Raw genomic sequence first — 57671 nt, 5'->3', positions numbered from 1 at the left:
TACGGCGATGTTCGGCGTGACCTTCCACACCAATTTCGTCAGCCGCAAGGCACCGGCCAAGACTTACGACCCGACTCCGGAACCGTTGCCGGCGAAGGCGCCGACCACGGCGATGGATCAGGTCAACTGGGCCAATGTGTCGCAACGCTTGCAGCAGAACGCCGGCTACAAGGTCGAGCGCATCACGCAGCGTGATTCGGAATTGATCGTGTATGGCGAGCAGCAGCGCTACTTCCATTCGTCGAAGGCGGTCGGGCGGGCGAGCCGGATTCTTGATAACAGCGTCAACGACGACATCGACTGGTTCACCGTGGTCAACAAGCGCTACGACTTGCCGCTGGAAGAAACCAGCTTGCCGCGCCAGACCTTCCGCGAAGTGATCAGCAACGAGGAGCCACTGGAGTCTTTGCACCGCACCACCGAGATCAACCCGGCGATGCCGCACAACGAGAAAACCCTCTACACCGAAGCGCCGCAGCATTTCAGCTATGGCGTCGGGCTGGGCTTCAAGCAGAACGTTGGTGGTCCGGATGGTTTGCTCTATCAATTGAGTGCTGATGCCGACGCTGAATACCGCTTCAATCGCAACACTTGGTGGAGCGGTTTGCTTAGCGCCAACCTGGCCAACAACTTCGACAAGTTCACCTACGACGCGCCGAGCGGTTTGCCGCGAGTGCGTACGGATTTACGCCAATACCTGACCACGTCCAACACGACCATGCCGTTGTTCCAGGTCAGCCATGCCGAGCAACTGGATAAAGACCTGTACGGCATGGTGTATGGCGGTTATCTGGAGTCGATGTTCGCCGGTGTCGGCGGTGAAGTGTTGTTCCGCCCCACCGGTGAACGCTGGTCGGTGGGCGCGGATCTGAACTGGCTGCGTCAGCGCGATTTCGATCAGGGTTTTGCCCTGCGTGATTACTCGGTGGTGACCGGGCATGTCACGGCGTATACGGATCTGCCGTTCGATACGCTGGCGGCGGTTAGCGTCGGGCGTTATCTGGCTGGGGATTGGGGTGGCACCGTGGACATCTCGCGCGAGTTTTTCAATGGCGTGCGCTTTGGCGCTTGGGCGACCATTACCACGGCGGGCAGTGCTGAATATGGCGAAGGTAGTTTCGACAAAGGCATCTACCTGTCGATCCCGTTCGACGAGATGATGAGCATGTCGACCATGCGCCGCGCCAACCTGGTCTGGGCGCCGCTGACCCGTGACGGTGGTGCGCGACTGAATCGCGGCTACCAACTGCACTCGATGACCGATAGCCGGGAAGGGGACATGTTTTATCGCAATTTCGAGAAGATCACGGAGTAAGCGCGGATCTCCGAAACACCCGAATCCCTGTGGGAGCTGGCTTGCCAGCGATGAGGCCGGCACTTGCAACATTGATGTCGCCTGACCCACCGCCATCGCCGGCAAGCCAGCTCCCACAGTTATGTGTCTAGCCATAAGGCCTGAGCCAAGCACAGCTTCCCCTGGTTATGTGTCTAGCTGTAAGGCCTGAGCCAAGCACAGCTTCCCCAGGTTATTTGTCTAGCTGTAAGGCCTGAGCCAAGCACAGCTTCCCCAGGTTATGTGTCTAGCCATAAGGCCTGAGCCAAGCACAAATCCCCTGTGGGAGCTGGCTTGCCAGCGATGAGGCCGGCACTTGCAACATTGATGTCGCCTGACCCACCGCTATCGCTGGCAAGCCAGCTCCCACAGGTTTTTGCATCCACGCCCAATTACTCTCGCGCGCCAAATCCCACGCACAAAAAAAGGGGACTTTCGTCCCCTTGCGGTATCCAGCGTTGAACCTCAGTAAATATCCTTCGACAGCAACGTAAACGGCGTCTTCACCAGGATCTTCAGATCCAGCCACAACGACCAGCTGTTGATGTACTGCAGGTCAATCTCCACACGCTTCTGCATCTTGTCGATGGTGTCCGTCTCACCGCGGCAGCCGCTGATCTGGGCCAGGCCGGTGATCCCCGGTTTAATCCGGTGACGCGCCATGTACGCGAGGATTTTCCCCGAGTAGTAGTTGTTGTGCGCGACGGCGTGCGGGCGAGGGCCGACCAGGGCCATGTGCCCCTGCAACACGTTGAACAGTTGCGGCAACTCATCCAGCGAAGTGCGGCGAATAAAGCGACCGACTGCGGTGATGCGCGAGTCATTACGGCTGGCCTGCTTCACGTCACGGTCATCGTGAACACGCATCGAGCGGAACTTCCAGACCTTGATCACCTTGCCGTTCCAGCCATGGCGATCCTGCTTGAAGAACACCGGGCCGGGCGAGTTGATCTTCACCGCCAGCGCAATGATCAGCAGGATCGGGCTCAACGCGATGATCGCCAGAAACGCCACGGTTTTCTCGACCAGACTCTTGCTCAAAGCAGCAGTAGGGCGGCTGGTCAACGGGCTCTCGTTCAAGTAGATCGCCGGCAGACCGTCCACCACCTTCACCGAGTGATTGAGCAGGGTCAGACTGTTCAAGTCCGGCACCCACACCACGTCGACGTTGGCGCCGAGCAAATCGCCATAAATCGCCTCGATTTTCGCGGCTTCACACAGCGGCAGGGTGATGTACAAGCGACGAATGTCATGCGCCTCGATCAGCTCCAGCAACTGTTCCTGATCGCCAACAACGCGCGGTGCATCCGAACCCAGCGCCGACACATCGCCATTGCTGACCAAACCTACCAAAGGCAGGTTTTCCAGTTGGCTGAGCTTCTTTGCCAGACCCAACGCCAGTTCGCCGGTACCGACGATCAGCGTCTTGTGCTCGCTTTTACGCGATCGTTGGTAGTACTTGGAAAACGCATGCAGCGGCGCGTAGAGAAACGCCTGACCGAGGAAGCCATACACCGCCCAGCTCAGAATCACCTGCCGCGAAAACAGCTCATCGGCCTGGCAGACAAAGGCGATGCACGCCAGCGCCGCCATGGTCATCGACCAACCCATGAACAGTCGACCGAGACCGGTCAGGTAGTTGTCACGCTTGCGGTAAACACCGCTAAACGTATAAGCCGGCACCGACGCCAGTACCGCCAGCGTTGCACACATCCGGTAGTAAAACGCGACCGTCCCGGTGTGTTGCTCGGCGAGTATGAACAGCAGCGTCACCACAAAGCCCTGTGCCAGCGCCCATTGGCCCCAAAAGGTCAGTCCCTTGAGGCCTGTGCTTCGATTGATACTTAAAGAAAGATCCATACGGTATCCCCAAAAGACGTCCATTCAGGTTTCAACAGTTGAAAACCGAGTTGTTATGCAGACTTATTGTTTTTGTTGTAACGAGTGTCCTGAGGTAACAACATCGATATGCCGAACTGTCGTCAGTCAATAGACTAAGTTATTGGCTTGAATGGTGTCTGACGAGTTCTAACAAGATGGCACAGTGCCAACTTTTTAATAATTAAATAGCAGGGTGTTAGAAAAGGTCGCAGAGCAGGGGGTGAATAAATGATGTTGTATTTGTTACTGTTGGAGGGTGGAGGCAGGGAGTGTTTAATTCAGGGAGGAGGGTGAAGCCAAACAGAGTGCTCTTGTTGTTTTTGTAATCGCACTTTTGCCTGTTTGTTCTGTTCGTGGAAGTCTTGCGGGTTACGCGACGATTTCCTGAATCAGGCAATAACCGCGGTTTCTGACGGCACGAAACAGTCGCTCACCATTACTGGCGCTTTTGAATTTGTCTTGCAGGCGACTCAGGCACATTTCCAGGCCGCGATATTGTTCCGGTTCTCGACCGATGCTGAGAATCAGCTCGTCACGACTGACAACACGCTCTTCATGGCTGAGCATTTTCCTGACCAATGCTGTTTCCAGGCCCGTCAGGCTGATTTCGACACCTTCTTTGACCAGTGCACCCTGATCAGGGTCCAGATGCCAGGTTTCATTGCCAGGTAGTTCACCGTCAACGGCAGGCGGCATGTTGCGGGTTCCCCCGGTAATGGCCGGGACATTCTGGAAAGGATTAGCCGATTGCGCAGCGCGCCATTCGGACTCAAGCGTGGCCAATATTCGCTGAGTATCGTGTTCGATACTGCGCGGGGCGTTTTTACGATTGATGCCTGGATATGTGAACTCCATCACCATTGGAGCGGAAGAGGGTGAATCAACCCCTTCAAACGAATTGAAACGTTCACTGGACAGCATGCTCTCCAGTTCGCGTTGCGACGTTGTACTGTGAGTCACGACAACAAAATATTTCCTTGGGAGGGTTGTACTAGTTTCCATGTCTCTCTCCTGAATACATACCAAAATTGGCTAAAAGATAAATCGGCAGGCGAGCAATGACTTCCTCGGAAGTAATCGATAGGCAGGGTCTGGGCCCAAGATTGGCCCTCGATAAATTCCACTCGATCTGCTGCTATGTTATGGAGTTTTATTGTTATGGGTCGTGTTGTCGCGCTCATTCAATTGCTTGATTTCAAACAGGCGTGAAGCAGAACGGGAGCTATATGGTTGCATTAGACGATCCTTCGTACGTATGCAAATGGGATGGCTGCCCGAGAGTCAGGCAGTCGATATCAGACCCCGCAGCAGGCGATAGCCATAGCCGCGAATGCTCTGAATCGCGTTTGTACCATACATGTCCTTGATTTTTCCACGCAAGCGACTGATCGACTTCTCCAGTGCTCGAGGGTCGTAGAAATTGGTGTTGAGGCCCATGATGCTGGCGATTTCATCATGGCTCAGAATGTGATTACTGGTTTGCGCAAAGGCTTCGAGAATCTTCATCTCGGCAAACGAGATATCGAGTTTCTTGCTGGTGCCCATCAGGCAGATACGGGTTGGATCAAGCGTCAGATCGATATCGCGTTGCCATTCTTCACTGTTGAAGAACTCGCCCAGCAACTCGGCGCCAGCGTCGGAAAGGGTATTGAGCTTGATACAAATATCCGCGCCAGCCAGATAATATTTGATCTTGTTGAAGGCGCCGCGACCGGTGATGACCGCGCAAATGATCGGTTTCAAGTTGTCGCTGCGCAGGTTCTCGACCAAGGCAAGATTGTCTTCGAGGGCCTGTGGGCTGTCGATAACCAGGAAGATCGCTCGATACGAACCAGACTGTTCATTCAACTGATATGAACTAGTGTACGCGCTGGCTTCGAGCGCCATATCAGTGCGTAAATGCTGGGCGACTAGCGCTTTGACATGTTCAGCCACGCCACGGGTACGACCCAAAGTAAGAATACCAGGTTCGTCATTTGTCGGGCGCGGACTACTGGTCGCTAAGTTCCCTGAGAGCATCATGCATTGACTCGAATTAAGTGCTGACATCGGGATGTTAAAGCACCGGTTCTCATCTGTGACTGACAATTGGTAACATTCACGCGTTTTTTAGACGTGGCTCCCGAGTTTTCTAACAATAATTAAGCATTTCAAGCTTTTAGTTGATTTTCTCGGGAGGGTGAACTACTGCTTAGATGGTGGCTATATGCAATGGTGCCACTATTTTGAGCTTATCGCGATGGCTTTGTCTATGTCTAATTGCCACTGTCTGGCCATCTCGGAATAATGTGATATTGATCACACTTTATTGCCAGAGCAACTTTTTTCTGCAAAAAGGCCTAAATATTTTTCGCGTAGTTCGTCAGCCGACGATTATTAACATGGCTTGAGTATGGCAATTCATAAGACCTATTCTTCAAGATCAAAAGATCGCAGCCTTCGGCAGCTCCTACAGGTGAATGCATTTCAAATGCAGGAGCTGCCGAAGGCTGCGATCTTTTGATCTTCATAATGTGCCAATTGTGCAACTTCAGATACTCAACCCCTGAGTGTTATTACCCGGTCGCTCGCCACGAGCGCTCTGACGGAGGATTAATGGATTTCTGGACCCTTTTCCAGGTGTTGATATTAGGTGCGGTAGAAGGCCTGACCGAGTTCTTGCCGATCTCGAGTACCGGCCACCAGATCATCGTCGCCGACTTGCTGGAATTCGGCGGCGAACGCGCCATGGCGTTCAACATCATTATTCAACTGGGTGCCATTCTTGCCGTCGTCTGGGAGTTTCGACCGAAGATCTTCGACATCATCAAAGGCCTGCCCACCGAACGTAATGCCCAACGCTTCACCCTCAACTTGCTGATTGCCTTTCTACCCGCTGTGGTCTTGGGCGTGTTATTCGCCGATGCGATCCACGAATACCTGTTCAACCCGATCACCGTTGCCATGGCACTGGTCGTCGGCGGCATCATTATGTTGTGGGCCGAACAGCGCAGCCATGTGATCAGCGTCGAACACGTCGACGACATGCGCTGGTCTCACGCACTGAAAGTCGGTTTCGTACAATGCCTGGCGATGATTCCCGGCACCTCACGCTCCGGCTCGACCATCATCGGCGGTCTGCTCTTCGGCCTGTCACGCAAAGCCGCCACCGAGTTCTCGTTCTTCCTCGCCATGCCCACCATGGTCGGCGCCGCCGTGTACTCCGGCTACAAATACCGCGACCTGTTCCAGCCCAACGACCTGCCAGTCTTCGCCCTCGGCTTCGTCACCGCGTTCATCTTCGCGATGATCGCCGTACGCGGCTTGCTCAAGTTTATTGCCAACCACAGCTACGCCGCGTTCGCCTGGTACCGGATCGCGTTTGGTTTGTTGATTCTGGCGACGTGGCTGTTTGGCTGGGTCAACTGGACCGCCGCAGCGGCCGCCTGATCACTGAGCGCTGATCAACGCCGCCACGGCGAGATCGTTTAACGTCGAATCCGACGACTCCTGACGAAAGCGCTGCAAGGCCGAGGTGAAATACGCGGCCTGCAGCATGCCGTCGCTGGCCAGATAGAGTCGCGCGTCTTCTTGCTCCTCGGCGGAGTAAACACGCTTGTGACTGTCGGTCGTTTCCTGGCTGGACGAAATAGGTGCGAGGATCAAAGACACCAAAGTGAAGCCGGAAAACTGCGTCACCTCCCACGGCGTATCGGTACGGCCCATGCAAAAGCCATCGCAGTGCGCATAAACGTTGGAGGTGAAGCTGAACAAGGTGAGGAGGGTGAAACGCTTGAAAGCAGAAAAAGTAAACGCGGGCATAAACGAAAGACATCCTGTCAGTACATCAAAACGCCGGGCAACGCTCATGCGTCGCCCCCACACTCAAACCATCAATCAACGACCTTCAAGCAACTCAGCCGCCTGATCCAGCAACGCCAGCGGATCCTTGGCCTTGTGAATATCCACCGACAACAACTGACGGAATTTCCGCGCCCCCGGGAACCCCGTGCCCAGGCCCAGCACATGCCGCGTGATGTGATGCATCGCCCCACCGGCCAACAAATGCTCGGCTATATAAGGACGCAACTGCGCCAGCGCCTCAGCCCGACTGATCACCGGCGCCGAACTGCCAAACAACTGCTGATCCACCTCCGCCAGCAAATACGGATTGTGATAAGCCTCACGCCCCAACATCACACCGTCGAACGTCTGCAAATGCTCATGGCAAGCCTCCATCGTCTTGATCCCGCCATTCAGCACAATCTCCAACTCCGGAAAATCCGCCTTCAGCTGCGCCGCCACGTCATAACGCAACGGCGGAATGTCACGATTCTCCTTCGGCGACAACCCCTCCAGAATCGCAATCCGCGCATGCACGGTGAAACTGGTGCACCCGGCATCGCGGACGGTGCCGACGAAATCGCACAGCTCCGCGTAACTGTCCCGACCGTTGATGCCGATGCGATGCTTCACCGTTACCGGAATCGACACCGCATCACGCATCGCCTTCACACAATCCGCCACCAGTTGCGGATGACCCATCAGGCACGCGCCGATCATGTTGTTCTGCACACGATCACTTGGGCAGCCGACGTTCAGGTTCACCTCGTCGTAGCCATGTTCCTGGGCCATGCGCGCGCAGGCTGCCAGATCCAACGGAACACTACCGCCCAACTGCAGCGCGAGAGGGTGCTCGGCTTCGTTGTGACGGAGGAAGCGTTCGTGATCGCCGTTGAGGAGAGCGCCGGTGGTGACCATTTCGGTGTAGAGCAGGGCGTTCTTCGACAGGAGGCGTAGGAAGAAACGGCAATGGCGGTCGGTCCAATCCATCATTGGGGCGACGGAGAAGCGGCGGGAGAGAGGGGCGGGCGTGGTGATCGGGGACATTGGCGGTTCTAGATTGGATGGGGCTGGGAGGTGCGGGAGTTTATCAGGATTGACGCGTTCAGTTCTTAAGGTTTCAGAGAGCTATGCGGATCCATCTCGTCTCTCACTCGGAATCTGTAGGCTAAGAAAAACATCCTTTGGATGATCCGTCGAGGAATGTGCTAGTCGTTCTCCAGGAAAGTGTGCTTTCCTTTGGGGAGCTGCAGTTATAAGCTGCAGCCCCACTGAAAAAATAAAATAATCGTGGTATCAAGGAGGAAGCTGTGACAGCAATTTCTGTGAGTTTGATTAATATGAAGGGTGGAGTTGGCAAGACTACCCTCGCAGCGCAGCTGGCGCATACCGCCGATACAAAACGCCTGCGGACTTTAGCTATTGATCTCGATCCACAAGCGAATTTAAGTCAGGCTCTCATGGGGGCAAGGGGCTACGTCGACCATTTAAATCAAAAAAGACCAACCATAGTAAATTTATTTGAGCAGTACCTTCCTCCAACTATTAGTTCTCCTAGTCCGACAAAGTGCACGATTGATGATGTGATAATTAAGGGGGCGGGCTACCGCTCAAACACGATGCTTGATCTGATTCCGAGCAGGCTCGAGCTTTCAAATACTTTAAAAAATCCCACAGGTAAAGAGAGGAAGCTCGCAAAGGCATTAGCCAGCGTAGTCGAAAATTATGATTTGATAATAATTGATTGTGCGCCTACGGAGTCTATTCTCACTGATGCAGCCTATCATGCGAGTCGCTACGCCCTAGTGCCAGTAAAACCAGAATTTTTGGCTACGATCGGGCTTCCCTTGCTTGCGAATTCTGTTCTTGAATTTAAGGCGGAAAACTCCGATCATGCTTTAGATATTTGTGGGATTGTTTTCAATCATTCATCATCTTACTCAGATGGGCCTGAAACTGCTGCATCGGTCAGGGAAGTTACTGAAGAGGCAAGTAAGAATAAATGGCATGTATATGATACCCATGTAAGGTATTCCCGTTCATACGCAAAGGCAGCTAGGGAAGGTACGCCAATTGGCTCCACAAGTCATGTGAGAACGAACGTTCCGCGACAGTTCTCCTCTTTTACGCAAGAGTTTTTCAAATCAATTGGATTAGAGTAACTTATGAAATCTAAAGAGATTTTAGATCTTGAAGTGGCATTGCTCTTTTTGAGATATGGGCGAAAAACAGTTTTTCAAGCCATTGCACGTCATGAGCATCTCTCTGAAGGGGAGATACAGCGTGAGATAGAAGCATTGTTCTTACGTCAGCATGGGTTGGCTGTAAAAAAAAGAAATGCTGTTAAGCAGTTTCATCTTAATTCGGTGCTTTCTTCAGATGATGAAAAAAATAATCTGCTACAAGAGCTGTATGCGAAATTTGAAAATAGAACATTTCTTCCTGAGTTGAAAGATGTTAAGCGTTTTTTCGATCGGTACGGTAAAGATCAGAAAAATTTGAAGTCTCGCGCAAGTGCTCAAAGTGTCCTTTTTCGATTTTTGGCGAATTTAGAAGTTGTCGAATTGAAGAAAATTCTAGCCACTCCAGTCTTCAAGGGTGAATTTTCATCGTTAGGTTTGATTTCAGACGAGATTCTTCGGAATAGTATCTCGAAGAGAAGTGATGAGCCTACCTGAAAGAAATAGCTGGTATCTCAGGATTAGTATTTTGGTAAATATCAAGACATTTTGGACTAAGGGTTAAAGTAATACGTTGCATTTTTCACGCTGGTGCTAAGTCTGTTCTGGATGTGTGATTTTGTATAAGTCGAGATATTGGTATCCGATATTTTTTCGAAGCAACATCTCACATTGCACTGTATAAGCGCGAAATTACATTCGTTTAAGCGTGTAACATCATCGCCCTACGCTGCCTACAACACCTTGGGCAAAAGGTGACGGATTTATTTATAGGGATGGGTCTTGGCAGTAAATAAATCCGTAGCCTTTGTCCCGGGAACGGGGGAGCAGTCTAAGCCCGCATAACTTTATTCCAGTCGATCTCATGCCCAGCGGCTTCAAGTTCACGGCCCAAAGCTTGCTTCCAGCTGTTGCCGTCCATGGACTCCCACACCACACCGGCAAAATCACTGGGAATCTCCACGGTGCCGCGCTTCAATGCACACACTTTCTCTCTGCCGAGACGGCCAAGGAAATAGCCCAGCTCGAGCAAGACGTTCTGTCGCGCTCGTGGTTCTGGTTTACCACCTTTGGCGCAGCCCTCATCGTCTGGAGTCAGCAGCACTACCGCGAAATCCACCTGTCCATGCGCTTCGACTTTCTCCATGATTGTGCGGCCTTGGTTGGCTTGCTCATGCAGAATGATTGGTTCAAAGCCCAGTTGCATCAAAAAGCGCGCTACTGCTTCCCTTGGGCCTTCCTCATGGCCGTGCACCACAAAGACCCGCTTAGAAAGCGCTGCCGCAGCTCCAGCGTCTGACGATGTACTTACAATCGAATTCTCATGCTCGGCAAGATCCTCTTGCAGCGTGTCTTGAGCAGCTTTGAGCAATCCAAGAGACCGGTTGATATTTTTTCTGACATTGCCGCTGTAATCTGGAACTTGACCACTCAGAATCTCCAGTGCTCCGCCATAGCGAAGATTTGCGGCAGCAATAAAACGCTGATAGGCCGAGGAGTTTTCACCGAAACAACGTTCCAGAATGTCTTTGATGGTTAATGTCAAAGAGTCCAATTTTTGAGATTCGCCATCGACCAACGTGAGAATGTTGAACTCGCTGAGTTCGCCAATACATTTGTCTAAACGCTCAATTCCCCGCTCAATGGCCAGAGGAGAAAGCTGCAGTTTGGGCTTCAAGGAAGCGGCTGGTGGTTTTTGGCCCATCAAGTGAATCCTTTCTCATCCTATGTGTGATAAAGACATTATCACCTACAAACAAAGGTAGCGGTGGCTGCGCTGGTGATCAACGTGGAAACTTGCCCACATTCCTTTCCTTCGGCTTGAAGAAGCGCTACTTGACGCGACCAGCGTTCCCGCCAACTGCCCTCAGTACACCACGGACCGTCTCATCGGTGTCACTCAAATCTGGTGTTTCAGTAAGAAGGGTCAGCTCTATCAGAGTCGGCACTAGAGCCAGCTGATCTTGGTACACCCTTTCCAGCATACCCAAATCAAGAATAGTGTCTGGCATTGCAACGGCTCTTCCCAAGAAAGGAGCGGTACTGCAAAAGTGTTTTATTCGATGGTCAGCAATTCGGGAAACGCTTAAATTTTGCTACAAACCGATGTGCTTACGATGGTTCACCCATGCAGGCTGGGTGGGCGATGAGATACTGCGTCCAATCCATCATCGGAGTGACGGGCAGCGCTTGAAAGAGGAGCGCAGTGCTCTTTGCACAGTTTTGAATCGATCACCTTGCTCGTAGAGCCTTTCCAAACAGAAAAAACACTTTTGTTTAAAGGAAGCCTGTTGCTGCAGTCTTGAGCCTACACTCCCTTGCTCTTCCCCCTACACCTAAGACAGAATCCCCCGGCTTGTACGTCTAGCCCGCACGTTCTATCGTCCCCCCATCACTGAAAACCAGTGATCGGGTTTGGTAGCCCGCTTCGTGTCTAGATGCATCGCATCACCAATTTCAGTCGCTTTCCCAGGGCTCGGATTTCATGGTGGTCATGCGTGGGGCTCATTCGTGGGCGCCGGGTTCTAGTGCGACCGGTCTACCAACCCGCGTATGGCCGCCACCCATCGTTTGGTAGCGAGGGTGATGGCTTCTTTTAGTAATCGCGCTAGAGGTTCCATCTATGTTCAAAGTAACGCCCAACCCGCCGGACACCGATCCCGCATCCCCCTACGAATCCCTCAAATCCAAAAAACTCCACGAAGCCGCCGAGCGCGCCCTCGATCACTACCTCCTTCCCGCCGGCCACATCATGTCCTGCGTAAACGAGCCCGAGCGCATGTACCTCGCCAATCCGAAGTACGACTCGGAATCCCTGCTAGCCAATGCCAGTGAAACGCTGAGTTCCGCCTCGGAAATGCTCAACAACTTCGCCGCCGCACTCGACCCCTCGCACCGCAAAACCGCTTTGGGCATTGCGCAGGTGGTGATGTTGGGGGAGTTGGCGGTGAATCAGGTGTTGGATAAGGTCGAAATCAAGCCGTAAACCCCTCGCTCCTCTGTGTCGTGCAGCCACTGCTCGCCGCAGAGGGGCCAGGCACCTGAATCCGCATTTTCAGCCCCGTTTTACGCCAATAGCGATGTGCCACAAATCATGATGGCAATGCGTCATCACGCCGCTCGAAAAGTTCAACGATTATACAAAAATATAAAGTTGTACAAGTTTTCGCAAAATTAATAGCATCCCTCCAGACACCTTTGCTGAAACGATAAATCCAGCGTGCAGACGCTCTGTTTGCGACGTGACGGGTTTGTCTGCCGGTGCTCGCGTCGGGTTTGTTTTCGACGCTTCAACAGCATCGGCATTTGCATTTCAGGGACAGCTGGAGCGTCCCGTATTACGCCTTGGATGACGACCCCGAATGTCTGGACGGTGACTGTGGTTACCGGAGATCAATTTTTTGTGCCTGGCGTTTCGCGTCAGGGCGTTTGAGGCTGAATATGGCAGTTGCATCGAATTTCCTGGGTGACATCAAGGTTTCCCGCAAGCTGGGAACCGGCTTCGGCATTCTTTTGCTGGCCGTTTTGGCGGTTGCCTTCATTGGCTATAACAGCAACGGCGTGCTGGTTGATCGTTTGAGTACGACGCGTCTGATCGGCACGTTGAATGACGCGACGCAAGATATGCGGCTGTCCGAGAAACAGTACGAAGCCGCCGCTGACGCAGCGTTCGCCGAGTCCTATAACGCTCAGCTGAATGTCTTGCAGGGTCTTGTGAGCAAGGCGCTGGACACGTTGACCCGCGCTGAGAACCAGCAAGCCTTGAAGGCTTTGCAAGCCACGATTGTTGCCTACGACCAGAAGGTCAAGCGGCTGATCGCTGCCGATCAATCGACCACGGATGCCCTGAAACCGCTGACGGCGCTGTCGGACAAGTACGCGCAAACTTTTGCCGGCATGCTTGAAGGCACCACGACCAGTGCACTGGCGTCTGCCGATGGCGAACGCGTTCGGGAGCTGCGCACAGTGGCCGATTTGCGCAATGGCATGACCACGTTTCGCCTGATGTTGCGTCGTTACATTGCGGTGCCCAACGACGTGAACAAAAAACTGATGATGGAAACCATCGATAGCTTCTTGAGTGATATCACCAAGGCGCGCACCAGCCTGCCGACGGCCCTGTCGAGCCAACTGGAAGAAGCGCACGCCGGCATGCGGCGTTATCGCGAAGTACTGGTGGAAGTGGCCGGGCTGTTCGAGCAGAAGCAGAACATGCGCGAGCAGGTCGACCAGGAAAGCAAGGCGATGGACAAAATCATGACTGGCCTGATGGACACCCAGCAGCGCCTTGCGCGTGAGGATCAGCATTCGGCCTTTATTCAGATGGCCGGATTGACTGTGTTGGCGCTGGTGATCGGGCTGTTTGCTTCGGTGGTCATCTCTCGCCAGATCACGGCGCCGCTGGCGCTGACGGTTGATCTGGCCCGACGCATTGCCAAAGGCGACCTGACGGTACAGGCCAAGTCAAACCGCAAAGATGAGTTGGGCGATCTGCAGAATGCGATGCAGGACATGGCGCAGAACCTGAACACGCTGGTGCAAGGTATCGGCAATGGCGTGACGCATATCTCCACCTCTGCGGAAAAACTCTCGGCCATGAGCGAGCAGACCAGCGCGGGTGTGCGTCAGCAAAAAAGTGAAGTGGATCAAGTCGCCACGGCGATGCACGAAATGGCCTCGACCGTGCAGGAAGTTGCGCGTAACACCACCGATGCCTCCGCTGCCGCGACCCTGGCCGATCAGCAGGCGCGCCACGGCAGTACGGTGGTGAAGCAGGCGACGGTGCAGATCAGCGAACTTGCTATGGCCATTGAAGAGTTGGGCGGTGCGATGAACGTGCTGACTCAGGACAGCGAGCAGATCGGCAAAGTCATCGATGTGATCAAAGCCGTCGCCGAGCAGACCAATCTGCTCGCGTTGAACGCCGCGATCGAAGCGGCGCGGGCGGGGGAGCAGGGCCGTGGTTTTGCCGTGGTGGCAGACGAAGTGCGCTCGCTGGCGCAGCGCACGCAGGACTCGACCAAGGAAATCGAAGCGCTGATCGTCACCCTGCAACAAGGCACGCAAGCGGCCGCGACGCTGATGGCCTCCAGCCGCGAGCGCACCCTCGATACGGTGGAGTTGGCGCAGAAAGCCGAATTGGCGATTACCGAGATCAATCAGTCCATCGGTACGATCCAGGAAATGAGCCTGCAGATCTCGGCCGCCGCCGAGCAGCAAAGTGCCGTGGCCGACGAAATCAACCGCAGCATTGTCAGTGTGCGTGATGTGGCGGATCAGTCGGCTGTCGCCAGCGAAGAAAGTGCGGCGGCGACCATTGAGTTGGCGTCACTGGGGCAGGACCTGCAGCGAATGACCGCGCATTTCCGCACCTGATCTTTTCAACTTGGCGCACGCGGTGCCTTCAACTATTCAGGCGCCGCAGGGCTACAGTTATCGCCTCGTTTGCAGATAACCAAGGCCAGCAGCTGTTTTATTTATCGCCATGGAAGGTTGCACGCCGTCATCAGGTGGTTCATGACCGACTTTCCAAAATCATTCGCGTCTCCCGGAGGCTGCCAGGGCTGTAAGAACAAAGGCGTGCCGGACATGGATTTCGCCTTCGCTTTTCAGCCCATTGTGGATCTGCGCGATCAAACGACGTTTGCCCATGAAGCCTTGGTTCGTGGCGTGAACGGTGAAGGCGCCCTGTCTGTCCTGGAGCAGGTGGACGATCAAAACCGTTATCGATTCGATCAACTGTGTCGTGTGCGGGCGATTTCCACGGCGGCTGAGTTAGGCATGACGCAGTACCTGTCGATCAATTTTCTGCCGAATGCCGTTTACCGGCCGGAAGTGTGCATTCGCAGCACGCTGGAAGCGGCGCGCACTTACGGCTTTCCGCTGGAGCGGCTGATCTTCGAAGCCGTGGAAGGCGAGCACGTTGAAAGCAACAAGCATTTGATGAGCATCTTGCGTGAGTATCGTGAGTTTGGTTTCAAGACAGCGATCGACGACTTTGGCGCAGGCTATTCCGGCCTTAACTTGTTGGCGGATTTTCAACCGGACTTGATCAAGCTGGATATGGCGCTGATCCGCAATATTCACCGCGACCGGGTGCGCCAGACCATCGTGCGTAACGTGGTGAACATGTGCAGAGAGTTGGGCGTGGAGGTGATCGCCGAGGGCATAGAAGATGCTGAGGAAAGAGACTTTCTCGCCGATTGCGGCATTTATCTGATGCAGGGCTACTGGTTCGCCAGGCCTGCCTTCAAATCCATCGCGCAGATCCCGACAAGTGCGTGGCTGAAGCGATGATCGCTTTCAGCTCGCGCTGATCCGCTCGATAACTTGGCTCAGCGCCGTACGTTTGTTGAGCCATTCAGTGTTGGTAGTCCCCCTGTCGATGAGCAAAGTTTCATCTTGCCGTGTGTGGCGCAGGCCTAGGATGTTGGCACAAGATCATCGCTTTTTATCCCGAGGGAATCGTGCCATGCGCCTGAATGTCGTCAAAGTGCTGTTGGTTGCCGCAGCGATATCGGTGTTGAGTGCGTGTTCAGGCGCAGGTGGCTTGACCACTACCAGTTGTTTCTCCGGCGACTGTCAGTCGCCGGAGGGGCGCAACGCCAATACGTTGAAGTTCGGCGGCAACAGTATCGGCAGCAGTCTCAATCAGTACAGCTCCGGCATGTTGCATGACGATTAAGGATTACTGCGCGGCAGGTACGGCGATCCACTCGCTCAGGGTTTGCTGATATTTGCCGGTAACTTTGCTCAAGTGCAGCCACTGATCGACGTACAGTTTCCAGCTGATGTCATCGCGCGGCAGCAGATACGCCTTCTCGCCATATTGCATGTACTGATGCGGATTCACCGCGCACAAGCCCGGTTTGAGTTTCTGCTGATACAGCGCCTCCGAGGCGTCGGTGATCATCACGTCGGCCTTGTTGTCGAGCAGTTGCTGAAAGATCGTCACGTTGTCGTGCAGGGCCAGTTGCGCCTTGGGCAGGAAGGCGTGGACGAAGGCTTCGTTGGTGCCGCCGGCGGGTTCGACCAGGCGCACGTTGGGCTGGTTGATCTGTTCCACCGTCTGGTACTTGCTGACATCGTCGCAACGTACCAGCGGGATCTTGCCGTCAGTGTCGAGGGTGTTGCTGAAGTAGGCTTTTTTCTGCCGTTCGAGGGTGACCGAGATGCCGCCCATGCCGATGTCGCACTTGCCGGCCTGCATGTCCGGCATCAGGGTTTTCCAGGTGGTTTGCACCCATTCGACTTTGACCCCGAGGCTGTCGGCCAGTGAGCGGGCCATGGCGATGTCGATGCCTTCGAATTCGCCGTCGGTGCGTTTGAAGGTGTACGGCTTGTAGTCGCCGGTGGTGCACACGCGCAACTGGCCTTGTTGCTGGATGCTGTCGAGGTGCGAAGCGCTTGGCTCGGCGTGGGCGCCGGCGGCTACGCTCAGCAGGCCGCAGAGGATCATTGTGCTTTTTAGTGTTGTCATTGTGATCGGGCTTCCGGGAAGGACGGTGGCCCAGTGTAGTGAAAGGCTTTGTCGGGTGTCATCCCGGGTCCGGACTCAACGTGCCGAGCCACGCCACCAATGCAACGATCAGCAAGGCCATTGCCAGTTCAACCACCACGCTGCGTCTGAGCGCATTGGCCGCGATGGCATGCTGCCCATCGCGCAACGATTGTTGCAGGGACGGGCCAAGGTGAAAGCGGTTCAATGCCGCCAACACCAACATCCCGGCAAACAACACGACCTTGATCGCCAGCAGCATCCCGTAAGTGCCGAGCAACACGTCATCCAGCCTCGGCCCGACGATGAACAGGTAATTCACTGCACCGGTAATCGACAGTGTCAGTACGATCACCGCGCCAATCCATTCGAAGCGCTTGACCGAAACAACCAGCGAACGAATACGCGATTCATCGATCATTCCCCGCGCCATCAACACCAGCGCCAGCATCGCACCCAGCCATGCGCCCGCCGCGAGCAGGTGCAGAATGTCGCTGAGAAAATGCCAGAACCGCAGCGCGCCCTCGTCCATCGCCCCATGCCCGCTCCACGCGAGAGAGGCGAGGGCGACGGCGCCGGCCATCGATGCAAGCCCTGCGCCGGGCCTGATCAACACCACGATCAGCGCGCTCATCCGCAGCGCCCACGCCAGCCCGACGTCGGTTTCCAGCAACATCATCTGCAGATGCGGCCACAGCGCCGCGAACGTCGCTTCGCCGCTCATGGCGCGGGTCATCAACACCAGTCCGGCGCCTGACAACAGCGTCCCGATCAACGCCATCCCGCGCAACATCGGCCGAAACCGCAGCAGTGTCTCAGCGCTGTACAGCGCAAACAACGCCAGCCCGAACAACAGCAGCAAATCCATATACAACGCAAATCGCAGGAGGATGTTGATCAGTTCAGCCATCGCTCACTTCACTTTGAACGTGACATTGCCGGTGATCGGGTGCGTATCGCTAGACACCGCGCGCCATTGCACTTGGTAGGTGCCGGCCGGCAGCGGCGCGAGCGGGGTGATCAGCATGCTTTTCGGGTCGCTGCCGGCACTGACTCTGGCTTTCATCGGCATCGGCGAATGGGCCATGCCGGGCATTTCGGTCATGACCAGTTTGGCGCCGGAGAACTGCGTCAACAGGTTCTCGGAAAAGTGCAGTTCTATCTTGCCGGGTGCGGCGCCGTCGGCACCTTCGGCGGGGGTCGACGAGAGCAGTTTCGGGTGGGCCTGGGCGAGGCTGCTCAGGAGCAAGCCGCTGGCGAGTGCAAGGGTGATGTTCAAGGTGCGCATGCAAGACCTCTGGGTTGTTTTCCAATGGGATTCAGAACCACATCCGCACGCCGAGGACGAGGCGCGCTTCGCTGCGATCCTCGCCTTCTTCGCGGGCGTAATCGGCGGTGTTGCCGTAGGTACGGTTCCACGTCACGCCGATGTAGGGGGCAAATTCGCGGCGGATTTCGTAACGCAGGCGCAGGCCCGCCTCGGTGTTGGCAAGCCCGGAACCGATGCCCCGTTGCGCATCGTTCTTGCCGTAGACGTTGACTTCGGCGGTGGGTTGCAGGATCAGGCGATTGGTCAGCAGGATGTCGTAGTCACCCTCGAACCGCAGCGCGCTCTGGCCGCCTTCACCGATAAACGCGGTGGCCTCGGCTTCGAAGTTGTACAGCGCCATGCCCTGCACACCGAACGCGGCCCAGGTCTGCGGCGCGCCGGGTTTGAAGTCCTGCCGCACGCCGCTGACCACGTCCCACCACGGTGATATTGCATGGCCCCAGAGCGCCTGAATCTCGGCGTCTTCGGTCTTGCCGTTGCTGCGTTCGCCTTCGGAGCGCAGCCACAGACGATCGATATCGCCACCGATCCAGCCGGACAGATCCCAGGCCAGCGCGCTGCCGTCATCGGCGTCCTGCCATTCGAGTTTGTCGGCAAAAAAGTAGCTGTTGATCGCGCTGTCGTGGACCTGATGGCCGCCGGGGCTGGTGAACACGGCGGCGCGGTCGGCGTCGGTCAGGGGCGGGATCGGCGTGCGGCTTTCGGTCGGCGCGGCGGGCTGCATCATGCCGTCGTCCATGCTTTGCATTGCCGAGTGATCCATGCCGGACATCTGGCTGTGATCCATGCCCGGCATGTCGCTGGCGGCCATCGCCGAACTGCCGATCAGCAGCAAGGAAAATGCAGTGAGTCGAGTCATCAGCGGCCCCTTCATTCTTCCACCCGCACTTCGCGGAACATGCCCGTTTCCATGTGGTACAGCAGGTGGCAGTGATAGGCCCAGCGGCCGAGTGTGTCGGCGGTGACGCGGTAGGTGCGGCGGGTGCCGGGCGGCATGTCGATGGTGTGTTTACGCACCTGGAATTCACCGTTTTCGTCTTCCAGATCGCTCCACATGCCGTGCAAGTGAATCGGGTGGGTCATCATCGAGTCGTTGACCAGCACCAGGCGAATGCGCTCGCCATACTTCAGGCGCAAGGGCTCGGCGTCGGCGAATTTGATGCCGTTGAACGACCAGGCGAATTTCTCCATATGCCCGGTCAGGTGCAGTTCAATCGTACGGCTCGGATCGCGGCCATCCGGGTCTTGGAAGCTGCTGCGCAGGTCGGCATAGGTCAGCACGCGACGGCCGTTGTTGCGCAGGCCGAGGCCGGGGTCGTCGAGTTTTGCCGCAGTGCTGATGGCTTGCATGTCCACCAGCGGATTGTCTTTTTCGCTGTCGGGATGGGACTGCATCGGGCCCATTGCCGAGTGGTCCATGGCGCTCATGTCCATTGAGCCGTGATCCATGCCGCCCATGCCCATGTCGTCCATGGTCACCAGCGGGCGAGGATCCTGATCCGGTACGGGTGCCGAGAGCCCGGCGCGAGTGGCGAGGGTGCCACGGGCAAAACCGGTTCGATCCATGGCCTGGGCAAACAACGTGTAAGCCTCGGCGTCCGGCTCGACGATCACGTCGTAGGTCTCGGCCACCGCGATACGCAGTTCATCGACGCTGACCGGTTTGACGTGCAGACCATCAGCCGCCACCACAGTCATTTTCAGCCCGGGAATGCGCACGTCGAAATACGTCATGGCCGAGCCGTTGATCAGGCGCAGTCGCAGTTTTTCGCCGGGGCGGAACAGGCCGGTCCAGTTGTTATCCGGCGCGTGGCCGTTCATCAGGAAGGTGTAGGTGGCGCCACTGACGTCGGCGATGTCGGTGGGGTTCATCTTCATGTCTGCCCACATCTTGCGATCGGCGACGGTGGCGCCCCAGCCTTTCTCGCTGACGTCATCGAAGAAATCGCCGACGGTGCGTTTGTGGAAATTGTAGTAGTCGGATTGTTTTTTCAGGGTCTTCAGCAGGCTGGCCGGGTCTTCGTCGGTCCAGTCACTGAGCATCACCACGAACTCGCGGTCGTAGTGGAACGGCTCAGGCTCCTTGGCGTCGATCACCAGCGGCCCGTAGACGCCGGCCTGTTCCTGCAAACCGGAATGGCTGTGATACCAGTAGGTGCCGTTCTGTCGCACCTTGAATTGATAAACGTACACGCCACCCGGTTCGATGCCGTGAAAGCTCAGGCCCGGTACGCCGTCCATGTTCGCCGGCAGCAGAATGCCGTGCCAGTGAATCGAGGTGCTGGCGCTGAGCCGGTTACGCACCCGCAGCGTCACGGTGTCGCCTTCGCGCCAGCGCAGCAACGGGCCGGGCAGGCTGCCGTTGATGGTCATCGCCGTGCGTGGGCTGCCGGTGAAGTTGGCCGGGGTTTCGCCGATGAACAGCTCGAACTCGCTGCCGCTCAGTTCATGCAATTGACCGGGGGCATTCAGCGCCCAGACCGGCGTGCGCCACAAACCGAGGCCGCCAAGCAGACTGCCGGCGGCTAGGCCTTTGACGAAGGTGCGTCGTGAAGGGTTGGAAGGCATGCGCTGGAAATCCCCGTTTGACTCATGACGGGGAGGTTAACCAGCGCCAGCTTTCAGTTGGCTGAGGCGGAGATTACAGTTTTGACAGCTTCATTTGCGGCGAGATGATCGGCCAGATCCCGCGCCTGTTGTGAAGCAGCCAGCCGCGACTGACGATCGACGTCTTCGCCGAGAATGGTTTTCTCGACGCTCAACTCGTGCACATCGCTGATACCGATAAACTCGAGCCACGCGGCCACGTAGGGTTTCTGAAAATCGAAGCGTTCGGCGGGCGTGGCCGATTGCGCGGAAAAATCCATTCCGCAGGCATAGGCGCCCACGGCGGTTTTGTTTTTCAGCAAACCTTGCAGGCCGTGTTGCGGGTCGAAACTGAAGAGGATGTCTTTCTGCGACACCAGGTCGATGAAGTGCTTGAGTTTGTACGGAATGCTGAAATTCCACAGCGGCACCGACAGCACCAGAATATCGGCGCGATGCAGATGCGCGGCGAGGTGTTTGAGCTGATCCCACGCCGTTTGCTGGCGCGGCGACAGCGGTGTGCCATTGAGTCCGGCGTACTTGGCATTCAGCATCTCTTCGTCGAATTCCGGAAGCTGCATGCCCCATAAATCCAGGGTTTCGAGGCGCGTCTGCGGGTGATGCTGTTGATAGCGGTCGATGAACTGGCGCGCGACCTCCAGTGAGGCGGAGCGCTGTTTGCGCGGCGAGCATTCGATGTGAAGAAGAGTGGTCACGTTAAGGCCTCGGCATTCGGTGGGGGAGTGCGAGGCATTGCAACATAGCGAGGATCTAACTATAAATTGTAAATAAATCATCCATTGATCACGTATCTCACTATGTTCGACGCCCTGTTGCTCAAGACCTTTGTCACCGTTGTCGATGAGGACGGCTTCAGTCGTGCCGCGGCAAAACTGCATCTGACGCAGTCGGCGGTCAGCGGTCATCTGCGCCGACTCGAAGAGCAAGTCGGCAAACCCCTGCTCAAGCGCACGACGCGATCGCAACAACTCACCGCCGATGGCGAGCGCCTCATGGCCTATGCGCGGACGATTCTGGCGCTGAACCGCGATGCCTGGGCGCAGCTCACGCGCACGCCGTTTCAAGGGCGGGTGCGGATTGGCGTGTCCGAGGATTTTGTCGAGGCACGGTTACTGCGCGCGTTGCAGGATTGCGCGGCGCAGCATCCGGGCATGGAGATTGATGTGCAGGTGAATATTCCCGGGACCTTGCTGAGCCAGATGCAGCAGGGTGATCTGGAAATGGTCATCGGTTCGCTGTGCGAAACCGGTGAATCTGGCGTTTTGCTGTGGCAGGAGCCGCTGGTGTGGGCCTGGGCCGCGCAACCTGTCGCGCATTTACCGACGCCACTGCCGCTGGCGCTGTTTCCAGAGCCGTGTCCGTATCGCGAAGCCGCATTGACGCGTTTGGCCCGGGCCGGCATTTCTCAGCGCACGGCCATGCTGTGTTCGAGCACGGCCGGGTTGCGCGCAGCGGCGGCATCCGGATTTGCCGTGGCGCCGATGCCGGCGAGTCAGTTGGGGCAGGGGGTGGCAGCGCTGGCAGCGGAGCAGGGTTTGCCGGCGTTGCCGGATGCGCAGTTCCGCTTATTTGTCGCAGCGCATGCCGATCCGCAGATGCTCGATGCCGTTTCGCAGGTGATCGTCGATTTCTGTTCGACGCGGCGCCAGTAAAAGGCTTACAGACCGAGGCCTTCCTGCACCGCCAGCAACAGATTATTTTCGGTCAGCGCGATGGCATCCAGCTGCTGGCCTGTTTCAATCGACTGCACCCACCAATGGCTCTCACCGTGCTCATCTACGGTGCGCAGCAGATAGGTGTCCGTGGCTGACGGGATAATCTGCACCCGGCCTGCGCCATCCTCGGTAAACCGGGCAATGGGATCAAATGTCAGACTTTGATGATTGGCCTCGATCACCAGTTGGTCGATGGCGTAATCGTGGGGCTCACCATCGGGTGAGGTTTCGCAAACGTGGGTCGGATTGCGCCGAATCTTCAGGCCGACTTCGGTGACCGGCTGCAGCCACGCCTCGATGCGGTGGTACAAGTCGTACACCTGCGCCGGCCAGCAATCGATCTCCAGCGCGGCATCCGCGTGGGTGTGCCGGGTTTGCTTGAGTTTGGCGGCGAGTTCGTCTGCTTTACTCATTTCGGATCCCTTGGTTTGATGTCTGCCTGTTAATCGTAGACCTTTCAACGGCGTACGACGTTGCCTTGCGTCATGCGCCTGCAATACAAGCGTGTCGAAATCAGCGCTGGCCAAGTCGGGTCATGATCGAAAACCACGGACGCAGGCGTCCCAAGGAGCGGGTGGATGAAAAAGCTGTTTACAATTTTGGCAGTGATTGCGCTGACGGCCGGTAGCATCGGTTTGAGTTCGGCACGCCAATCGCAGTCGAGCAAGGTCCAGGCGGAATCGGTGGCAGGGGTATTCGATTACTACCTGCTGACGCTGTCCTGGTCGCCGACCTTTTGCCTGACCCATAAAGATGACTCGCAGTGCACGGGCAAGGGCTACGGCGTTGTGCTGCACGGCTTGTGGCCGCAATACGCCAAGGGTGGCTGGCCGCAATCCTGCCCGCCGCTAACCACGCTGAATGCGGCGCAAACCAGCAAAGGCCTGACACTGTTCCCGACCAAAAAACTGCTCGACCACGAATGGGCCAAGCACGGCACCTGCAGCGGCCTCGGCGCGATGGGTTATCTGGATGAAGCGGACAAAGCCGTTGGCGCGGTGAAAATTCCGCAGGAGCTGCAACCGCTCAGCTCTTCGTATTACTTCGAAGCCCAGGAAATCGCTGACCTGTTCCGCAAGGCCAACCCGGGAATCCCGGCCGATGGCATTGCGGTCATTTGCAGCGGCCCGGAACTGTCGGAAGTGCGCGTGTGCATGGGCAAGGATTTGCAGTTCGGCGCCTGTGGCAAAGGCGTGAAGACCCAGTGCCGGGCGGGGGATATTCGGGTACCGCCGTCGCGTTGAAGTGAGCGGTTTCCATGCATTGAAAAGGCGCCTGATCGGGCGCCTTTTTTCGCCTGAAGGTTTGAAGCGCCTGGAAAATTCCCGCATGCTTGCGCGCCCCAAAAGGATGACCCGCAACATTGCAAGGAGCTGTTCATGAGCGGAAAACCCGCCGCCCGCGTCACCGATCCAACCGCCTGCCCACTGCCGGGACATGGCACCAATCCCATTGTCAGTGGCTCGCCGAATGTCAATTTCGACGGTTTGGCGGCTGCGCGAATGACTGACAAATCTGCCTGCGGCAGCCCGATCACCGGCGCTGTTGCGTCGACGGTGTTCATCAATGGCTTGAACGCCGCGACGCTGGACAGCACCGGTGGCCACGGTAATGTCGTCATCGGCGGTTCAGGCACGGTGATCATCGGTGACACGGTGACTGCGGCGCCCTTCAGTGGTTTGCTGCCGATGCCGGTGCATTTCACTGACAGGTTGAAACTGGTCAATGACGTGACCGGCGAGCCCATGCCTGATCATCCTTACGTTATTCAGCGCGCTGACGGGCGTCTGGAACATGGAGTGTCTGACGCGAACGGATTCACCCACCAAGTCAGCTCGCATCTGCCCGAAACCATCAAGTTGTTTTTGGAGGAGTGAGGCATGACTGCTGAAACGGTAACGTGCGCGAAGGGCAACAATTACAGGCTGCACAAGGAACATGCGCTGACGGACAAGAAAGATGTCAGTGACAAGCCTGTGCCAGTGGAGAGTACCAAGGCGATTGTGGTTTTTATCGGAGGTGCGGGAGATAAGGAGAGTTATTATTTTTCGGGGCCTTATGAAAACATCCAGGATGCACGACGTGCATTTGATAGGCGCACTGAGACATTAAAGGGACAAGGAAAATATAAATCGGAATGGTTGGGTTACAACGAAGTCAGAGGAAAGCAGGACATTCAACGGCACGTGCTAAGCCTTATTCCGTATAAAAGCTGTCCCGTCTATATCGTGGGCCATAGCCTCGGCGGCTGGAATGGTGCGCACCTGTCCAAAATAATGTCGGATTGGGGTTACAGGGTTCAGATGCTGATCACCCTGGATCCTGTGGGTGAAGGGGCTTTGGTTTGGCTGGGCTCAGACATTTATCGCGAACGTCCCACGCCAGTTTCGGTTGATTGGATCAATATCAAGGCAACACCTTCCAAGAGAGACCCATCAGACGGGGTCGCGGACTTCGGGGAAAAATGGATGATCTCCTGCGGACCGTCAATTAACGTAAATGTCGACACCAATCACGCTAACGCACTGGGATTGCTAAACGCCCCAATCGCTGATGGTAAATCTGCAAGTGACTTGTTGTTTGATTCAATCATGAAGGAGTTTTCGTGATGTATAGATTGTTCCTTTGTATGGTTCTGGCTGTCTGTTCGGGATGTGCAAAGGACCATTCACAGCCTCCGGCAAATTTGAGTTATGTGTCCGTAGATAGGTCGAGTTCCCTTTTATATGTCATCAAATATCAATCCGATGTGGATGTTTTGAACCTGTTTGGGCGGGGCGAAAGGCAAGGGATGGCTTCGGGGACATTGAGGTGCGCGTTTGCGGATGACCACGATTTTTCGGTTGGCAAAGCTATTCAGTTTTCTGCAGTGGGGCTTGTAGATTCTGATATACGCGAAAACGGCAACTCCGAATTCTCCTTTTCGACCAGTACATTTATCACTGAAACCTCCAGCGACCGAAGTACGGAGAGAGATCTGTCAGTGGCAGAACTGAACCACCTCCTTGCCAACAAACAACAAATCCCCTGCAAAGTCGTCGTCACCGCCTACGGCTACAAGCCCTACTACTCAAACACCATGAACATTCCCGTCGCGGATCTGCTGCGGGAAATCAATAAACCCTGATAGCAGAGGCGGGTGGATTTCAGGCAAATCCCCCCGCATCGACCCCCAACTCCCCACGCAAAAACTCCACCAAGCCACGCTGCAGCCCGCTCAACACACCCTCACGGCTGACCAACGCCAATTCCGTCGGCGCCAGTTCCGGCGAATCCGTACACACCTGACCGCGATCCCGAAAATGCCGCCGTTTCCCGAGGTGATCGAAACCCTGCGTGAATTGAAAACCACGGTGTGATCGTTGCCGCCCCGACCATCGCCGAAGCCTGGGACAACCTCTATTACCTGGAGCGCGCCGCCCAGGTGCAACTGCTGGCGATGGCCACGCAACGCGAGCTGAAACCGGTGCCCCACGCCATTGCGCAGTGCACTTGTGAGCAGATGCGCGAGGGCGATCCACAGAGTGCGCGGGCGCATCTGCACAGTGCGATGCGGCGCCTGGCCCTTCACAACTGACTAACCCTAAAGAGGCTATCGAAAATAAATCTGCGAACAGCGATCATCCAAATGCGCTGGGCGCCGATATACCTGGGCGGGAGCGGGGCGTTTGCCCCGTAGATTCCGGTGGGCTACGCTCACAAACATAAGGGTTCCCCGCTGGCGCCCTTGTCGTACCTGCCCAGGACTTGCTTTTGCCTATCCCCATTCACGATCCGTACCAAGCCCCCGGAGGCACCCTTAAACGCCTGCCGCTGCGCAAAGCGGCGGTGCTGTTTATCGTTGCGGTGGGGTTGTGCCTGTCCGGTTTGCTGTACCTGCAACTGGAGCAATCGCGGCGCCAGGATCTGGCCGTGGCGAAAGTGGCGTCGAGCAACCTGACCCGGGCGATGGCCCAGCAAGCTGAAGACACCTTCCTGGCTGCCGATCTGGTGATGACCAGCCTGGTCGACTGGATTCAGAATGACGGTTACGGCGCAGCGCAGAAGCCGCGTCTGCAGAAAACCTTCGCCCGGCGCGTGCAGCAACTGGAACAGTTGCACGGCATTTTTCTCTTCGACACCCAGGGCCAGTGGGTGATTACTTCATTCCCCGATTTGCCCCATGGCAACGGCGTGGCGGATCGCGAGTATTTCAAGTTTCACCAGCAGAACGCCTCGACGCTGGCGCACATCGGCCCGGCGATTCGCAGCCGCGAGAACGGCAAATGGATCATCCCGATTTCCAAACGGATCAATGATCACGCCGGCAATTTCCAGGGGGTGTTGCTGGCCGGGATCAAGATGTCTTACTTCGACCGCTTCTTCGAAAGCTTCAGCCTCGACGATCAAGGCATCATGTTTCTCGGCTTGAGCGACGGCACCTTGCTTGCCCGCCGACCGTTTGATGAAAACCTGATCGGCACGTCGCTGGCGCAAGGGCGGATTTATCGCGCGTTGTTGCCGGAGGCGGCGGCTGGCACGGCGATGATCGATTCTGTGGTCGATGGCGTGGTGCGGTTGTACGGCTATCGGCGCCTGTCGGCGTACCCGTTGGTAGTCTCGGCGGCGACGTCGCGCGACACGATTCTCAAGGGCTGGTACGAGCGCGCGTTCCAGTCGAGTTTGATAGTCGCGCTGGTGATTCTCGGCGTCGGCCTGTTTGGCTGGGTGTTCATTCATCAGGTGCGTGCCGGCGAACGGATCGAGAAAAACCTGCGCAAGGCCCAGCGCGCACTGGAGCAGATCGCGACCCACGACAGCCTGACCGGGCTGGCCAATCGACGTCTGTTCGAGCGTTCCCTGGAGATCGAATTCGCCCGTGGCGCGCGGCAGGTCAGTCCGGTCAGTCTGATCATGCTCGATATCGATTTCTTCAAGCGCTACAACGATGCCTATGGCCACGTGGCCGGGGATCATTGTCTGACCCAGGTCGCTCAGGCGCTGCAGGCTTGCTGCCAGCGCAAATCGGATCTGGCGGTGCGTTACGGTGGCGAGGAGTTTGCGGTGCTGTTGCCGGACACCGACATCAACGGTGCGCTGGCGATCGCCGGGCAGATTCGCCGCAGCGTGATCGACAAGCACATCATCCACAGCGGCTCGCCGACCGGGTATCTGACGGTGAGTCTGGGCTGCTATTCGTTTATCCCGAGCGTCAATGACAGCCTGGAAGTGTTTATCCAGCGCGCCGATGCGGCGTTGTATCAGGCAAAAAATGCCGGGCGCAATTGCGCGGCGGTGTTGTCGCTGGACAGTGAACCTGCCGAATTGATGCGCTCAGACCGCTAACCCAGAGCCTGGCACAAACCCTATGGGTGAGAGGGGATTGTGTGATTGTCGCAGGAACCTGTGGGAGCTGGCTTGCCAGCGATAAAGGTCGGTCAGTCAAGGAAGATGTTGACTGTGCTGACGCTATCGCTGGCAAGCCAGCTCCCACAGTGATTTTCATCAAGCCAAGGTTATGTGAATACCCATACAACCGAGGGTTTTCACCACGGATGGCTCTTGTTCGTTCAGCTGCCCGTGCCACCACCCGCACCGCCAGTCCCGCCACCCGCCGAACCGGTGCCGCCACCAGCCCCCGAGCCCGAACCGCTGGTCCCGCCATTGGTGCCAGTCCCGGAACCCATGCCCGAATAACCGCTGCCACCGGAAGGCGCGCCCGGCGTGTTATCGGGCGGCGTGGTTGTGCTGGTCGGTCCGCCGGATTTTGTGCCGGTAGCGTCAGCGCCGTCGTTGACGGCGAAGCTTGCGGTCGATGCCGTGGCCAGCAACCCGGCGAGGAATAACGAAGTGAGTTTGCGCGTGATCATGATCCGTCTCCACAAAGGGTCTGTACCTGACATTGGTCTGATGCGCCGAACCCTTGGTGCCGAATGGCTGACGAGCGGTCAGCGGGAGAACCGAGTGGCCTCCTGATCTTCGGCCATATTGGCTATTTGTCGAACCGGGTGGGAGGGCTAACGTAGCCACACATTCACTTGTTACCCGGAGCTACCATGCAACCTCGTGCCGATTTCTACACCGCTTCCCCAGACGCCCTGAAAGCAATGATGGCCCTGGAAACTGCCGTTTCGAAGCTGCCGCTGGAAAAGACCCTGATCGAACTGGTCAAGCTGCGTGCTTCGCAAATCAACGGCTGCGCCTTCTGCATCGACATGCACACCACTGATGCGATCAAGGGCGGTGAAACCCCGCGTCGCCTGTTCGCGGTGACCGCCTGGCGTGAAGCGCCGTTCTTCAGCGACCGCGAACGCGCCGCGCTGCTGTGGACCGAATCGCTGACGCAACTGAGCCTGACTCACGCCCCGGACGAAGATTACGACGTGGTTGCGGAGCAGTTCACGCCCAAAGAAATGGTCGACCTGACCGTGGCGATCAACACCATCAACAGCTGGAACCGTCTGGCGGTGGGCTTCCGCAAAATCCCGCAGGCTTAAGCTTCAACGCATAACCCCTGTGGGAGCGAGCAGGCTCGCTCCCACAGGGGGCAATGGGCATGGCGAGTTGCTCACTTGAGCCAGTGGCCCGGTGTGCTGCCAGTCATCGATTTAAAGAAGGCGATGAAGGCGCTGTCGCTGGCGAAACCCGATTCGAACGCGCAGTAACTCAGGCTGCGCCCGGTGGCGAGCAATTCCATCGCGCGCATCAAGCGCCACTGCTGGCGCCATTGCTGATAACTCATGCCGGTTTCGCGCTGGAAGATTCGCCCGATGGTGCGGCTGCTGGCGCCGATCTGTTGTTCCAGCACTTGCAGCTCCGGCGGCAGCCGTTCGGGCGTTTTCAGCAGTGGCGCCAGGCGTTTGTCCCGAGGTAATGGCAACAGCATCGGCTGCTGCGCCGCTTCAGCGATTTCGCTCAGGCACAGGCCGAGCAGGTGGGCGAGTTTGCCTTGCTGCCAATCGCTGGCGAAATCCGCCAGCGCCATCGGTTCCAGCACCGCACGCAACAACGGGCTGACTTCAATCACGCAAACCTGCTGCGGCAGTGCGCTGCACAGTTCGGCGATCAAGTAGATCGAGCGGTAATCGACGCTTTGCTGCATCACCGCGCGATGGCTGACACCCGGCGGAATCCACGCTGCCCGCGATGGCGGCAGCAGGCACAGTTGCTGCGCCAGGGTAATCCGCGTGCAGCCCTGGCGCGTGTACAGCAGTTGCCCGCGTTGATGGCGGTGCAGGCCGGAATCGTGATCGCCCAAGGTCGAGGCGATACCTATCACTGGCGCGTCATAGCGATCTGCATCAAACGTTGCGTGGGCGTCGAGCCAGGCCATGGGTTGTCCGATTTCAGCGATAAATTGGCAGGATCTGGATAATACGCCAGTCAGCGATTCTTAAACTCCTCGGCGGTTTATGAGAGGAGTGATGAAGGATGCACAACAGAAATTTCTTGCTACTGACGATTGCGCTGCTGATGTTCCCGCAAATCGCGCAAACCCTGTACAGCCCGGCGCTTGGTGATATCGGGCGTGTGTTTAACGTTGGCCCACAAGCCGCCGTGCAGACGTTGTCGGTGTATTTCCTCGCGTTTGCCGTCGGGGTGGTGGTGTGGGGACGTTTGTGTGATCGCATCGGTCGACGCCCGGCGATGCTCGCCGGTTTGGCGATCTACGCCGCTGCCACACTTTTCGCTCTGCGGGTCAGCACGTTCAACGGCTTGTTATTGGCGCAGATGTTGGCGGCGTTCGGTGCGGCGGTAGGCTCGGTGGTCACCCAAACCGTGCTGCGTGATCGTTACAACGGCGTAGAACTGGCGCAGGTGTTTTCCCTGGTGGGCATCGCGCTGGCGGCCAGCCCGGCGCTCGGCTTGTTCAGCGGCGCCAGCCTGGTGCAGGCCTTCGGGTATCGCGGTGTGCTTGGCGCCTTGTTGTTATTGGCAACGCTGTTGTGGCTGTGGAGTTGGTACACCTTGGCGGAAACCCGGCCACAGCCAACTCTGCATGTCGGTCTGTTCGAAACCCTCGGGCGCATGCTGGGTGATCCGGGTATCTGGCGCTCGGCACTGTGGATCGCTTCCTTCAACGTGGCGCTGTTCAGCTATTACAGCCTGGCTCCGTTCATGTTTCAGCGATTGGGTGTGGACGCCAGTGTGTTCGGTTACAGCGGTGTGATCCTCGCACTGGGCTCAGGTTTTGGCGCATGGCTCAACCGACGTTTAATAACGGCCGGGATCAAGGCATTGCAGCTGATTCGTCTCGCGGCAGGCATCGCTTTGCTCGGTGGAGTAGGGGTGTGGTCGCTGCAAGGCAGTGTCGCGTTCGTACTGCCGATGCTGCTGGTGGTGTTGGCGTTTGGCCTGGCGATCCCGAACATTCTTGGTTCTGCCCTGACCGATTACGCTGATCGGTTGGGCACCGCCGGGGCGTTGTTGGGCTTGATGTATTACCTGCTGATCGGCGCCGGGCTGATGCTCGCTGGCTGGTTTCAAGCCCTCGGGGAAACCCTGATAACGTGCAGCGCCGTGGCGTTGCTGCTGACAATAAAGCCAGGCAAAGCAATTGTTTAAGAAATGTAAGCGCTGTAGGAAGCGTCTTGCTTTTGTGTGGGATGGCTCCGACTATCACGATCATTGATGACATGGCATTACGCCATTTGATGATCGCAAGGAAGTTGCGTGCCGTTTCCGTTTTGCGCTGTTTTTCGTCGTTGTTCCACGCGTTGCCCGCTGCTGTCGGCCTTTGTGTTGAGTGTGTGTGTCTCCTCGATTGAAGCTGCCGAACCTGTCGCGCCGGGCCAGGAAGTGCTGCGCCAGCAGCAACAGCAACAACGCGATTTGCAACAACTGCAACTTGAGCAAAGAAAGCGGCAGTTGCAGCGCGGCGCGTTCGGCCCGGCGCCGGTCACCCCGGCCATACCGCCAACCGTCAGCGCCGATGAGCGTTGCTGGCCGCTGAGCGGTGCGCGCATCGGTGGCGTCACGCTGATCGACAGCGACAAACTCAACGCGCGGATCAAACCTCTGCTGACGCCGTGCATGGGCGTCGGCCAGATCAATCATCTGCTGGCGACCATCACCGCGATCTACGTCGACAAGGGTTACATCGCCAGCCGCCCATACTTGGTCAGCGCGCCGGCAGCGGGGCAGTCGCTGGATATCCGCATTGACGAAGGCTACATCGAGTCCATCGAACTGGCCGATCAGAGCTTGCCGGTGTCCCTCGGCGGGGCGTTTCCGAACATGCTCGGCGAGCCGTTGAACCTGCGCGATCTGGAGCAAGGCCTGGATCAATTGAATCGCCTGCGCTCGATTGATCTCACCGCCGACATCGCCCCTGGCAGCCAGCCCGGTGCTTCGCGGATCATCCTGCGTTCGCGCACCGCCGCGCATTCGCGCTGGGCCTTGAACGCGGGGTTCGACAACCTCGGCAGCGCCAGCACCGGACGGGATCGCGACACGGTCAGTCTGAGCTTCGACAGCCCGCTGCAACTCAACGACTTGTTGAGCCTCAGCGTCAGCGACACCCTTAATCAGGGTGACCGCTACAGCCGCAACGCCAGTCTGTATTACGCGATCCCTTACGGCTACTGGACCTACAGCGTGTTCGCCAGCCACGCCGAATACCGCGCGCCGTTCAAACTGCCGAGCGTGACCTTTCACAGCACCGGCATCACCGATCAGCTCAGCCTGCGCGCCGACCGCGTGTTGTGGCGCGACCAGAGCCGTCAGCTCAGCGCCAACCTGCAACTGGCGCACAAGGATGTCGACAGCTACTTGCAAGACGTACGCCTCGGCATTCAGAGCCCGACCCTGACCGTGGCCGAGGCCGGACTCAATCTGTTCTGGCTCGACCGCGCGGTGTGGAACCTCGACGTCAATTACGCCCAAGGGCTGCGCTGGTTTGGCGCCGACGATGACTCGCAGCATCAGATCAACAACCTACCCAAGGCGCAGTTTCGCAAGTACCGCGCCGGCCTCAGCCAGTGGCGCAATGGTCAGCTCGGCGCGCAGGCGTGGCAGTGGCAGAGCCAACTCAATGTGCAGTACAGCCCGGACCCGTTGCCGGCCATCGAACAGTTGCTCGGCACTGACGATTCGGCGGTGCGCGGCTATCGCGTCAGCAGTGCTTCCGGCGCCAGCGGCGCGATCTGGCGCAACACCTTGCGCTTGCCGCTGCGCAGTGAATGGCCGCTGCAGATCACCCCGCGCGTGGGCCTCGATCATGGCTGGATCAAGGCTGATCACGGTGCGCAGGGTCAACGCCTGAGTGGCGCCAGTGTCGGCCTGAATCTGGGCTGGAAGAACCTGCAAGTGGATGTCGATTACCAACGCGCCCTCAACACCCCGAGCGGTTTGCAGCACGAGCCGCAAACTTGGCTGATGCGAGTCGGCCTGCAAATCTGAACAACGCAGTGAACAAACAGCCGTCGGATCTGAGCGCGTCAGCCACGGCCAAGACTAAACGCGCGACGTGATGCCGTACTCACATGGAGACGTTTTTATGCCAGCACACACCTTTGCATTTCATCTTTCGCCTCGGGGCAAATTGCGCTGGGCGATTGCCAGCCTGTTCTTCGCCGTGCACCTGCCGAGCGCGCTCGCCGGCGGCGTCGTGGTCGCACCTGGCCCCGGCGGTACCGCGCAATTGCAGACCCAGGGCGGTGTGCCCATCGTCAACATCGTCGCGCCCAACGGTTCGGGCCTGTCGCACAACCAGTTCCTCGACTACAACGTCGACCGCCAGGGCTTGGTCCTGAACAACGCCTTGCAGGCCGGGCAATCGCAACTGGCCGGGCAATTGGCAGCCAACCCGCAACTGCAAGGTCAGGCGGCGAGCGTGATCCTCAACGAAGTGATCAGCCGCAATCCTTCGGCCATCAACGGTGCGCAGGAAATCTTCGGTCGTCCCGCCGATTACGTGCTGGCCAACCCCAACGGCATCTCGGTCAATGGCGGCAGCTTCATCAACACGCCGAATGCCAATCTGGTAGTCGGTCGCCCGGAATTGAATGACGGCAAACTGCAAAGTCTGAACAGCCGCGACGCCAGCGGTCAGTTGCAGATTCACAGCGGCGGTCTGCGTAACGGCGAAGGTTCGATCAACCTGATCGCGCCGCGTATCGACAGCCAGGGTGCGATCACCGCGCGCGATCAGTTGAATCTTACGGTCGGGCGCAATCAGGTCGACTACGCCAGCGGTCAGGTGAAAACCGTGGATCCAGCGGGCAACACCGCTGATCAACGCATCGACGCCAGCCTGTTCGGCGCGATGCAGGCCGGGCGCATCAATATTGTCAGCACCGCCGAAGGTGCTGGCGTGCGGGTGGGCGCGGTGCAAGTCGCCGGGCGTGACGGCGTGCAGATTCGTTCCGCCGGTGACTTGAGTGTCAGCGGTGAAGCCGTGGCCAACAGCCTCGACGTGACCCGTGCCGATATCCGTAGCAGTCAGGGCGATGTCGGCTTGCACAGCGGCAAGGATCTGACCTTGGCCGCTACTGACGTCAGCGCTCGCGACGTCACCGTTGAGGCGAAACGCAACCTGACTTTGTCCACGGTCGAAAGCCGCAAACTTCAGGAAAAGCGCGAAAACTGGAACAACAGCACCATCGGCATCACTTGGGAAACCTACGACCGTACTCAGACCGACAGCGAGTCGCGTCAGCACGGTAGCCAGATTATCGCCAGTCGCGACACCAGATTGTCGTCCGGTAAAGACACCGAACTGAAAGCCGCCAAGGTCGAAGCGACGAAGCATCTCGACGTGCACAGCGGCGGCGATCTGCGCTTGAGCGCCGCCACTGAAAGCCACACGCAAACCGATCAAGGCAACCACCGCAAACACCTGTGGAAAGCCGATTGGAACAGCAGCAGCGAAGAGCAGCGCAGTGTCACCAGCCAGTTGAAGGCCGGCAACATTGCCCTGCAAACCGCCGCGTTGTTGCGCTCCGAAGGCGCCGAGTTGAGCAGCGCCGGCGACGTGCAACTGGCCGGTAAGCAGGTGGAAATCACCACCGCCACAAGAACCGATCGCAGCAGCGACAACCGCTATTCCGGTGACCTGGTCGGCGGTGGTTTCTTCGGCAAGACCGGTGATGCCGACAAGGGCAAGACCCAGCATCAGGGCAGCAAGGTCAACGCCAGCGGCAAGTTGACCGTCAAGGCTGACGACGTGCGCATCAGCGGCAGCCAAGTGCGTGGCGGCACCGACGCCAGCGTGATCAGCGACAAGGGTTCGCTGGTGATCGACGGTGTGCAGGACACCTCGCACAGCAACAACCACGACAAGGACAGCAAATTCTTCGGCATCACCAAGGACGAATCGCGGCAGAACAGCCAGGACAGCAGCACCGTGCGCAGTGAACTGGTGTCCGACAGCAACCTCAAGCTCAAGAGTGCCAAGGACATCGAGGTGGCGGGCTCGACGGTCAAGGCTGACGGAGCACTGACGGCCGACGCAGCCGGTGACGTCAATGTGCATTCTGCGCAGAACACGTCTGACAGCAGTTCCACCACGCAAACCCGTGGCTTCGATGCGTACGCCAAAGAGCAAACGCCCGAGCAGTATCGCGCCGGGATTCACTACGAAGACAAGCAACAAACCGTGACCCGCAACGATGTCGCCCAGCAAGGCTCCAGCCTCAGCGGCGGCAGTGTGCAGGTGAAGGCCGGCGGTGACGTCACGCTCAAAGGCGCGGAGGTCAAATCCACCGCCGGCGACACGACGTTGAGCGGCAAAAATGTCTCGTTGCTCGCCGAAGCGGACAGCCACAAAACCACCACCGACACCTCCAGCACCGGCGGTGGTTTCTACTACACCGGCGGCCTCGACCGCGCCGGCAGTGGCGTCGATTTCGCCCACGGCACGACGCAGGATTCGATCGGCAAAACCACCGCGCAAACCACTAGCGTGCAGAGCAACGGCGGCCTGACCATCAATGCCGACAAACTCGCCACCGAGGGCGCGCAGCTCAAGGCTGGCAACGATTTGAATATTGCCGCCAACGAAGTCGACAACCGTGCGGCCAGCAACACTGGCAGCAGCACGCATAAAGAGAGCAATTGGTCGGCGGATATCGGCGCTAACGTCGAGTACAAAGACATCGCTCGGCCGATCGCTGGCGCGGTCAAGGACGTGCTCAACGGCAAGGTGCCGGACAAGGACTCGCTGGCCAGTCTCGGTCAGCCGAATGTCGGTGTCGACGTTGCGGTCGGTCACGGCAGTGCCAGCAACACCGAGCAGAGCAGCAACGCCGTGGTCAGCCGTTTTGCCGGCGGCTCCGTCGATGTGAAAACCACCGGCACGCTGCACGACCAAGGCACCCAATACAACGCCAGCGCCGGCCAAGTGAACATCAGCGCTGACAAGCTGCTTGCCGACGCCGCGAGCAACACACACAACAGCAGTGCCAACGCGGTGGATGCCAAGGTCGACGTGCGCGTCTACACCAAGACCGGTGAAGACGTGAATGTCGCCGGCAGCGGCGCGGGTGGCAGCAGTGCGTCGAGCAAGGACAGTTCCAGCGCCGTGGTCGGCGCTTACGCCGGCAGCCAGGGGGTGAACATCAAGGTCGGCGGCGATGCGCAGTTCGAAGGCAGCCGTTTCGACGGTGGGCAGGGCGGTGTGAGCATCAAGACTGGAGGTGATCTGGCGCTGAATCAGGCCAATGACCGGCAGACCAGCAATGACAGCAGCCTGCGCGGCAATGGCTCGCTGACGGTCGGCACCTTGCCGGGCACCGATGGCACCAACGTCGATCTCGGCGCCGGGTTCCAGCTCGATCACACCGGCAAGCAAAGCACTGACACCCAGGCCCATGTGGCGAGCATCAGCGGCAACGGCCCGGTGCAGTTCAGCGGCGGCGGCAATCAGGTTCTGCAAGGCACGAAAATCGACAGCGCTGGCACCATCGATCTGCACGCCGACGGCAAGCTCGATCTGCAAGCGGCCACCGACACCCACACCGCCACCGGCAGCAACCTCGGCGGCGGCTTGAAGGGCGGCGGCAGCAAAACCAGCAGCGAGAAGAGTCGCGATCAGGGCGGCAATCTGAGTGGCAACTTCAATATCGGTCGGGTCAACGAGGATTCGAAAACCCTTACCGGTGGTCAGCTCAGCAGCCAGACCGGCGTCGTGTTGAGCGGGGAATCGATTCATCTGCAAGGCACTCAGGTCGGCGCACCGAACGTCAGCATTGATGCGCAGAAGGGCGGTTACGTGCAGGAGTCGGCGCAGTCCACCGTCAACCGCAATAACTGGAATGTCGCACTGAATGCTGGCGGCAACCTGAGCAGCAAAACCCCGACCGCCGAGGATGAAAAAGCCAGCAGCGATCACGGTTTCAATGCCGGGGCCAAGGTTGGCGTGGATTACCTGCAGGGCAGCACCCAGCAGAACAGCCAGATCAAGGCTGACAGCGTGGTGTTGAACAGCGCTGAGGATGCACAACTGGCGGGGGCGCGGATCGACGCTAAAAATATCAGCGGCAAAGTCGCGGGTGATCTGACCGTTGCAAGCCGTCAGGACACCAGCAACCACGCCAAGGTCGATGTCGATCTGGGGCTGACCGCGAAGAAAAATCCACCGAGCGACAAGGAAAAACTCGCCGGCACCGACTACAAACCGACGCTGAAAGCGCAGGGCGAATATGCACACAAGGACAGCGTTGCGCAGGCGTCTGCGATCAGTGCCAGCCAGGGCGTGAACCTCGCAGTGGGCGGCGGCACGCAACTGACTGGCGCGCGGATTTTGGCAACGCAAGGCAAGGTTGATCTGGGGGACTCGAAGGTCGTCAGCACTGACCTGAACAACCTCGATTACAGTGTGACGGCCGGGTTGGAATTGCCACAGAAGAAGGAAGAAAACGCACCGAAGGTTTCCCTTGAAAACGGCAATCTGAAGGTCGGCCCCGTCACGCTGAGCGGGCATCTGAACGGCCAGTCCCTGCAAGCGGGGATCGACGAAAGAGGCTAAACCCGAAGGGTGGTGGTTGTGGCGCATCGTCATCCACCACCACCCCTGCGGGAGCGGGTCAGCCCGACTCTCACTCAAGCATGGTGAGCTCAAAAAGCAGCAGTGTTCATGACGTGCATCGGTGCCAGTTGCGAAGTTCAATTACACAGAATAGTGTGGCGACTCAGAGCAACTCCAGGGACAGGAACGTCACGATGGCAACGGAAACGGATTTCGCACTGCAGGAACAAATGATCGGCTGGCGTCGCTGGCTGCATCAACATCCGGAAGCGGGTTTTGCCGAGCGCAAGACCAGCGCTTTCATCGCAGAGATATTGCGCAGCTTTGATTTGCAACCGCATATCGGCATCGGCGGTACGGGTGTCGTCGCAACCATCGAAGGCGAGCGACCAGGTATCGAGATTGCACTGCGCGCCGACATGGATGCGCTGCCCATCCAGGAAGAAAACACCTTTGCCCATCGCTCAGTCCACGACGGCTGGATGCATGCCTGTGGCCACGACGGCCATAGCGCCATGCTGTTGGGCGCTGCCCGCCAATTGGCGGCAGATCGCAGTTTCGCCGGCAAAGTGCATCTGGTGTTTCAGCCGGCCGAGGAAATCGGCACGGGTGCGAAGGCGATGATGACGGCGGGTCTGTTCGAGAAATTCCGCGCTGAGTGCGTCTACGGTCTGCACAACTGGCCCGGTCTTGCGACCGGTCGATTCGTGGTTCACCACGGTGCGGCGATGGCGGGGGCGAGGCCGTTCGAAATGGTTGTCAGCGGTTGTGGTTGCCATGCGGCGATGCCTCACCAAGGCGCCGATCCGTTGCTGGCCGCGGCCCATTTGGTGACTGCGTTACAGAGCATCGTCTCGCGCAATATCGACCCTGCCGATGCGCTGGTTCTCAGTGTCACCCAGTTCCACGCCGGCGATACCCACAACATCGTTCCCGACACTGCACGGCTGGGCGGCACCATGCGTTACTTCCGCCGCGAGGCCGGCGAGATCGCATCGCGTCGAATGACCGAGATGGTCGAGCAGTTGGCCGCCGGGATGGGGGTTCGAGCGTCGCTGAAGTTTTTCGAGTTCGGCTCGCCGCCGCTGATCAACAGCGCCGTGCATGCGGATCATTGCGTTGCTGCTGCCAGTGCTGTTGCGGGCCGCGAAAACGTGGGTACCGGGGTCGCACCGAGCATGACCGGGGAGGACTTCGCCTTCATGCTCGAGCGCAAACCCGGTGCCTACATCTGGATCGGCAATGGCTCGGCTGAAGGCGGCTGCTCGTTGCACAACCCGCGTTATGACTTCAATGACGAGATCATGCCACTGGGCGTTGCCTATTGGGTTGCGCTGGTCCGCCAACGCCTGCAGCCAGTCGAACGTTAACTGCCCACAAGTCCGGCCCTGAGGCGCAGCAGGGCCTGGCGCATGATCGGTTCCTGATGAACCAGTGCAATGCGCACGAACGCTTTTCCGGGGTTGGCACCCTTGGCGTCTTCATGACACAGGTAGCGACCAGGCATCACACGCAAACCCTGTTCGCTCCAGAGTCGGCGCGCGACCTCTTCACCATCGCCGACCGCCAGCCACAGGAAAAAACCGGCATCGGCGCGACGGTAATCGGGTACTGCGGTGAGGTACTCATCGGCCAGATCCCAATTGCACTGCAGTGCCTGTTGCTGACGCTGCACATGAGTTTCATCGTGCCAGAGCGCTGCGCCCGCGCTGCACACCGGCCAGGCCAGTGAGACTCCGCAACTGCGGTTGAAGCCGGCATAAGCAGCGACGCTGGACGGATCGCCGGCAATGAAACCACTGCGCAAACCCGGTGCCGCCGAGCGTTTCGACAGGCTGTGTAAAACCACGAACGGGCAGGGCGCAACCGCATCGGCTTCCACCAGGCTGAGATAGCCTGGTGGTGGTGAGTGCCGGACGAGATCGGTGTAGCACTCGTCGACCAATAACGTCGCCTGGGCGTGAAAGGCCATGTGGCTGAGGCTGATCAATGTGCTGGCAGGCAGTATGTTGCCCAGCGGATTGCCAGGGTTGCACAGCACCAGCGCCGCGATGCTGTCACCGGCCTGATCCAGTTGGTGGGCGAGGCTGGCCAACAGGTCAGCGTCGTTCACGTCATAAAACAGTGCTTGCGCACCGGCGGCATCGGTGGCCGCGACATACGTCGGGTAAAACGGATTGGGCAGGACCACTACTGGTGCTTTTACGCCACGTGCCCGTGCGCGGGTCACGGCGAGCGCGATGCAGGTGGCGACGGCCTGTTTGGTGCCCGGCGTAGGTTCGATGGCGATACGGTCTTCTTCGAGACCGGCTCGCACGCCGAAGCGACGTCGTAGCCAATCACTGTAGGCTTCACGCAATTGCGCAGTGCCGGACAGAGGCGGGTAGCGCGTCCACTGGTCGAGTTCGCACAGTGGCGCCAGCAGTGGTGTCGGATCCCCAAGCCGGGTTTCGCCCAGGTGCAGGGCGATGACCGGCTGCCCGGTCGCGGACGGCAGGTCATCCAGCAGGCTTTGCAGTCTGGCGAAGGCATTGCCTGCGGCGGTCATCGGCTGAGCTCTCTGACCAGATCGTTGAGCGAGGTTTTGGATCGGGTGCGCTCATCGACATATTTCACGATTACCGCACAGGCCAGGGATACTCCCGGCAATTTCGGGTCAGCGCGGTTACCGGCGATCACCACCGCATTGGCCGGGACTTCGCCGAAGCGCACGTCGCCGGTTTCGCGGTCGACGATCGGGGTCGAGGCGCCAAGGTAGACGCCCATGCCAATTACCGCACCGTTACGCACGATCACCCCCTCGGCGACCTCGCTGCGGGCACCGATGAACACGTTGTCCTCGATGACCACCGGATTGTTGCCGATCGGTTCGAGCACGCCGCCCAGACCCACGCCACCGGAAATATGGCAACGTGCGCCGACCTGCGCGCAGGAACCGACAGTCGACCAGGTATCGATCATGGTGCCTTCGCCGACATAAGCGCCGATGTTGATAAAGCAGGGCATCAGCACCGCACCCGGAGCGATGTACGCGCCCGCCCGGACCACCGCGCCGGGCACTACGCGGATACGTGCGTCGCGGAACGCGGCGTCATCCCAGTGCTCGAATTTGAGGGGTAGTTTGTCGTAGCTTTTCGGCCGCCATGGAGCGGTTTCGCCCACATGGTTTTCGCGGGTGAGGAACGACAGCAGGATGAGTTTCTTGACGAACGTATCGGCGACCCACTGGCCGTCTTCCAGGCGCGCTGCGCGCAGTTCACCGCTTTCCAGTGCGCCGAGGCCGTCTTCGATGGCGGGTACAAGAGCCTGCAGCTCTGCCGACGTCAGTTGCGAACGCCGTTCAAAGGCCTGTTCAATCAATGCACGGTTACTCATTTAACGATCCTTGTGAGGGTTGAAGACGTCGACGGGTTGCCATTGAACCGGGCCGGTATGGTCGTCGAAGGTTTCCGCGCGACGGATTTCCACAACATCGCCGTTGTCAGTCAACATCAGTTCTGCCGGACGCAGCCGGCCGTTGTAGGTAAAACCCATGGCATGGCCGTGGGCGCCCGTGTCATGAATCAGCGCCAGGTCGCCGATGGCCGGCGTCGGCAAAGGGCGATCGATGGCGAACTTGTCGAAGTTTTCGCACAGCGCGCCCACCACATCGAACACGCCTTCAGGGCGTTGGCTGGCGAAAGGTAAAGTCAGGTGGTGGTAGGCACCGTACAGTCCGGGACGCATCAGCGCGGACATCGAGGCGTCGAGACCGACGATTTCCCGGCCTTTGCTGCAGCGGTTGATTACCCGCGATACCAACACCCCATGCGGGCCGGTAATGAAACGGCCCAACTCCATCAGGAGTTTCGGCGTGTTACTCGGGAAGGCTTGCTTGAGCGCTTGTTTCAGCGCGGTGGCGTAGGCGTCCAGATCAAGTGCCTGGTCATCGGTGCGGTAAGGAATCCCCAGGCCCCCACCGATATTGATGTACTCGAATTCGATGGCGGCCTCGCGCGCTACACGTGCAGCCACTTCGATCACTTGCACACCGGCCTGCACCGCAGCCTCCAGTGACAGCTCATTCGCGCACATCATGCCGTGGATACCAAAACGTCGGGCACCCAGGTCATAGGCCTGGCGATAGCTTTGCACCAGATCGGCATCGGGCACGCCGAATTTCGATTGTTGTGCGTTGCCCATCTGTGATGAGCGGGCGATGACCCCATGAGGTGAAACGCGGAACCCGACAATCTCGGGCAAAGTCGCCACTCGGTCGAGCATGCTGCGGTCATCGAAGGTAATCAGGGCTCCGGCGTCGAGCGCCATCTGGTATTCGCCGAGCGCGGTATTGTTGGAGGTGAAGACAATGTCGTCGCCCCGCGCACCCAGTCGTTCGGCCAACATCAGCTCGACCGGCGATGAGCAATCCAGCCCGCTGCCCTCTTTGAGCAGCAGGGCCAGAATCGCTGGAGTGGGCAGCGCCTTGACCGCGAAGTACTGACGAAACGCGCTGTCGGCGAAAGCCTGCGCGACGCGTCGATGAGTCTGGACGATGGCGCGCTCATCGTAGAGATGAAAGGGCGTCGGGTAACGTGTCGTCAACTCATCAAGCAGGGGGAGCAAACGTCGGGCGAAGCTTTCGGATATTGGCACAGCAGGTTTCTCCTCGCGGCGCAGGGGACGGACGGGTCAGGGCACCAGAGCGACGCACATGGTGCGATTGCGCAGGCCACTGATCGGGCGCGTGTAGGGAAAGTAGTACGACTCCTGGATCTCGAAGCCGGCTTCAATCAGTGCATCACGCAGGTAGTCCCTGGAAATGAACCAGAAACCATCGACCTTATCGTGGGCAGCAAACAGCGCCTCGGGATCGCGTGGCGAGTCATTGGAGAACACCAGAACCGTGCCGGAGTCCAGGTTCAGTTCCTTGAGCTTGTCGAAGGTCGGCTTGAGTTCCAGTTCGGGATGGAACAGGTGTCCCAGCAAGCCATCGGCGTAGACCGACTTGACCCCGGCGAGGGAGCCGGGCTCCAGCTTGAAAAAGTCGACCTTGTGCGCATCGACGCCTTTTTTGCGACTCAGGGTCACGGCTTCGTCGTTGAAGTCGATGGCCCTGACCTGACGCTTGGCCTCCACCAGATCGCCCTCGACAAATCCGTTGCCACAGCCAATGGAGAAAATCGTTGCACCTTCCTGGGTGAGCGATTTCAGCTTGAGACCCAAGTGCGAGCGATATTCCGGGCTGTAGGTAGACGGTGTAATCGAGTCGTTGAAGGCTCCACCCTGTTCCCAGATCTCATAGATGGTGGCGTTGCTGTCGCCAAACTTACGGTAGGTGCCGTAGTAATCTGTCACCTGTTGGAGGTCCTGCATCGGCTTCGTCATCTCTGTCTCTCCTTGTCTAGAGTCGGGCTTGCGCGCGAGTTGCGTCGCAGTCCGTGGGTACACGCACAGGCTCTTGCACGTATTCGATGGACTGCGCCGGCGCGTTGGCCAGCGCAGTAACCAGTGGCTGCAACGGCTGGGGCCGTGCGGGTCCGTAGCACTGATAAAAGGCAACGGCCGCCGCAGGGTCGCCGCCGAGCAGGGCATCCGCCAGCACTCTGGCCAGCGAACGCAAACCGGCCAGCAGGGCACCGTGATCGACCACCAGTTGTGGATGCTGCGGGTCATCCTGGCGCAGCGTCAGGGCGCCGAGCTGGACGAAGTACGACAGCTGCAGGTACATGCCGTCGCAATCGGGAAAAAGGCCAAGTCCGCGGTTGAGGTAGCGCAGGCATTCGCTCAGGTAATACTCAAGCACCTGCTCGGGCGGAATCTGCAGGGCAGGCGCCCACACCTGGGCCAGAATGAGGATGCCGTAGACATCCGCTGCCACCTCTTGCAGCACCACCGATGCCCAGCGGTCGGCGCTGTTCAGCGGGGTGTAATCGGTGGCCGGGCGATGGACGAAATGGCCCAGCTCATGGCTGAGCACGCCCAATGCAGGTATGCGTCGCAGGTGTTCGCCAGTCGGGTCATAGTGTTTGCCGGTCGACAGGAACTGCCGGGCCAGTGGTGCCGCCAAATGCTCGACCATGGCCGCGTGGGTATTGGCGAAATAGTAGGTTTTCTTGAACGGCGAACGTTTGACACCTTCATCTTCGGGCAGGAAGTAGGCGATATGCTTGGGGTGCAGATTGCCTTCACCGGCCATGAAAAAAACATCGGTGGCGGCGAAGGCCGGCAACTCACCCAGGCGCAGGTTGGTGTGCAACTGCTTGAGGTAGGCGGGGATCTGATCCACCAGGCTCATGGCCAGTTCCACGTCCTCTTGTCGCGCTTGATTGCGTCGGCAGCCAAAGGCTGTCGGCAGCCCACCAAGTTGCTTGCCGTACCAGGTGGCAATCTGCCCGGCGACCAGGGAAACCTCTTCTTGCAGGCCGGCGAGGGTCTTGAGTATCTCGTCGTTGTAGCCGTGCTCGATGGCCTTTGTCCTGAGCTGTACAGCTTGGCGATCATGAGCTCGCTCGAGGTCGTTTTCCAGCGCACGCAGCGCTTGCGCCACGGCGCCGGGGTCGCTGAAACGGGTGCGTTCTGCCACGCCATGGAGCTTGGCGCTGCGCCATTGATCATCGACTGCGGTTTTCAGCGCCTCCAGTCGTTCTAGCCAGGCAGCGTCTTGACGAGGGTTAGCCGGCGCAAGATCAAGCAGAGTCAGGTTGTAGTTGCTCGCTGGCGGCCAGAAAGGACTGCGATAACCGCGGTAGGAGGTGGCCTTGGCAAGATTGCCCGAATAGTCGAACCGATTCACGCTCATTACTCCCTCTACGTATTGATGTACGGCAGCGCACACTCAGCCTGCAGACAGGCGCAAGTAAGCACGTACTCAGTAACTGGACGATGTTCCGGGCGGGCATGACTAATTATTCGCGGCGCATGTCGGTAACAGCGCGCCAAGTGCGTTGATTAGTTAGGCTTTGCCTGGAATGACTGGCTGATCGAAAGCCGTGCTGGCACTAACGTCCAGGTGCAAAAGCAACTGGACGACGCAGCAATAAAGACGTGTAGAAGACTGGCAGATGAATATCCATATACATTCCTTGAGTCACATTCCATGTGAAGGTGTGGCACACAGGGCACCACGCTGCTTGCCGTGGAGCATAACAGCGAATTTTTTTTTACGACAAGTAGGAAGAACTAAAAAAAACTCAAAGAGATCAAGTAATCGCTTTGGCAAAACAAAAAACTCTTTAAATTTTATACAGTTGGTTGCTGAATAATTTTTTGATTGATTTGTTTTGAGCTCTCGGGACAGGCTGTGTTACGCGCGTCCTGATGATAAGGAGCGGAAAAATGGCAAATTAAGTTGTGCGCTTTTTTAGTGCGGTAATCTCTTTGTTGTGTCGCTGTGCGCCGAAATGGTGCGCTTGCGAATGGCTTGGAGTTTGCGCAAATTACTTTGGGTAATAAGCACCTTCAATCAGGTTATTTGTCATTAACAAGGCACTTGTCAGGAATGTATTGCTTGAAGTAGCTTGTGCTCCGGCTGAACAGACATATTGAAATTCGAAACGTGCAATTGTTTTTGTCAGTCCGTGCGGCACATTGATCTACATGGAACAGGCTTCGTCAATAAAGGCGTGGCCCGTAGGTAATTCGACAAGGAGTGTTATATGAGCGGCATGGCCGGTTGGGTCGACCTGCGTCACGGTGTTGGGCAGCAAGCAAACATTCCTCGTTCGAAGGTCGCCGAAATTGTCTCGGCAATGGTCGTTGCAATGTCCGGGCGTGGACCGGACGGGCATGCGGTATGGCTGGGACCTGAGGTTGCATTGGGACATTGCCGTACAGTCACTTCGCATTATGACTGGGACGAGCAACCGTGGATTGGCGAGATTCACGGCGCCACCGTGGCAATCATGTACACCGGACAGTTGTACAACGCTCCACAGTTGCAGCAGCAACTCGCTGGTTTCGACTCGGCACCCGATCGCTGGTCCTACGCTGAAATCATTCGCCGTGCCTATGCCCAGTGGGGAGTCGGGTTCTTCGAACGCCTCGAAGGCATGTTTGCCATAGCGATCTGGGACGGCCAGAAGCGCCAGTTATTGCTGGCGCGAGACCGCCTCGGCTTGCAACCGCTCTACTACACACTGAATGACGGCGGCATCATTTTTGGCAGCGTGCCTACCGCCATCAAAGCCCATCCCCAATTTACCGCCCGGCTGGACACCAGCGCGCTAGCGATCGTGCTTCAGCCGCGCATGGCGCTGCCCGGCGAAACCCCGTTGCAAGGCTTGCGCGAGTTGCCCCCCGCCAGTGTGCTGACCTTCGACGAACGTGGGCATGAATTGCATCGTTACTGGAAACTGGAAAGCGCCGCGCATACCGATGATTTCGAGCAGACCAAGGACCGCGTCCGCGAATTGCTGGAGGGCGTCGTGGCGCGCCAGTACGTGCATGACGTGCCTTGCGCGGCGATGTTGTCCGGTGGCATCGATTCCACGTCGGTCGCCGCGCTGGTCATGAAGCAACTGGCAAGCCAGGGGGGCGGCGCAACACTCGATACCTTCTGCCTGAAGTTCGACAGTGACGAGGATGCCTTCACCTCCACCGAACTGCGGCCTGACATCGATGCACCCTTCGCCGCGCTGGCTGCCGAATACATGGGAACCCGTCACACGACACTCAGTGCCACCATGCAGGATCTGCTCGGTGTCATTCCGGCGACGCGCACGGCCCGCGGCCTGCCTGGCTGGGGGCAGTTCGATGCCTCAATGTACCTGCTGTTCGAACGCATGCGCGGCAATTGTTCCGTGGCGCTGACTGGCGAGGCTGCCGACGAGATCTTCGGCGGCTATCCTTATTATTTCAAACCCGAGCTGTTGGCCCGTCCTCAGTTCCCGTGGCTGGGCGATGGGCCGAAGCTGGCCCACTATCTGTCGCCGAGCCTGATCAGTGCTCAGCGTGTGGCAGATGACGAACGTGCCCGTTATGACTATTGGCTGAGTCAGGTGCCGCGCCTGCCCGGCGAAAGCGGCGAGGCGGCGCGCATGCGCGAGGTGCTGTTCCTCGGCATGTCCGGCCCGTTGTCGGTGATTCTGGATCGCAAGGAACGCATGAGCATGTCGCAAGGCCTGGAAGTGCGTGTGCCATTCTGCGATCCGGAACTGATCCAGTACGTGTGGAACGTGCCGTGGGAAATGAAATCCCGTGGCGGCGTGAAAGGTTTGCTCAAGGCTGCCATGCACGACATCTTGCCGCCGACTACCTTGAACCGGAAGAAAAGCGCGTACCCGCATATTCAGGACTCTGAATATGACCGGGCACTGATCAGCGAAGCACGCTGGATTGCGACTGATCCCAAATCGCCGATTGCCTGGATGTTCGATACCCCGCGCCTCAGTGCACTGATCGAGCAGATCGCTGCGAACCAGCTCAATGCTTCGATGCTGCCGGGCGGCGCCAGTCCCGCGCATTTGCTGATCCAGTTGGTGGAGATGAATCGCTGGATCGTCGACAACCGTATCGCGGTGTAAGACACGGTCAGCACGGAAGTCTGACCCCATGAAGACCAAGGAGGCAGCATGCTTGAGTTAGTTCCTGTTACCGAATTTATCGGCACCGAAGTCCGTGGCATCGACGTTAACGCCAGGCTCAGTGACGACACGATCGAGGCGCTTTACAACGCCTGGATCAGCAGCACCATCCTGCTGTTTCGTGGCCAGTCGATGAGTCCCGATCAGCAACTGGCGTTCAGCCGCAATTTTGGTGAGCTGGTCAGCTATACCCGCTCGCAGTTCAGCGAACAGACCCAGCCGGAAATCCTCATCCTGTCGAACATCACCAAGGACGGAAAACTGATCGGCTCGCCGGTCAGCGGTCGGGTCTGGCACACCGACGGCCATTATCTGGACGTGCCGCCGGCCGGCTCGATGCTGCATGCACTGGAAATCCCGCCGGAAGGCGGCGACACGTGGTTCGCCAATATGTTTGCCGCCTATGAAGCATTGCCCGAAGCGGTCAAGGACCGTATCGAACACCTCAAGGTGGTGATCAGCCGGACTCAATCTCGGCCCTACAATTACCCTGACCGGCCCGCGCCATCTCCCCAGGAACTGGCTGAGTGGGTCGACGTGCCGCAGCCGTTGGTGCGTCGCCATGAAGTCAGTGGGCGCAAGGCGCTGTATGCCGGCGGCAATGTGCCGTGGCGGATCGAAGGCTTGCCGCTGGAGGAAAGTGCGCCCCTGGTGACGTTCCTGCAGGAGTTCTCGGTGCAGCCGCGATTCACCTATCGGCATCGCTGGACGCCGGGCGACATCATTCTTTGGGACAACCGCAGCGCCATGCACAAGGCCACGGTGTATGACGACAAATATCGTCGCCTGCTGCACCGCACCACCATCGGTGCACGCACCGCCGACAATCAGGACAGGAACCGACGGGCATGAGCGAGTATGACTACATCATCGTCGGCGCCGGCGCGGCTGGCTGCGTGTTGGCTGCACGTTTGAGTGAAGATCCGGCGATCAAGGTGCTGCTGCTGGAGGCGGGGGCCGAACGCCGCAGTCCATTGCTGTCGATCCCCGTCGGTGAAGTGCTGCTGATGGGGAATCCGAAATACGACTGGTGCTTCGAGACCCGCCCGGACCCGACGCTGGGTGGACGCCGTCTGCAGATTCCACGGGGGCGCCTGCTGGGCGGATCGAACCTGATCAACGGGATGATCTTTGTCCGGGGGCAGCGCGAGGACTATGACGAGTGGGCCAGTCAAGGCAACCCGGGCTGGACCTGGGACGAAGTGTTGCCGTACTTCAAGCGCCTGGAGTCGAGCGTGGACGTCGGCGGCGAGAGTCGTGGCCAGGACGGGCCGATTCATGTGGCATTGCCACGCGAATATGACGAGTTGTGCGATGCCTTTCTGGCAGCAGCCGGTGAAGCCGGGTATCGGCGCAATCGCGACTACAACAGCGGCGATCAGGAAGGCTTCGGCTATTACCAGGTCAACCATGATCAGGGCCGTCGTTCCTCGGCCTATGGCCGCTACCTGTTGCCGGCGCGCAAGCGGGCAAACCTGACGGTGATTACCGAGGCTGCGGTGCAAAAATTGCTTCTGGCAGGCAAGCGCTGCGTGGGTGTCGAGTACCTTAACGGTACGCTGCAATCGGCCACTGTCCGGCGTGAGGTGATCCTCAGTGCCGGCGTCATTCAGTCGCCGCAGCTGCTCGAATTGTCTGGCATTGGTGCGCCAGCGGTACTGGAAAAGGCCGGCGTGCCGCTGCGACATGCACTGCCCGGCGTGGGTGAGAACTTCCGCGATCACTTCGCGTCCCGACTGAAATGGCGCATTCGCCAGAAGATCACTTTTAACGAACGCACCCGTGGCTTTGCGTTGTTCAAGGAAACGCTCAACTACGTTTTTCGCCGTCGCGGGGTGCTCAGTTTGCCGATTGCTCTGGGCCATGGTTTCGTCAAATCGCGGGAAGAAGAGCCACGGCCAGACTTGCAGTTTCATTTCGCCCCGGCCAGTTACGGCCCTGGCTCCAGTCGTCGTCTGGACACCTTGCCTGGCATGACGGTGGGCCTGTATCCGTTGCGGCCCGAATCCACCGGCAGTATCCACATTTGCTCCAGTGACCCTGGCGTGGCACCGGTCATCGAGTCGCGCTTCCTTGAGCATGAGGACGATCGCCGGCGGATGATTGCGGGCATGCGCATCATCCGCGAGATTGCTGCGCAAGCGGCCCTGCAGCCCTACTGTGATCACGAGTTGTCCCCCGGCACTCAGGTCGCCAGCGATGAAGAGTTGCTGGCGTATGCCCGTACTCAGGGTGACACCTCTTATCACCCCGTGGGGACCTGCCGCATGGGCAACGATGAGCTGGCCGTGGTCGATCATCGGCTGCGCGTGCGCGGGCTCGACGGTTTGCGGGTGATCGACGCGTCGATCATGCCGACGATGGTGTCGGGCAATACCAACGCCGCTTCCCTGATGATCGGTGAAAAAGGTGCTGCCATGGTGCTGGAGGATTACGCATCGCCGCCGACCACCGGGCAGACGGGATACAGCATCGACGAGGGTGACCCCGAGGAATTGCAGACCGCCGAGCTGTTGCAACGCTCGGAGGATTACGCGCGCTCCCTGTACCCGGATGAAAGCGTGCACATGCTCGACGTCGCACAGCTCAAGGCTCCGGGGGTGAGCTTCGTGGTCGCCCGCGAGTTGCATAGCGGCGACGTGTTGGGTTGCGGTGCGGTGGTGGCGATCGGCGAAGGGCAGGCAGAACTCAAGCGCATGTTTGTCGCCGATAATGCCCGACGCCGTGGCGTGGGCGCGCGGTTGCTCAAGCGGCTTGAACAGCTCGCCCATCGCAATGGTGCCCGAACCTTGTTGCTGGAGACCGGGGTCAGCCAGCCTGAGGCCATCTCGCTCTACCGCCGCGCAGGCTTTCGCGATCGCGGCCCGTTCGCTGATTACCGGGAAGACCCGCTGAGTGTATTCATGGAGAAGACCGTCAATGAACAAGCCTGAAGTCAGCCTTTCCGGCATGGCCACGCCCGTCAGCCGCGGCGTGGTGCGGGCCGGCATTCTGTATGTGGCGGCGTTTCTGATACTGGCCAACGCCAACGCGGTGTTCTCGGGCAATCTGCTGCAGCAACTGCATCCGTTCACCTTTCTGTTCTGGAGTTTTGTGATCACCAGCGGCTTCTTTCTGTCGCGGTTGTTGCTGAGCTCCGGTACCAAAGGCCTGGCAATCGGTGCCGATGCCGCCGGCCCGCTGACCGTCCTGAACTTCACCAGCGCGCTGAACTGGATCGGCTACTTCTATGCTCTGCGCTACATCGAACCCGCCATCGTCAGCGCCATCATGGGCGGGCTTGGGCCGGTGAGTACGATTCTGCTGGAGCGTATCGTTCGGCGGCGTCAGTTGCCGCTTTACACCTATGCGGTCGCGGCGGGCATTCTTTCCGGCACAGCGTTGCTGGCGTGGGCGTCACTGGTGGGGTTGGCGGGCATTCGCCCGATCAACTTCAGCGACACCGTTATCGGCCTCGCCGCCGCAGCGGCGGGCGGAGCATCCCAAGCGCTGAACACCATCGCGACCAAACAACTGGGCGAGCGCAGTTGGACTGCCACTCGGATCATGGCGCATCGGTTCTACCTGCTGATCATCGTCGCGGCAGTGCTTGCCTGGAGCGGTCCCGGCTTCGCGTTTGCCTCAAGTACGCAATTGGGGGGGCTGGCCATTGCGACGCTGCTCGGGGTCATCATTCCGTTGTGGCTGCTGCAGCGCGGCATTCTGCTTTCTGAACCCTTTACCGTGGCGGCGTTGTTGGCGTGGGCGCCGTTGCTCACTTACGTCTTTCAAGTATTCGATGCCCGAATTCAGTGGTCGATGACCTCTGCTTTGGGCTGTTCCGTGATCGCTCTGGTTACGGTGTTTGGCACATGGATGAAATTCAAGGGAGACAGCAAATGACACAAGCCAAGGAAAAAATCCTCGTTGTAGTCGATGGTTATTCGTCCGGCTCACAGTTGCCGACACTGATGGCCGAGTCCGGCTGGAAGTGCATTCACGTGAGCAGTTCGCCCAATCCGCCGGAGTACTACCTGCGCACCTACCACAAGGACGAATACATAGCGCACTTCGAGTACCACGGTGATATCCAGCGCCTGGCCGATGAGATCAATGCCTTGCACCCGAGCGCCGTGCTGCCGGGCACCGAAAGCGGGGTGATTGTCGCTGACCTGCTCGCCGCGGCCTTGCAACTGCCGGGCAACGATCCGTCCACCAGCCTGGCACGCCGCGACAAATACACCATGCACGAGCGCCTCAAGGCCGCCGGCCTGCGCAGCATGGATCACTATCTGGCCCGCGACCGCGATGCGCTGAGTCAGTGGGCCGCCAGTGGCAGCTGGCCGGTGGTCATCAAGCCCCAGGCCAGTGCCGGGACCGACTCGGTGACTTTCTGCGCCGATCAAGGTGAACTCGTCGACAGCTTCGACAAGCTCTTCGGCACCGTCAACCAATTGGGCGAGCGCAATGATGCGGTGCTGGCGCAGCGCCTGCTGGTAGGGCCGGAGTATTTCATCAATGGCGTCAGCGGCCATGGCAAGCATGTGATCACCGAGATCTGGCGCGCCGACAAGCTGCCGGCACCGGACGGTGGCTGGATCTATGACCGTGCCGTGCTGTTCGACCCGACGTCGCCCGAAATGAAGGAAATTGTCGAGTACGTTCACGGCGTACTGAATGCTTTGGGTATCCGCTACGGTGCCAACCACACCGAGTTGATCGTGACCGAGGCAGGCCCGACCTTGATCGAATGTGCCTCGCGTCTGTCCGGGGGGCTCAATCGTCCGGCGGCCAACTATGCGGTCGGCGCCAGTCAGCTGGATCTGGTGGGCAAGCTGGTCAGGGAAGGGGAGTCGGCCATCGACTCCATCGTCGATGCGCAGCAGGGTCACCATTACCCGCTGTGGCAGGTGCAGTTCATCTCCAGCCAGGAAGGTGTTGTCACTCGTTCCTCCTACGATGAGTTGCTCAAGACCCTCAAGAGCAAAGCCTGGCTGCAGCGTGCGCCAAAAGAAGGCGACGCCGTGGTCAAGACGGTCGACTTGTTTTCCAGCCCCGGCATCGTCTTCATGAGCCATGCCGACAGCAATGTACTCCATGACGACTATCAGACCGTCCGCGAATGGGAGCGCACCTCGCGCCTGTTCAGCGTGCAGTAAGCCTGCGGGAGTGACCGTGCACCAGGCCTGAACGGGTCTGGTGCTTATCCGCACCCAAGCATTTCGTGCGCGCGGGCCTGCGCGTCTACGTCTGGAAGAGCATCGCCATGAAGCATACGGATTCGCCGCGGCAGCAGCGCAGGATACTGCTGGCTGTAGGAATAGGCACGACCCTGGAATGGTTCGATTTCACCTTGTTCGCGATCTTTTCCCTGCACATCGCCAAGACTTTTTTTCCCGCCCAGGATCAACTGATGTCACTGTTGGCGACCTTCGTCACCCTGGCGGTGGGCTTTGTGGCGCGACCGCTTGGCGCGTTTCTCATCGGCCGCTACGCCGATCGCCACGGGCGCAAGAAAGCGCTGATCCTGACCATGAACATGATGGCATTCGGCACTGTGCTGATTGCTTTTTGTCCTGGCTACAGCGTGCTGGGCTATGGCGCCACGGTGCTGCTGGTGGCGGCGCGGATTGTTCAAGGGCTGGCGGCGGGTGGCGAGATTGGCAGCGCGCTGGCCTACTTGTGCGAATCGGCGCCGGCCTCGCGGCGAGGCTTTTTCACCTCGATCCAGCAGGTGGCACAAGCTGGCTCGTTTTTATTGTGTGGCCTGTTCGCGAGCATTCTGGCGACCGTTTTGACGCCTGAGCAACTGGGTAGTTGGGGTTGGCGTGTGCCGTTTGTCCTGGGGGTACTGATCTACTTCGTCGGCGTATATGTGCGTCGCACCATCGACGAAAGCAGTGCATTTCAGGCACATGCCCGACAGGGTATCGAAGTACCGGCGAAAGAAATCCTCCAGCACTGGCGCAGCCTTGTGCTGGGTATTGCATTCGTTGCCCTGTGGACGGTGTGCACCCAGTTGATCAACTTCATGCCGGCTTACGCCCAAGCCATGCTCAATCTAGACGCCGGCAAGGCTTATTACGGCATCACCCTGGTCGGTTTCATCACTTTGCTCAGTCCACTGGGCGGTTGGTTGTCGGATCGTTGGGGGCGCTACAACGTCATGCTGCTCGGGGCGTTGGGGGTGTTGCTGCTTGCGTATCCGGCATTCCTGGCGCTCAAGCAAAATCCGCAGGACAGCGGATTGATGCTGTTGCAGGCGGGTCTCGCGATGCTGATGGTGCTGTACGCCGGACCGGCATCGGCGGCGTTGGCGGAGTTATTCCCGGTGGCCGTGCGCTCGACCGGCATCAGCGTGGCCTACGCCAGTTCGGTGGTGCTGTTCGGCAGTTTTACCCCGACGCTGGTGACCTTGCTGTATCGCCACACCGGTGACCCGATGATGGCGGCGTACTACCTGCTGGCGGCGGCGCTGGTGAGCTTTGTCGCGTTGATGGTTGCACGTCAGCGACAGGCTGCAAACACCGCTCGGGATTTTCACGACCAGGCCGCTTGAAATTGACAGATCGTTCAAAGCCTCTTGCCTTTTTGGAAGAGGCTTTTTGGGGTTGGCGATAACGATCGGTCGACTTCGTCGGTACCGCAAGGAATGCATTGCCTCGCCTTAATACGAAGCATTACTATTCGTACCCCTTTCCTAAACATGCCGCCCAAACCCCATGCGTCCCCGCAGACCCGGCTTTTTCGAGCACTACGAAGAGTTGATCGGCACCTGGACTCGTCGCCTGCGCAATCGCGCGCAGGCCGAGGATCTGGCGCACGATACCTTTGTGCGCGTGCTTGAGTCGGATTCGGCGGTGGTGCAGCAGCCACGGGCGTATTTGCACCAGACCGCGCGCAATATTGCGGTCGACGGCTATCGGCGGGAGGATCGGCGCGGCGTTATGGAGTCGGAGGCTGTCGATCACAGTGTGTCGTCGTCCGGCGACCCGGAGCATTACATGCATGCGATCCAGTTGGCCGACTCCATCGAGCGGGCGCTCGGCGAGCTGCCGGTCAATTGCCGCAAGATCTTTGTCTGGCAGAAGATCGAAGGCCTGACCCAGGCCGAAATCGCCGAACGCCTGGGGCTGTCCAAGAACATGGTCGAAAAGTATATGATCCGCACCCTGCGCCATTTGCGTGATCGACTGGACGGTTTGCAATCGTGAATGTGCATCATGGCAAAAAGATCGCAGCCTTCGGCAGCTCCTACAGGGGGCTGTGTGTCTTTATATTCCCGGCCAAACAGGACATTCCATGATGGATACGCGTGCTTGCGCGTGCGGGCAAACAACGGTGCGCGATGACGCGGCTCGCTGGTTTGTGCGATTGCAGGAGCCGGCCGTCAGTGTCGACGAGCAGCAGCGCTTCGACGCCTGGCTGAATGAACATCCGCAGCACCGTGACGAATTCCAGTTGCTGCAGGGCTTGTGGTCGGCCGCCGATTTGCTCCCGGCGCCGCGCCTCAAAGCCCTTGTTGAAACCGCGCCGAGGCGCCGCAAACGTGGTCCGTTGCTGCGTTATGCCGTGGCTGCCAGTGTGCTGGCGGTGGCGCTCGGGCTGGGCTTGTTCAGTGGTTTGAATCATCCGGGCGGCTACCGCGCCGAGTTCGTCACGGCGCTGGGCGAGCGCAAACATGTGGCGCTGCCGGACGGTTCGGTGATCGATCTGAACAGCCGCAGCCGCTTGCTGGTGCGCTTTGAACAGGATCGACGCCTGATCGAGTTAAGTGAAGGTGAGGCGATGTTCAGCGTCGCGCACGACACTTCGCGACCGTTCGTGGTCGAGGCCGGCAGTGGCAAGGTCACGGTCACCGGCACGCGTTTCGATGTGCGCCGCGATGTCACGCAAACCCGCGTGGCGGTGGAGCAGGGCACGGTGAACGTGCAGGGCCGCGATGCGCCGGAGAGTCAGTTCATCAGCCTGACCGCCGGTCTCGGCACTGATGTCGATGCGCAAGGCAAAGTCGCCGCAGCCTATGCGGTCAACCCGGCGCAGCTGACGGCGTGGCGCAGCGGCAAACTGGTGTTCAACAACGCCAGCCTCAGTGAAGTCGCCGCCGAAGTCTCGCGTTATCGCGAGAAACCGTTGACCGTGGCCAATCCGAGCGTGGCCGGTTTGCGCCTGACCAGCGTGTTTAACGCCGACAACACAGATGCTTTGCTCAAAGCCTTGCCGAACATCCTGCCGGTGGCCGTTCGCACCCTCGCCGATGGCAGTCAGGAAATAATCGCAAAATAAAATTCAGGTTTTTTTCGAGTTCATCGTCTTCCTGTTCAACTGCAACTGGTTTGCATTAACAGCCGCACACTCTTGCGATCCACAGGACTACGTACGACGTGAACAAACCCACTGCCAATAACAAAAAATCCCCTTGGCTGCCGCTGGCCCTCGCGCTGGCGGTCAACGCTGCCATACCGCTGGCATTCGCCGCTGAAGCCATTCATATCCGTGCGCAGCCACTGGGGCAGGCCCTGAGCGAACTGGGCCAGCAGACATCGCTGCAAGTATTTTTCAGCCCGGATCTGGTCGCCGGCAAACAGGCGCCGGCAGTCGACGGTGATATCTCGCCGGAGCAGGCATTGCGCCAATTGCTGCAGGGCAGCGGTCTGGATTATCAGATCAATGAAGGTTCGGTGACGCTGTCGCCGGCCGCAACTTCCACCGCCGGCAATGGCCCGCTGGAATTGGGCGTCACCGACATCAAAGTAGTAGGTGATTGGCTCGGCGATGCCAATGCCGCCGTTGTGCAGAACCACCCCGGCGCGCGTACGGTGATTCGCCGCGAAGCCATGGTCGAACAAGGCGCGATGAACGTCAGCGATGTGCTCAAGCGCGTACCGGGCGTGCAGGTGCAGGACTCCAACGGCACCGGCGGCAGCGATATTTCCCTCAACGTCGGTGTGCGCGGTCTGACCTCGCGCCTGTCGCCGCGCTCCACGGTGCTGATCGACGGCGTGCCGGCGGCGTTCGCCCCGTACGGTCAACCGCAACTGTCGATGGCGCCGATTTCCTCGGGCAACCTCGACAGCATCGACGTGGTACGTGGCGCCGGTTCGGTGCGTTACGGGCCGCAGAACGTCGGCGGGGTGATCAACTTCGTCACCCGCGCGATCCCGGAAAAAGCCACCGGTGAAATCGGCACCACCCTGGAAACCACCCAGTACGGTGGCTGGAAACACATCGATACCGCGTTCCTCGGCGGCACCGCCGACAACGGCATGGGCGTGGCGCTGCTGTATTCGGGTGTCAACGGTAACGGCTACCGCGAGCGCAATAACGGCAACGACATCGACGACGTGCTGCTCAAGACGCACTGGGCGCCGACCGATCAGGACGATTTCAGCCTCAACTTCCATTATTACGACGCCACGGCCGACATGCCCGGCGGTCTGACGCAGAAGCAGTACGACGACAAACCGTACGACTCGGTGCGTGACTACGACCAGTTCACCGGCCGGCGCAAAGACGTGTCGTTCAAGTGGATCCGTCAGATCGACGAGCGCACTCAAGCGGAAATCCTCACCTATTACACCGACAGTTTCCGTGGCAGCACCATCGCCGCCCGCGACCAGAAAACCCTCAGCTCATACCCGCGTTCGTATTACACGCTGGGTATCGAGCCACGGGTCTCGCGGGTCTTCGATGTCGGCCCGACCACGCAGGAAGTCAGCTTCGGTTATCGCTACCTGAAAGAGGCGATGCACGAGTCGTCGAGCCGCGTGGCGCTGGTCAACAACCAGCCGGTGCTCACGCCGACCTCCGACGGCCATGTGTTCCAGGACCGCACGGGTGGCACCGAGGCCAACTCGGTCTACCTCGACAACAAAATCGATGTCGGCAACTGGACCATCACCCCCGGCATTCGCTTCGAACACATCAGCACCGACTGGCATGACCGCGCCGTGCTCGACACCGCCGGCAGACCGGTACAGGCGAAAAACCGCAGCATCGAGAGCAACGAACCGTTGCCGGCGCTGAGCGTGATGTATCACCTGTCGGACGCCTGGAAACTGTTCGCCAACTACGAAACTTCGTTCGGCAGCCTGCAGTATTTCCAGCTCGGTCAGGGCGGCTCGGGTGATCAGACCGCCAATGGTCTGGAGCCGGAAAAAGCCAAGACCTACGAGATCGGCGCGCGCTACAACGATGACGTGTGGGGCGGGGAAGTGACGCTGTTCTACATCGACTTCGACGACGAACTGCAATACATCAGCAACGACGTGGGCTGGACCAATCTCGGCGCGACCAAGCACCAAGGCATCGAAGCCTCTGTGCATTACGACATGGCGGCGCTCGATCCACGCCTCGACGGTTTGACCGCCAACGCTGGGTTCACCTACACCCGTGCGACCTACGAAGGTGAGATTCCGGGCTTCAAGGGGCGTGATCTGCCGTTCTATTCGCGTCAGGTGGCAACGGTCGGTTTGCGCTACGACATCAACCGCTGGACCTACAACCTCGACGGTTTCGCTCAATCGAAACAGCGCTCGCCGGGCACCGGTGTGAATGCCGACGGCAGTTTCAACGGCAACTACATCACCGAAGGCACGGCGGACGGGCAGTATGGCGACATCCCGGGTTATGTGACCTGGAACGTGCGTGGGGGTTATGACTTCGGGCCGCAGGTGTCGAATTTGAAACTGGGCGCCGGGGTGAAGAACATCTTCGACAAGCAGTACTTCACTCGCTCCAGCGACAACAACTCGGGGATGTATGTCGGCGCGCCGCGCACGTTCTTTGTGCAGGCCAGTGTAGGTTTCTGATAGAC

The 57671-nt window shown here is 58.7% G+C and carries 49 protein-coding genes and 2 pseudogenes (1 of these 51 only partly in view); 30 read left to right on the top strand and 21 right to left on the bottom strand.

The window, feature by feature from the left end:
- Positions 1-1315 carry the 3' portion of a YjbH domain-containing protein gene (locus M9827_RS20865; RefSeq protein WP_250606947.1) on the top strand. The gene continues 764 nt to the left of window position 1, outside the view, so the window shows 1315 of its 2079 coding nt (coding positions 765-2079); the start codon falls outside the window, past its left edge; it ends in the stop codon at positions 1313-1315.
- Between the two features lie 483 nt (positions 1316-1798).
- Here M9827_RS20865 and M9827_RS20860 read toward each other — a convergent pair whose 3' ends face one another.
- The 3 genes from M9827_RS20860 to M9827_RS20850 all read right to left on the bottom strand — a co-directional run bounded on the left by M9827_RS20860 (position 1799) and on the right by M9827_RS20850 (position 5236).
- On the bottom strand, positions 1799-3193 hold the full coding sequence (locus M9827_RS20860) for an undecaprenyl-phosphate glucose phosphotransferase (RefSeq protein ID WP_007950006.1): 1395 nt from the start codon (positions 3191-3193) through the stop codon (positions 1799-1801).
- 390 nt (positions 3194-3583) lie between these two features.
- Positions 3584-4216, bottom strand: a complete 633-nt coding sequence (locus M9827_RS20855) for a winged helix-turn-helix domain-containing protein (RefSeq protein ID WP_250606946.1) — start codon at positions 4214-4216, stop codon at positions 3584-3586.
- 279 nt (positions 4217-4495) lie between these two features.
- On the bottom strand, positions 4496-5236 hold the full coding sequence (locus M9827_RS20850; RefSeq protein WP_250606945.1) for a winged helix-turn-helix domain-containing protein: 741 nt from the start codon (positions 5234-5236) through the stop codon (positions 4496-4498).
- A gap of 573 nt (positions 5237-5809) precedes the next feature.
- Here M9827_RS20850 and M9827_RS20845 point away from each other — a divergent pair.
- Entirely contained in the window at positions 5810-6643 is an 834-nt protein-coding gene (locus M9827_RS20845; RefSeq protein ID WP_250606944.1) for an undecaprenyl-diphosphate phosphatase, read from the top strand.
- Here the strand turns inward: M9827_RS20845 and M9827_RS20840 are convergent, their stop codons facing one another.
- Together M9827_RS20840 and dusA are read right to left on the bottom strand one after the other, a co-directional pair.
- Positions 6644-7063, bottom strand: coding sequence for a DUF2388 domain-containing protein (locus M9827_RS20840; protein ID WP_250606942.1), 420 nt, complete (start codon positions 7061-7063; stop codon positions 6644-6646).
- 27 nt (positions 7064-7090) lie between these two features.
- A complete protein-coding gene (gene dusA, locus M9827_RS20835) occupies positions 7091-8083 on the bottom strand; it encodes a tRNA dihydrouridine(20/20a) synthase DusA (protein ID WP_250606940.1) in 993 nt (330 codons plus the stop codon).
- Between the two features lie 263 nt (positions 8084-8346).
- Here dusA and M9827_RS20830 point away from each other — a divergent pair, with 263 nt between their 5' ends.
- Positions 8347-9198, top strand: a complete 852-nt coding sequence (locus M9827_RS20830; RefSeq protein WP_250606938.1) for a ParA family protein — start codon at positions 8347-8349, stop codon at positions 9196-9198.
- A gap of 3 nt (positions 9199-9201) precedes the next feature.
- Entirely contained in the window at positions 9202-9714 is a 513-nt protein-coding gene (locus M9827_RS20825; protein ID WP_250606937.1) for a hypothetical protein, read from the top strand.
- A 334-nt stretch (positions 9715-10048) separates the two neighbouring features.
- Here M9827_RS20825 and M9827_RS20820 read toward each other — a convergent pair whose 3' ends face one another.
- Positions 10049-10921, bottom strand: a complete 873-nt coding sequence (locus M9827_RS20820; protein ID WP_250606936.1) for a TIR domain-containing protein — start codon at positions 10919-10921, stop codon at positions 10049-10051.
- A 918-nt stretch (positions 10922-11839) separates the two neighbouring features.
- On the opposite strand from M9827_RS20820, the gene M9827_RS20815 reads away from it, so the two are divergent.
- From M9827_RS20815 to M9827_RS20800, 5 genes and pseudogenes are all read left to right on the top strand, one after another.
- Positions 11840-12202: a DUF6124 family protein gene (locus tag M9827_RS20815; RefSeq protein WP_250606935.1), complete on the top strand. Its 363-nt coding sequence runs from the start codon at positions 11840-11842 to the stop codon at positions 12200-12202.
- 455 nt (positions 12203-12657) lie between these two features.
- A pseudogene (locus M9827_RS28050) lies at positions 12658-13734 on the top strand (methyl-accepting chemotaxis protein); the annotation flags it as partial.
- A complete protein-coding gene (locus tag M9827_RS28045; protein WP_502943463.1) occupies positions 13720-14592 on the top strand; it encodes a methyl-accepting chemotaxis protein in 873 nt (290 codons plus the stop codon). The pseudogene M9827_RS28050 and the gene M9827_RS28045, both read left to right, overlap by 15 nt.
- Positions 14593-14733: 141 nt before the next feature.
- Complete coding sequence (rimA, locus tag M9827_RS20805) at positions 14734-15513, top strand: S6 modification regulatory phosphodiesterase RimA (protein ID WP_250607018.1); 780 nt, start codon at positions 14734-14736, stop codon at positions 15511-15513.
- A 175-nt stretch (positions 15514-15688) separates the two neighbouring features.
- Positions 15689-15901: a hypothetical protein gene (locus M9827_RS20800; RefSeq protein ID WP_250606932.1), complete on the top strand. Its 213-nt coding sequence runs from the start codon at positions 15689-15691 to the stop codon at positions 15899-15901.
- 3 nt (positions 15902-15904) lie between these two features.
- Here the strand turns inward: M9827_RS20800 and M9827_RS20795 are convergent, their stop codons facing one another.
- The 6 genes from M9827_RS20795 to M9827_RS20770 are packed head-to-tail and all read right to left on the bottom strand — an operon-like array spanning position 15905 to position 21346.
- Positions 15905-16696 (bottom strand): transporter substrate-binding domain-containing protein, encoded by a 792-nt coding sequence (locus tag M9827_RS20795; protein WP_250606931.1) that lies wholly within the window; start codon positions 16694-16696, stop codon positions 15905-15907.
- Positions 16697-16754: 58 nt separating this feature from the next.
- Complete coding sequence (copD, locus tag M9827_RS20790) at positions 16755-17624, bottom strand: copper homeostasis membrane protein CopD (RefSeq protein ID WP_250606930.1); 870 nt, start codon at positions 17622-17624, stop codon at positions 16755-16757.
- A gap of 3 nt (positions 17625-17627) precedes the next feature.
- Positions 17628-18002, bottom strand: a complete 375-nt coding sequence (gene copC / locus M9827_RS20785; RefSeq protein WP_250606929.1) for a copper homeostasis periplasmic binding protein CopC — start codon at positions 18000-18002, stop codon at positions 17628-17630.
- 31 nt (positions 18003-18033) lie between these two features.
- A complete protein-coding gene (locus M9827_RS20780) occupies positions 18034-18903 on the bottom strand; it encodes a copper resistance protein B (RefSeq protein ID WP_250606928.1) in 870 nt (289 codons plus the stop codon).
- Positions 18904-18914: 11 nt separating this feature from the next.
- The gene (locus M9827_RS20775; RefSeq protein ID WP_250606927.1) at positions 18915-20612 is read right to left on the bottom strand and encodes a copper resistance system multicopper oxidase; all 1698 of its coding nucleotides are present in this window, start codon (positions 20610-20612) and stop codon (positions 18915-18917) included.
- 53 nt (positions 20613-20665) lie between these two features.
- Entirely contained in the window at positions 20666-21346 is a 681-nt protein-coding gene (locus M9827_RS20770; RefSeq protein WP_250606926.1) for an FMN-dependent NADH-azoreductase, read from the bottom strand.
- A gap of 102 nt (positions 21347-21448) precedes the next feature.
- Here M9827_RS20770 and M9827_RS20765 point away from each other — a divergent pair, with 102 nt between their 5' ends.
- Complete coding sequence (locus M9827_RS20765; RefSeq protein WP_250606925.1) at positions 21449-22303, top strand: LysR substrate-binding domain-containing protein; 855 nt, start codon at positions 21449-21451, stop codon at positions 22301-22303.
- Positions 22304-22308: 5 nt separating this feature from the next.
- Here M9827_RS20765 and M9827_RS20760 read toward each other — a convergent pair whose 3' ends face one another.
- The gene (locus tag M9827_RS20760; protein WP_250606924.1) at positions 22309-22779 is read right to left on the bottom strand and encodes a hypothetical protein; all 471 of its coding nucleotides are present in this window, start codon (positions 22777-22779) and stop codon (positions 22309-22311) included.
- A gap of 165 nt (positions 22780-22944) precedes the next feature.
- Between M9827_RS20760 and M9827_RS20755 the strand changes: the two genes are divergently transcribed.
- From M9827_RS20755 to M9827_RS20740, 4 genes are all read left to right on the top strand, one after another.
- Positions 22945-23610, top strand: a complete 666-nt coding sequence (locus M9827_RS20755; protein WP_250606923.1) for a ribonuclease T2 — start codon at positions 22945-22947, stop codon at positions 23608-23610.
- A gap of 135 nt (positions 23611-23745) precedes the next feature.
- Positions 23746-24243 carry a PAAR domain-containing protein gene (locus M9827_RS20750; RefSeq protein WP_016984579.1) on the top strand — a complete coding sequence of 166 codons (498 nt, stop codon included), beginning with the start codon at positions 23746-23748 and terminating at the stop codon, positions 24241-24243.
- 3 nt (positions 24244-24246) lie between these two features.
- Positions 24247-24975: an alpha/beta fold hydrolase gene (locus M9827_RS20745; protein WP_250606921.1), complete on the top strand. Its 729-nt coding sequence runs from the start codon at positions 24247-24249 to the stop codon at positions 24973-24975.
- Positions 24975-25493 carry a hypothetical protein gene (locus M9827_RS20740; protein WP_250606920.1) on the top strand — a complete coding sequence of 173 codons (519 nt, stop codon included), beginning with the start codon at positions 24975-24977 and terminating at the stop codon, positions 25491-25493. Before M9827_RS20745 ends, M9827_RS20740 begins: the two co-directional genes overlap by 1 nt.
- 19 nt (positions 25494-25512) lie before the next feature.
- Here M9827_RS20740 and M9827_RS20735 read toward each other — a convergent pair whose 3' ends face one another.
- Complete coding sequence (locus M9827_RS20735; protein ID WP_250606919.1) at positions 25513-25650, bottom strand: hypothetical protein; 138 nt, start codon at positions 25648-25650, stop codon at positions 25513-25515.
- A gap of 56 nt (positions 25651-25706) precedes the next feature.
- On the opposite strand from M9827_RS20735, the pseudogene M9827_RS20730 reads away from it, so the two are divergent.
- Positions 25707-25943 (top strand): annotated as a pseudogene (locus M9827_RS20730) (class II aldolase/adducin family protein); the annotation flags it as partial.
- A 176-nt stretch (positions 25944-26119) separates the two neighbouring features.
- On the top strand, positions 26120-27691 hold the full coding sequence (locus M9827_RS20725; protein WP_250606918.1) for a sensor domain-containing diguanylate cyclase: 1572 nt from the start codon (positions 26120-26122) through the stop codon (positions 27689-27691).
- A gap of 224 nt (positions 27692-27915) precedes the next feature.
- Here the strand turns inward: M9827_RS20725 and M9827_RS20720 are convergent, their stop codons facing one another.
- Complete coding sequence (locus M9827_RS20720; RefSeq protein WP_250606917.1) at positions 27916-28215, bottom strand: hypothetical protein; 300 nt, start codon at positions 28213-28215, stop codon at positions 27916-27918.
- Between the two features lie 186 nt (positions 28216-28401).
- Here M9827_RS20720 and M9827_RS20715 point away from each other — a divergent pair, with 186 nt between their 5' ends.
- Positions 28402-28842 (top strand): carboxymuconolactone decarboxylase family protein, encoded by a 441-nt coding sequence (locus M9827_RS20715; RefSeq protein ID WP_250606916.1) that lies wholly within the window; start codon positions 28402-28404, stop codon positions 28840-28842.
- 71 nt (positions 28843-28913) lie between these two features.
- Here the strand turns inward: M9827_RS20715 and M9827_RS20710 are convergent, their stop codons facing one another.
- Complete coding sequence (locus M9827_RS20710; protein ID WP_250606914.1) at positions 28914-29678, bottom strand: AraC family transcriptional regulator; 765 nt, start codon at positions 29676-29678, stop codon at positions 28914-28916.
- Positions 29679-29776: 98 nt separating this feature from the next.
- Between M9827_RS20710 and M9827_RS20705 the strand changes: the two genes are divergently transcribed.
- The 4 genes from M9827_RS20705 to M9827_RS20690 all read left to right on the top strand — a co-directional run bounded on the left by M9827_RS20705 (position 29777) and on the right by M9827_RS20690 (position 38683).
- Positions 29777-30910 carry an MFS transporter gene (locus M9827_RS20705; protein WP_250606913.1) on the top strand — a complete coding sequence of 378 codons (1134 nt, stop codon included), beginning with the start codon at positions 29777-29779 and terminating at the stop codon, positions 30908-30910.
- Positions 30911-31018: 108 nt separating this feature from the next.
- Positions 31019-32746 carry a ShlB/FhaC/HecB family hemolysin secretion/activation protein gene (locus M9827_RS20700; protein ID WP_250606912.1) on the top strand — a complete coding sequence of 576 codons (1728 nt, stop codon included), beginning with the start codon at positions 31019-31021 and terminating at the stop codon, positions 32744-32746.
- A 97-nt stretch (positions 32747-32843) separates the two neighbouring features.
- Positions 32844-37313, top strand: a complete 4470-nt coding sequence (locus tag M9827_RS20695; RefSeq protein WP_250606911.1) for a hemagglutinin repeat-containing protein — start codon at positions 32844-32846, stop codon at positions 37311-37313.
- Positions 37314-37507: 194 nt separating this feature from the next.
- Positions 37508-38683: a M20 aminoacylase family protein gene (locus M9827_RS20690; protein WP_250606910.1), complete on the top strand. Its 1176-nt coding sequence runs from the start codon at positions 37508-37510 to the stop codon at positions 38681-38683.
- Here M9827_RS20690 and M9827_RS20685 read toward each other — a convergent pair.
- The 5 genes from M9827_RS20685 to M9827_RS20665 are packed head-to-tail and all read right to left on the bottom strand — an operon-like array spanning position 38680 to position 44094.
- Positions 38680-39861, bottom strand: coding sequence for an aminotransferase class I/II-fold pyridoxal phosphate-dependent enzyme (locus tag M9827_RS20685; RefSeq protein ID WP_250606909.1), 1182 nt, complete (start codon positions 39859-39861; stop codon positions 38680-38682). The two genes, M9827_RS20690 and M9827_RS20685, sit on opposite strands and share 4 nt — an antisense overlap.
- On the bottom strand, positions 39858-40688 hold the full coding sequence (locus M9827_RS20680; RefSeq protein ID WP_250606908.1) for a 2,3,4,5-tetrahydropyridine-2,6-dicarboxylate N-succinyltransferase: 831 nt from the start codon (positions 40686-40688) through the stop codon (positions 39858-39860). The genes M9827_RS20685 and M9827_RS20680 overlap by 4 nt, the downstream gene beginning before the upstream one ends.
- A complete protein-coding gene (locus M9827_RS20675; RefSeq protein ID WP_250606906.1) occupies positions 40689-41948 on the bottom strand; it encodes a diaminopimelate decarboxylase in 1260 nt (419 codons plus the stop codon).
- Positions 41949-41984: 36 nt separating this feature from the next.
- Complete coding sequence (locus M9827_RS20670; RefSeq protein WP_250606905.1) at positions 41985-42680, bottom strand: class I SAM-dependent methyltransferase; 696 nt, start codon at positions 42678-42680, stop codon at positions 41985-41987.
- A gap of 16 nt (positions 42681-42696) precedes the next feature.
- Positions 42697-44094: a DUF8614 domain-containing protein gene (locus M9827_RS20665; RefSeq protein ID WP_250606903.1), complete on the bottom strand. Its 1398-nt coding sequence runs from the start codon at positions 44092-44094 to the stop codon at positions 42697-42699.
- A gap of 856 nt (positions 44095-44950) precedes the next feature.
- Between M9827_RS20665 and asnB the strand changes: the two genes are divergently transcribed.
- From asnB to M9827_RS20620, 9 genes are all read left to right on the top strand, one after another.
- Entirely contained in the window at positions 44951-46816 is a 1866-nt protein-coding gene (gene asnB / locus M9827_RS20660) for an asparagine synthase (glutamine-hydrolyzing) (RefSeq protein ID WP_250606902.1), read from the top strand.
- A gap of 48 nt (positions 46817-46864) precedes the next feature.
- On the top strand, positions 46865-47728 hold the full coding sequence (locus M9827_RS20655; RefSeq protein WP_250606900.1) for a TauD/TfdA dioxygenase family protein: 864 nt from the start codon (positions 46865-46867) through the stop codon (positions 47726-47728).
- Positions 47725-49809, top strand: coding sequence for a GNAT family N-acetyltransferase (locus M9827_RS20650; protein ID WP_250606899.1), 2085 nt, complete (start codon positions 47725-47727; stop codon positions 49807-49809). The genes M9827_RS20655 and M9827_RS20650 overlap by 4 nt, the downstream gene beginning before the upstream one ends.
- Positions 49796-50758 (top strand): EamA family transporter, encoded by a 963-nt coding sequence (locus M9827_RS20645; RefSeq protein ID WP_127929088.1) that lies wholly within the window; start codon positions 49796-49798, stop codon positions 50756-50758. Before M9827_RS20650 ends, M9827_RS20645 begins: the two co-directional genes overlap by 14 nt.
- Positions 50755-52014 carry an ATP-grasp domain-containing protein gene (locus M9827_RS20640; RefSeq protein ID WP_250606898.1) on the top strand — a complete coding sequence of 420 codons (1260 nt, stop codon included), beginning with the start codon at positions 50755-50757 and terminating at the stop codon, positions 52012-52014. The genes M9827_RS20645 and M9827_RS20640 overlap by 4 nt, the downstream gene beginning before the upstream one ends.
- Before the next feature lie 107 nt (positions 52015-52121).
- Positions 52122-53414 carry an MFS transporter gene (locus M9827_RS20635; RefSeq protein WP_250606897.1) on the top strand — a complete coding sequence of 431 codons (1293 nt, stop codon included), beginning with the start codon at positions 52122-52124 and terminating at the stop codon, positions 53412-53414.
- A gap of 163 nt (positions 53415-53577) precedes the next feature.
- The gene (locus M9827_RS20630) at positions 53578-54069 is read left to right on the top strand and encodes a sigma-70 family RNA polymerase sigma factor (protein ID WP_250606896.1); all 492 of its coding nucleotides are present in this window, start codon (positions 53578-53580) and stop codon (positions 54067-54069) included.
- An 88-nt stretch (positions 54070-54157) separates the two neighbouring features.
- Positions 54158-55141: a FecR family protein gene (locus tag M9827_RS20625; protein WP_250606895.1), complete on the top strand. Its 984-nt coding sequence runs from the start codon at positions 54158-54160 to the stop codon at positions 55139-55141.
- Between the two features lie 98 nt (positions 55142-55239).
- A complete protein-coding gene (locus M9827_RS20620; RefSeq protein WP_250606894.1) occupies positions 55240-57666 on the top strand; it encodes a TonB-dependent siderophore receptor in 2427 nt (808 codons plus the stop codon).
- Positions 57667-57671: the final 5 nt, after the last annotated feature.

The organism is Pseudomonas sp. AKS31 (genome assembly GCF_023634765.1).
Taxonomy (GTDB): Bacteria; Pseudomonadota; Gammaproteobacteria; order Pseudomonadales; family Pseudomonadaceae; genus Aquipseudomonas.
The sequence above is the reverse complement of the archived record's forward strand: the minus strand, read 5'-3'. Positions and strand labels throughout refer to the sequence as shown.

Coding starts and splice junctions, on each gene's coding strand:
- M9827_RS20860 (WP_007950006.1), bottom strand. CDS start 3,193: ATGGATCTTTCTTTAAGTATCAATCGAAGCACAGGCCTCAAGGGACTG.
- M9827_RS20855 (WP_250606946.1), bottom strand. CDS start 4,216: ATGGAAACTAGTACAACCCTCCCAAGGAAATATTTTGTTGTCGTGACT.
- M9827_RS20850 (WP_250606945.1), bottom strand. CDS start 5,236: ATGATGCTCTCAGGGAACTTAGCGACCAGTAGTCCGCGCCCGACAAAT.
- M9827_RS20845 (WP_250606944.1), top strand. CDS start 5,810: ATGGATTTCTGGACCCTTTTCCAGGTGTTGATATTAGGTGCGGTAGAA.
- M9827_RS20840 (WP_250606942.1), bottom strand. CDS start 7,063: ATGAGCGTTGCCCGGCGTTTTGATGTACTGACAGGATGTCTTTCGTTT.
- dusA (WP_250606940.1), bottom strand. CDS start 8,083: ATGTCCCCGATCACCACGCCCGCCCCTCTCTCCCGCCGCTTCTCCGTC.
- M9827_RS20825 (WP_250606937.1), top strand. CDS start 9,202: ATGAAATCTAAAGAGATTTTAGATCTTGAAGTGGCATTGCTCTTTTTG.
- M9827_RS20820 (WP_250606936.1), bottom strand. CDS start 10,921: ATGGGCCAAAAACCACCAGCCGCTTCCTTGAAGCCCAAACTGCAGCTT.
- M9827_RS20815 (WP_250606935.1), top strand. CDS start 11,840: ATGTTCAAAGTAACGCCCAACCCGCCGGACACCGATCCCGCATCCCCC.
- M9827_RS28045 (WP_502943463.1), top strand. CDS start 13,720: ATGCAGGACATGGCGCAGAACCTGAACACGCTGGTGCAAGGTATCGGC.
- rimA (WP_250607018.1), top strand. CDS start 14,734: ATGACCGACTTTCCAAAATCATTCGCGTCTCCCGGAGGCTGCCAGGGC.
- M9827_RS20800 (WP_250606932.1), top strand. CDS start 15,689: ATGCGCCTGAATGTCGTCAAAGTGCTGTTGGTTGCCGCAGCGATATCG.
- M9827_RS20795 (WP_250606931.1), bottom strand. CDS start 16,696: ATGACAACACTAAAAAGCACAATGATCCTCTGCGGCCTGCTGAGCGTA.
- copD (WP_250606930.1), bottom strand. CDS start 17,624: ATGGCTGAACTGATCAACATCCTCCTGCGATTTGCGTTGTATATGGAT.
- copC (WP_250606929.1), bottom strand. CDS start 18,002: ATGCGCACCTTGAACATCACCCTTGCACTCGCCAGCGGCTTGCTCCTG.
- M9827_RS20780 (WP_250606928.1), bottom strand. CDS start 18,903: ATGACTCGACTCACTGCATTTTCCTTGCTGCTGATCGGCAGTTCGGCG.
- M9827_RS20775 (WP_250606927.1), bottom strand. CDS start 20,612: ATGCCTTCCAACCCTTCACGACGCACCTTCGTCAAAGGCCTAGCCGCC.
- M9827_RS20765 (WP_250606925.1), top strand. CDS start 21,449: ATGTTCGACGCCCTGTTGCTCAAGACCTTTGTCACCGTTGTCGATGAG.
- M9827_RS20760 (WP_250606924.1), bottom strand. CDS start 22,779: ATGAGTAAAGCAGACGAACTCGCCGCCAAACTCAAGCAAACCCGGCAC.
- M9827_RS20755 (WP_250606923.1), top strand. CDS start 22,945: ATGAAAAAGCTGTTTACAATTTTGGCAGTGATTGCGCTGACGGCCGGT.
- M9827_RS20750 (WP_016984579.1), top strand. CDS start 23,746: ATGAGCGGAAAACCCGCCGCCCGCGTCACCGATCCAACCGCCTGCCCA.
- M9827_RS20745 (WP_250606921.1), top strand. CDS start 24,247: ATGACTGCTGAAACGGTAACGTGCGCGAAGGGCAACAATTACAGGCTG.
- M9827_RS20740 (WP_250606920.1), top strand. CDS start 24,975: ATGTATAGATTGTTCCTTTGTATGGTTCTGGCTGTCTGTTCGGGATGT.
- M9827_RS20720 (WP_250606917.1), bottom strand. CDS start 28,215: ATGATCACGCGCAAACTCACTTCGTTATTCCTCGCCGGGTTGCTGGCC.
- M9827_RS20715 (WP_250606916.1), top strand. CDS start 28,402: ATGCAACCTCGTGCCGATTTCTACACCGCTTCCCCAGACGCCCTGAAA.
- M9827_RS20710 (WP_250606914.1), bottom strand. CDS start 29,678: ATGGCCTGGCTCGACGCCCACGCAACGTTTGATGCAGATCGCTATGAC.
- M9827_RS20705 (WP_250606913.1), top strand. CDS start 29,777: ATGCACAACAGAAATTTCTTGCTACTGACGATTGCGCTGCTGATGTTC.
- M9827_RS20695 (WP_250606911.1), top strand. CDS start 32,844: ATGCCAGCACACACCTTTGCATTTCATCTTTCGCCTCGGGGCAAATTG.
- M9827_RS20690 (WP_250606910.1), top strand. CDS start 37,508: ATGGCAACGGAAACGGATTTCGCACTGCAGGAACAAATGATCGGCTGG.
- M9827_RS20685 (WP_250606909.1), bottom strand. CDS start 39,861: ATGACCGCCGCAGGCAATGCCTTCGCCAGACTGCAAAGCCTGCTGGAT.
- M9827_RS20680 (WP_250606908.1), bottom strand. CDS start 40,688: ATGAGTAACCGTGCATTGATTGAACAGGCCTTTGAACGGCGTTCGCAA.
- M9827_RS20670 (WP_250606905.1), bottom strand. CDS start 42,680: ATGACGAAGCCGATGCAGGACCTCCAACAGGTGACAGATTACTACGGC.
- M9827_RS20665 (WP_250606903.1), bottom strand. CDS start 44,094: ATGAGCGTGAATCGGTTCGACTATTCGGGCAATCTTGCCAAGGCCACC.
- asnB (WP_250606902.1), top strand. CDS start 44,951: ATGAGCGGCATGGCCGGTTGGGTCGACCTGCGTCACGGTGTTGGGCAG.
- M9827_RS20655 (WP_250606900.1), top strand. CDS start 46,865: ATGCTTGAGTTAGTTCCTGTTACCGAATTTATCGGCACCGAAGTCCGT.
- M9827_RS20650 (WP_250606899.1), top strand. CDS start 47,725: ATGAGCGAGTATGACTACATCATCGTCGGCGCCGGCGCGGCTGGCTGC.
- M9827_RS20645 (WP_127929088.1), top strand. CDS start 49,796: ATGAACAAGCCTGAAGTCAGCCTTTCCGGCATGGCCACGCCCGTCAGC.
- M9827_RS20640 (WP_250606898.1), top strand. CDS start 50,755: ATGACACAAGCCAAGGAAAAAATCCTCGTTGTAGTCGATGGTTATTCG.
- M9827_RS20635 (WP_250606897.1), top strand. CDS start 52,122: ATGAAGCATACGGATTCGCCGCGGCAGCAGCGCAGGATACTGCTGGCT.
- M9827_RS20630 (WP_250606896.1), top strand. CDS start 53,578: ATGCGTCCCCGCAGACCCGGCTTTTTCGAGCACTACGAAGAGTTGATC.
- M9827_RS20625 (WP_250606895.1), top strand. CDS start 54,158: ATGATGGATACGCGTGCTTGCGCGTGCGGGCAAACAACGGTGCGCGAT.